51 protein-coding genes and 1 tRNA gene (1 of these 52 running past the window's edge) are annotated in these 56,900 nt (G+C 70.6%); 8 read left to right on the forward strand and 44 right to left on the reverse strand.

The genetic code is table 11. The features are described from left to right. The 3 genes from ACW9J6_RS26430 to ACW9J6_RS26440 all read right to left on the reverse strand — a co-directional run. Positions 1–1,856 (reverse strand): glycoside hydrolase family 15 protein (locus ACW9J6_RS26430; protein ID WP_457119330.1); only part of this gene is annotated, 1,856 nt, incomplete at its 3' end. Positions 1,857–1,909: 53 nt separating this feature from the next. Beyond that, positions 1,910–2,353, reverse strand: a complete 444-nt coding sequence (locus tag ACW9J6_RS26435; RefSeq protein ID WP_457119331.1) for a DMT family transporter — start codon at positions 2,351–2,353, stop codon at positions 1,910–1,912. A gap of 268 nt (positions 2,354–2,621) precedes the next feature. Then, positions 2,622–2,696 (reverse strand) — tRNA-Val (locus ACW9J6_RS26440). Between the two features lie 168 nt (positions 2,697–2,864). On the opposite strand from ACW9J6_RS26440, the gene ACW9J6_RS26445 reads away from it, so the two are divergent. From ACW9J6_RS26445 to ACW9J6_RS26465, 5 genes are all read left to right on the forward strand, one after another. Then, the gene (locus ACW9J6_RS26445; protein WP_457119332.1) at positions 2,865–5,090 is read left to right on the forward strand and encodes a glycosyltransferase family 2 protein; all 2,226 of its coding nucleotides are present in this window, start codon (positions 2,865–2,867) and stop codon (positions 5,088–5,090) included. A gap of 118 nt (positions 5,091–5,208) precedes the next feature. After that, entirely contained in the window at positions 5,209–5,445 is a 237-nt protein-coding gene (locus ACW9J6_RS26450) for an Lrp/AsnC ligand binding domain-containing protein (RefSeq protein ID WP_457119333.1), read from the forward strand. A 347-nt stretch (positions 5,446–5,792) separates the two neighbouring features. Beyond that, positions 5,793–13,250: an SDR family NAD(P)-dependent oxidoreductase gene (locus ACW9J6_RS26455; protein WP_457119334.1), complete on the forward strand. Its 7,458-nt coding sequence runs from the start codon at positions 5,793–5,795 to the stop codon at positions 13,248–13,250. Between the two features lie 375 nt (positions 13,251–13,625). Continuing rightward, positions 13,626–14,993, forward strand: a complete 1,368-nt coding sequence (locus tag ACW9J6_RS26460) for an aminotransferase class I/II-fold pyridoxal phosphate-dependent enzyme (protein WP_457119335.1) — start codon at positions 13,626–13,628, stop codon at positions 14,991–14,993. 68 nt (positions 14,994–15,061) lie between these two features. Further along, complete coding sequence (locus ACW9J6_RS26465) at positions 15,062–16,081, forward strand: alpha/beta hydrolase family protein (protein ID WP_457119336.1); 1,020 nt, start codon at positions 15,062–15,064, stop codon at positions 16,079–16,081. Between the two features lie 17 nt (positions 16,082–16,098). Here ACW9J6_RS26465 and ACW9J6_RS26470 read toward each other — a convergent pair whose 3' ends face one another. Further along, positions 16,099–16,953 carry a formyltransferase family protein gene (locus ACW9J6_RS26470; RefSeq protein WP_457119337.1) on the reverse strand — a complete coding sequence of 285 codons (855 nt, stop codon included), beginning with the start codon at positions 16,951–16,953 and terminating at the stop codon, positions 16,099–16,101. Continuing rightward, the gene (locus tag ACW9J6_RS26475) at positions 16,950–17,723 is read right to left on the reverse strand and encodes an SDR family NAD(P)-dependent oxidoreductase (protein ID WP_457119338.1); all 774 of its coding nucleotides are present in this window, start codon (positions 17,721–17,723) and stop codon (positions 16,950–16,952) included. Before ACW9J6_RS26475 ends, ACW9J6_RS26470 begins: the two co-directional genes overlap by 4 nt. A 283-nt stretch (positions 17,724–18,006) precedes the next feature. Here ACW9J6_RS26475 and ACW9J6_RS26480 point away from each other — a divergent pair, with 283 nt between their 5' ends. Then, complete coding sequence (locus tag ACW9J6_RS26480) at positions 18,007–19,977, forward strand: capsular polysaccharide biosynthesis protein (RefSeq protein WP_457119339.1); 1,971 nt, start codon at positions 18,007–18,009, stop codon at positions 19,975–19,977. Positions 19,978–20,229: 252 nt separating this feature from the next. Here the strand turns inward: ACW9J6_RS26480 and ACW9J6_RS26485 are convergent, their stop codons facing one another. Continuing rightward, positions 20,230–21,573 (reverse strand): capsule biosynthesis protein, encoded by a 1,344-nt coding sequence (locus ACW9J6_RS26485; protein WP_457119340.1) that lies wholly within the window; start codon positions 21,571–21,573, stop codon positions 20,230–20,232. Between the two features lie 529 nt (positions 21,574–22,102). On the opposite strand from ACW9J6_RS26485, the gene ACW9J6_RS26490 reads away from it, so the two are divergent. Next, positions 22,103–23,335: a polysaccharide biosynthesis/export family protein gene (locus tag ACW9J6_RS26490; RefSeq protein WP_457119341.1), complete on the forward strand. Its 1,233-nt coding sequence runs from the start codon at positions 22,103–22,105 to the stop codon at positions 23,333–23,335. On the opposite strand, the gene ACW9J6_RS26495 is transcribed toward ACW9J6_RS26490, so the two are convergent. Continuing rightward, positions 23,325–24,302 carry a D-2-hydroxyacid dehydrogenase family protein gene (locus ACW9J6_RS26495; protein WP_457119342.1) on the reverse strand — a complete coding sequence of 326 codons (978 nt, stop codon included), beginning with the start codon at positions 24,300–24,302 and terminating at the stop codon, positions 23,325–23,327. The genes ACW9J6_RS26490 and ACW9J6_RS26495 overlap by 11 nt on opposite strands. Before the next feature lie 216 nt (positions 24,303–24,518). On the opposite strand from ACW9J6_RS26495, the gene ACW9J6_RS26500 reads away from it, so the two are divergent. Continuing rightward, positions 24,519–25,646 (forward strand): branched-chain amino acid ABC transporter substrate-binding protein, encoded by a 1,128-nt coding sequence (locus ACW9J6_RS26500; RefSeq protein ID WP_457119343.1) that lies wholly within the window; start codon positions 24,519–24,521, stop codon positions 25,644–25,646. Positions 25,647–25,935: 289 nt separating this feature from the next. Here ACW9J6_RS26500 and ACW9J6_RS26505 read toward each other — a convergent pair whose 3' ends face one another. From ACW9J6_RS26505 to rpoB, 37 genes are all read right to left on the reverse strand, one after another. Further along, on the reverse strand, positions 25,936–27,216 hold the full coding sequence (locus ACW9J6_RS26505) for an aminotransferase (protein WP_457119344.1): 1,281 nt from the start codon (positions 27,214–27,216) through the stop codon (positions 25,936–25,938). A 152-nt stretch (positions 27,217–27,368) separates the two neighbouring features. Next, positions 27,369–27,785 carry a 50S ribosomal protein L17 gene (gene rplQ, locus ACW9J6_RS26510; protein WP_457119345.1) on the reverse strand — a complete coding sequence of 139 codons (417 nt, stop codon included), beginning with the start codon at positions 27,783–27,785 and terminating at the stop codon, positions 27,369–27,371. 207 nt (positions 27,786–27,992) lie between these two features. After that, entirely contained in the window at positions 27,993–29,012 is a 1,020-nt protein-coding gene (locus tag ACW9J6_RS26515) for a DNA-directed RNA polymerase subunit alpha (protein ID WP_457119346.1), read from the reverse strand. 225 nt (positions 29,013–29,237) lie between these two features. Further along, a complete protein-coding gene (rpsK, locus tag ACW9J6_RS26520) occupies positions 29,238–29,627 on the reverse strand; it encodes a 30S ribosomal protein S11 (RefSeq protein WP_015928609.1) in 390 nt (129 codons plus the stop codon). 125 nt (positions 29,628–29,752) lie between these two features. After that, the gene (rpsM, locus tag ACW9J6_RS26525; protein WP_457119347.1) at positions 29,753–30,121 is read right to left on the reverse strand and encodes a 30S ribosomal protein S13; all 369 of its coding nucleotides are present in this window, start codon (positions 30,119–30,121) and stop codon (positions 29,753–29,755) included. 216 nt (positions 30,122–30,337) lie between these two features. After that, entirely contained in the window at positions 30,338–30,937 is a 600-nt protein-coding gene (locus tag ACW9J6_RS26530) for an adenylate kinase (RefSeq protein ID WP_457119348.1), read from the reverse strand. A 180-nt stretch (positions 30,938–31,117) separates the two neighbouring features. Continuing rightward, positions 31,118–32,455, reverse strand: coding sequence for a preprotein translocase subunit SecY (gene secY, locus ACW9J6_RS26535; RefSeq protein ID WP_457119349.1), 1,338 nt, complete (start codon positions 32,453–32,455; stop codon positions 31,118–31,120). 111 nt (positions 32,456–32,566) lie between these two features. Then, positions 32,567–33,055 (reverse strand): 50S ribosomal protein L15, encoded by a 489-nt coding sequence (rplO, locus tag ACW9J6_RS26540; protein WP_457119350.1) that lies wholly within the window; start codon positions 33,053–33,055, stop codon positions 32,567–32,569. A 10-nt stretch (positions 33,056–33,065) separates the two neighbouring features. After that, positions 33,066–33,257 carry a 50S ribosomal protein L30 gene (gene rpmD, locus ACW9J6_RS26545; RefSeq protein ID WP_457119351.1) on the reverse strand — a complete coding sequence of 64 codons (192 nt, stop codon included), beginning with the start codon at positions 33,255–33,257 and terminating at the stop codon, positions 33,066–33,068. Between the two features lie 10 nt (positions 33,258–33,267). Then, positions 33,268–33,843: a 30S ribosomal protein S5 gene (gene rpsE, locus ACW9J6_RS26550; protein ID WP_457119352.1), complete on the reverse strand. Its 576-nt coding sequence runs from the start codon at positions 33,841–33,843 to the stop codon at positions 33,268–33,270. A 96-nt stretch (positions 33,844–33,939) separates the two neighbouring features. Continuing rightward, positions 33,940–34,302 (reverse strand): 50S ribosomal protein L18, encoded by a 363-nt coding sequence (gene rplR / locus ACW9J6_RS26555; protein ID WP_457119353.1) that lies wholly within the window; start codon positions 34,300–34,302, stop codon positions 33,940–33,942. A 12-nt stretch (positions 34,303–34,314) separates the two neighbouring features. Next, positions 34,315–34,848, reverse strand: a complete 534-nt coding sequence (rplF, locus tag ACW9J6_RS26560) for a 50S ribosomal protein L6 (protein ID WP_457119354.1) — start codon at positions 34,846–34,848, stop codon at positions 34,315–34,317. 30 nt (positions 34,849–34,878) lie between these two features. Beyond that, positions 34,879–35,274, reverse strand: a complete 396-nt coding sequence (rpsH, locus tag ACW9J6_RS26565; RefSeq protein ID WP_457119355.1) for a 30S ribosomal protein S8 — start codon at positions 35,272–35,274, stop codon at positions 34,879–34,881. 16 nt (positions 35,275–35,290) lie between these two features. Continuing rightward, positions 35,291–35,596 carry a 30S ribosomal protein S14 gene (gene rpsN, locus ACW9J6_RS26570; RefSeq protein ID WP_457119356.1) on the reverse strand — a complete coding sequence of 102 codons (306 nt, stop codon included), beginning with the start codon at positions 35,594–35,596 and terminating at the stop codon, positions 35,291–35,293. Positions 35,597–35,641: 45 nt separating this feature from the next. Next, positions 35,642–36,208, reverse strand: a complete 567-nt coding sequence (rplE, locus tag ACW9J6_RS26575) for a 50S ribosomal protein L5 (RefSeq protein ID WP_457119357.1) — start codon at positions 36,206–36,208, stop codon at positions 35,642–35,644. Further along, positions 36,201–36,518, reverse strand: coding sequence for a 50S ribosomal protein L24 (gene rplX / locus ACW9J6_RS26580; RefSeq protein ID WP_457119358.1), 318 nt, complete (start codon positions 36,516–36,518; stop codon positions 36,201–36,203). The genes rplE and rplX overlap by 8 nt, the downstream gene beginning before the upstream one ends. Then, complete coding sequence (gene rplN / locus ACW9J6_RS26585; protein WP_012330332.1) at positions 36,518–36,886, reverse strand: 50S ribosomal protein L14; 369 nt, start codon at positions 36,884–36,886, stop codon at positions 36,518–36,520. The genes rplX and rplN overlap by 1 nt, the downstream gene beginning before the upstream one ends. Positions 36,887–37,198: 312 nt before the next feature. Beyond that, positions 37,199–37,459, reverse strand: a complete 261-nt coding sequence (gene rpsQ / locus ACW9J6_RS26590; protein WP_457119359.1) for a 30S ribosomal protein S17 — start codon at positions 37,457–37,459, stop codon at positions 37,199–37,201. Between the two features lie 12 nt (positions 37,460–37,471). After that, a complete protein-coding gene (rpmC, locus tag ACW9J6_RS26595) occupies positions 37,472–37,687 on the reverse strand; it encodes a 50S ribosomal protein L29 (protein WP_457119360.1) in 216 nt (71 codons plus the stop codon). Positions 37,688–37,700: 13 nt separating this feature from the next. Next, on the reverse strand, positions 37,701–38,114 hold the full coding sequence (rplP, locus tag ACW9J6_RS26600) for a 50S ribosomal protein L16 (RefSeq protein WP_457119361.1): 414 nt from the start codon (positions 38,112–38,114) through the stop codon (positions 37,701–37,703). Between the two features lie 31 nt (positions 38,115–38,145). Continuing rightward, positions 38,146–38,916 (reverse strand): 30S ribosomal protein S3, encoded by a 771-nt coding sequence (gene rpsC, locus ACW9J6_RS26605; RefSeq protein WP_457119362.1) that lies wholly within the window; start codon positions 38,914–38,916, stop codon positions 38,146–38,148. Positions 38,917–38,926: 10 nt separating this feature from the next. Beyond that, positions 38,927–39,310: a 50S ribosomal protein L22 gene (gene rplV / locus ACW9J6_RS26610; RefSeq protein WP_457119363.1), complete on the reverse strand. Its 384-nt coding sequence runs from the start codon at positions 39,308–39,310 to the stop codon at positions 38,927–38,929. A 1-nt stretch (position 39,311) separates the two neighbouring features. Next, complete coding sequence (rpsS, locus tag ACW9J6_RS26615) at positions 39,312–39,590, reverse strand: 30S ribosomal protein S19 (RefSeq protein WP_457119364.1); 279 nt, start codon at positions 39,588–39,590, stop codon at positions 39,312–39,314. A 12-nt stretch (positions 39,591–39,602) separates the two neighbouring features. Beyond that, entirely contained in the window at positions 39,603–40,439 is an 837-nt protein-coding gene (rplB, locus tag ACW9J6_RS26620) for a 50S ribosomal protein L2 (protein ID WP_457119365.1), read from the reverse strand. A gap of 26 nt (positions 40,440–40,465) precedes the next feature. Then, on the reverse strand, positions 40,466–40,762 hold the full coding sequence (locus tag ACW9J6_RS26625; protein WP_099905692.1) for a 50S ribosomal protein L23: 297 nt from the start codon (positions 40,760–40,762) through the stop codon (positions 40,466–40,468). Beyond that, on the reverse strand, positions 40,759–41,379 hold the full coding sequence (gene rplD / locus ACW9J6_RS26630) for a 50S ribosomal protein L4 (RefSeq protein WP_457119366.1): 621 nt from the start codon (positions 41,377–41,379) through the stop codon (positions 40,759–40,761). The genes ACW9J6_RS26625 and rplD overlap by 4 nt, the downstream gene beginning before the upstream one ends. Next, positions 41,379–42,128, reverse strand: a complete 750-nt coding sequence (rplC, locus tag ACW9J6_RS26635; RefSeq protein ID WP_457119367.1) for a 50S ribosomal protein L3 — start codon at positions 42,126–42,128, stop codon at positions 41,379–41,381. The genes rplD and rplC overlap by 1 nt, the downstream gene beginning before the upstream one ends. 52 nt (positions 42,129–42,180) lie before the next feature. Next, positions 42,181–42,489, reverse strand: a complete 309-nt coding sequence (gene rpsJ, locus ACW9J6_RS26640; RefSeq protein WP_128564557.1) for a 30S ribosomal protein S10 — start codon at positions 42,487–42,489, stop codon at positions 42,181–42,183. A 91-nt stretch (positions 42,490–42,580) separates the two neighbouring features. Beyond that, positions 42,581–43,771: an elongation factor Tu gene (tuf, locus tag ACW9J6_RS26645; RefSeq protein WP_457119368.1), complete on the reverse strand. Its 1,191-nt coding sequence runs from the start codon at positions 43,769–43,771 to the stop codon at positions 42,581–42,583. Positions 43,772–43,872: 101 nt separating this feature from the next. After that, entirely contained in the window at positions 43,873–45,948 is a 2,076-nt protein-coding gene (gene fusA / locus ACW9J6_RS26650; RefSeq protein WP_457119369.1) for an elongation factor G, read from the reverse strand. Positions 45,949–45,981: 33 nt separating this feature from the next. Next, positions 45,982–46,452, reverse strand: a complete 471-nt coding sequence (rpsG, locus tag ACW9J6_RS26655; RefSeq protein ID WP_457119370.1) for a 30S ribosomal protein S7 — start codon at positions 46,450–46,452, stop codon at positions 45,982–45,984. 117 nt (positions 46,453–46,569) lie between these two features. Continuing rightward, complete coding sequence (gene rpsL / locus ACW9J6_RS26660) at positions 46,570–46,941, reverse strand: 30S ribosomal protein S12 (RefSeq protein WP_012330347.1); 372 nt, start codon at positions 46,939–46,941, stop codon at positions 46,570–46,572. 349 nt (positions 46,942–47,290) lie between these two features. Further along, entirely contained in the window at positions 47,291–47,866 is a 576-nt protein-coding gene (locus ACW9J6_RS26665; protein WP_457119371.1) for a DUF805 domain-containing protein, read from the reverse strand. A gap of 203 nt (positions 47,867–48,069) precedes the next feature. Beyond that, complete coding sequence (locus ACW9J6_RS26670) at positions 48,070–48,486, reverse strand: type II toxin-antitoxin system HicB family antitoxin (protein ID WP_457119372.1); 417 nt, start codon at positions 48,484–48,486, stop codon at positions 48,070–48,072. 4 nt (positions 48,487–48,490) lie between these two features. Beyond that, complete coding sequence (locus tag ACW9J6_RS26675) at positions 48,491–48,685, reverse strand: type II toxin-antitoxin system HicA family toxin (RefSeq protein ID WP_457119373.1); 195 nt, start codon at positions 48,683–48,685, stop codon at positions 48,491–48,493. A gap of 163 nt (positions 48,686–48,848) precedes the next feature. After that, positions 48,849–53,051, reverse strand: coding sequence for a DNA-directed RNA polymerase subunit beta' (gene rpoC / locus ACW9J6_RS26680; RefSeq protein WP_457119374.1), 4,203 nt, complete (start codon positions 53,049–53,051; stop codon positions 48,849–48,851). A gap of 175 nt (positions 53,052–53,226) precedes the next feature. Continuing rightward, positions 53,227–56,900 carry the 3' portion of a DNA-directed RNA polymerase subunit beta gene (gene rpoB, locus ACW9J6_RS26685; RefSeq protein WP_457119375.1) on the reverse strand. It continues 451 nt past the right edge of the window, so 3,674 of the gene's 4,125 nt are visible here — the last part of the coding sequence; the start codon falls outside the window, past its right edge — the gene reads right to left on this strand; it ends in the stop codon at positions 53,227–53,229.

Below are 56,900 nucleotides of genomic sequence, written 5' to 3' on the forward strand. Positions count from 1 at the left end.
CGAACAAACAACCCCCCCCCCCACCCGGCGCCGTGCGGCTCGCGGATCGCGCCCGCGAGCCGCACGGCGTGGTTGATGACGGCCATGTGCGTGAAGCCCTGCGGGAGGTTGCCCCGCTGCTCGCCGGTCTCGGCGTCGATCTCCTCGGCGAAGAGGCCGACGTCGTTGGCCCGCGCCAGCAGCCGGGCGAAGAGGGCGCTCGCCTCCCCGGCCCGTCCGGCCAGCGCCAGGCAGCCGACCCGCCAGAAGGCGCAGGCCGTGAAGGTGGCCTCCCGGCCCTCCAGCCCGTCCGGCACGCGGTAGCGGTAGAGGAGATCGCCCGCGCCGAGGTCCTCACCGATGCGGTCGAGCGTCGCCGCGATCCGCCCGGACCGGGGGTCGAAGGCGCCGAACAGCACCGTGCGCAGGACCACGGCGTCGAGGTCCGCGCAGCCGTAGGCCATCGTGTAGGCGCCGGCCGCCGCGTTCCAGCCGCGGGCGTGGTACTCGGCGCGGATCGCCACCGCGCAGCGCTCCCAGGCCGCCACGGTCCCGGGATCCGCCAGTCGCCGCCGGCGGTCGGCCCGGGCGATCCGGACGGCCCGGTCGAGCCCCACCCAGAGCATCGCCTTGGTGTGCAGGAACTGGCTGCGGCCCGGACGCAGCTCCCAGATGCCGTTGTCGGGCTCGTGGCGGACCCGGACGATGTGGCGGGTGAGGTTCGCCAGGACCTCTGGCAGGTGATCGTCGACCTTGACCGGCGGGTCGTGGTCCACCGCGTCGAGATAGGCGTGCAGCGCGACCAGGAACTCGCCGTAGATGTCGAACTGCTCCTGCGTGCTGGCGGCGTTTCCGATCCGCACGGGCCCGACCCCGCGCCAGCCCCGCAGGTGGGGCAGGTCGCGCTCTTCCGGCACCGGACCGTCGAGGGCGTAGAGCAGGCGCAGGCGCCGCCCCCGGTCGGTCCCGGCCTCGCGCAGGAAGCGGAGGAACTCGGCCGCCTCCCGCCGATAGCCCAGGTTGACGAAGGCCGTCACGGTGAAGCTCGCGTCCCGCATCCAGACGTAGCGGTAATCGTAGTTGCGGTTGCCCGGCACCGCCTCGGGGAGGCTCGCGGTCGCGGCCGCCACGATCCCGCCGGTGGGTCCGTGCGTGAGCAGCTTGAGGACCAGCGCACTGCGCAGGACCGCCGCGCGATGGGGTCCCTCGTAGGTGCAGCGGGCGGACCACGCCTCCCAGTAGGCCTGGGTGGCGGCGAGCGAGGCCGCCGCGTCGAAGGGCGGCCCGGCGCTCCCCTCGCCCCAGGCGAGGACGAGGTCGGCCGCCTCACCGGCCCGGAGGGCGAGCTGCCCCTCGGCCCGATCCGCCGCCGCGCGCAGGGGCAGGGAGGCGGCGGCCCGCATCGCCGCCCCGCCGCCGCGGAACAGGATCGCCCCGTCGGGTCCGGCCAGCGCGCGCGCCTCACCGCGCGCGTAGTCGAAGGTCGGCCGCACGACGAAGCGGCCGGTGACCGTTCCCTCGGTGCAGACCAGGCGGCGGACCAGCCGGCCCCGGGCGTCGCCGTCCGGACCCTCGTCCGGCACCAACGGCAGGGGGTGGATGGGCATGAAGTCGATCAGGGTGGCGCGTCCCGTGCGCGTGACCAGGGTGGTCTCCAGGATGTTGGTGCCGGGACGGTAGCGCCGCGTCGCGTCGCAGAACCCGTCGAGGTCCACCCGGCAGGCGCCGCCCCGCTCGCCATCGAGGAGGGCCAGGAACACGGCCGGCGAGTCGTGGCGGGGCCAGCACAGCCAGTCGATCGCGCCGTCCCGCGCCACCAGGGCGGTGGTGCAGGTGTCGCCGATGATGGCGTAGTCGGCGATCGGGCGGTCGGTCACGGTCGGTCTCGCGGGGGGCGGGGCGGGCGGTTCCCGGGCGAGTCGCCCGGTCCTCAGAACAGGGAGACGAGGACGAGGCCGCCCACCATCAGGACGCAGCCGAGACCGCGCCAGAGGCCGGCCGGGTGCGTGGCGAAGCCGACCCAGCCGTAATGGTCGAGGAGGGTCGAGGTGAGGATGGCGGCCGTGACCGTGATGCCGGTGAAGACCGCGGCGCCGAGCCGCTCGGCGAAGAGGATCATCGCCAGAACGTAGGCCCCGCCCATGGCGCCGCCGAGCCACGCCCACCAGGGCACGCCACCGAGGCGCTGCGCCCCCGGCCAGCCGAGGCCGAGGAAGGGCGCAGCGATCAGGTACACGAGCGCGTTGACGCCGGTGACCGTCAGGGCGGCGAGCACGGGCTGACCGAGCGCCTTGCTCAGGGTGGCGTTGGCCCCGCTCTGGACCGTGTTCAGGATGCCGGCCAGGGCGGCGGCGACCGCGATCAGGATCGGCATGGCGCCCCGCCGGCAGGTCCGCGGCGCGGGCGCCCCGCGCGCGCCGGCCCGGCCGCCGCGGGAGCGGGCGAAGGGATATGGTCGGGCATGCGGACGGCTCCCCTGGCGAACGGCTGACAACTGTCCGGGCCGCGTCGGGTTTCGGGGCGGTTCGCCGCGCGCCGGTCCGCAGGGGCGAGGCGGCGGGCTCCGCCCTCGACCGGGCGGATGCCGGAAACGCGAAAGGCCGCCCTTCCGGTGCGGCCCTTGCAGACATCAGAGAGTGGAATGGTGGGCGCGACAGGGATCGAACCTGTGACCCCTACGATGTCAACGTAGTGCTCTCCCGCTGAGCTACGCGCCCATCGGGGCCGCCCTTGCGGGAGGCGGCTCCGGTGTGGGAGGCCGTATAGAGGCAGCGCGGCGGGGTGGCAAGAGGGTTCTCGCGCGGGATCGGCGGCGGCGGCGCCCTTCCCGTGGGCCGGTCCCTGGGCTAGGAGGCCGGCCGGTGTGACGAGTGGGGGCCAGGGCGATGAGCGAGCGCGCGGAGAGTGGGCGCGAGGACGCGGCCCGCCGGGTGCCGCTGCGGGCCGAGATCGTGCCGCTGCGGGGCGAGGCAGTCACCCGGGCCTTCGCGCCGGACCCGCACGACGCCGCCGCCCTGCTCCTCGACGTGCAGGAGACGGGACTCGGCGGCCGCTGGGTCGAGATCAGCTTCCGGGACGAGGGACGGGGCTCCTTCAGCCGGGTCGAGCTCGCGGCCGTCGCGCAGGGCCTGACCGAGCACGAGAGCACCAGCCTCGCCGAGCGCGCCTTCGGCAACGGGCGCTTCACCTGGACCGGCCGCCTGCCCGCCGGGCTCCTGGCGATCCGGGCGACGCCGATGCTCGGCGAGACCGAGGTCGCGCTCACCGAGTTCCGGATCCGGGTCAGGAGCCGCCTCGCCCTGCTGGCCCGCGGCACGCTCCGCCGGCCCGACCTCGCCGCGCAGGCGGTGGTCTGGCGCATGGTCGGCAAGCGCGTGCGGGCGCGCAACCGCCTGCTGCGGGCGATCACGCCCCCCGGGCTGACCGGCTACGACACCTGGGTGCGCTGCTTCGACACCCTCACGGAGGCGGACCGCGCGCGGATCCGCGCCGAGGTGGCAGCCATGACGGATACGCCGCTGATCTCCGTGGTGATGCCGGTCTACAACCCGGCGCCCAAGGTGCTGGAGGAGGCGCTGCGCTCGGTCCGCGCCCAGCTCTACCCGCACTGGGAACTCTGCATCGCCGACGACGCCTCCACCGACCCGGCCGTGCCGCGGCTCCTGGAGCGCGTCGCCCGGGAGGAGCCGCGGATCAAGCTGGTGCGCCGCCCCGAGAATGGCCACATCGCGCGGGCCACCAACACCGCCCTCGCCCTTGCGGCCGGGCCCTTCGTGGCCTTCATGGACCACGACGACGTCCTGCCCGAGCACGCCCTGTTCGAGGTCGCCCGGGCGATCCTGCGCGAGCCGGACCTCGACCTCATCTACACGGACGAGGACAAGATCGACGCCAAGGGGCGGCGCTTCGAGCCGCACTTCAAGAGCGACTGGAACCCGGAACTCCTCTACGCGCAGAACTACATCAACCACCTCACGGTGGTCCGCACCGCCCTGGTGCGGGAGGTGGGCGGCCTGCGGCCCGGCTTCGAGGGCAGCCAGGACCACGACCTGCTGCTGCGCCTGTGCGACCGGCTGAGCCCCGAGCGGGTCCGGCACCTGCCGCAGGTGCTCTATCACTGGCGCGCCGCGATCGGCTCGGGCACCTTCTCGGACAAGGCCCTGGCTCGCGCGGAGGCGGCTCGGCTCCAGGCCCTCAGCGACCTGATCGCCCGGCGCGGCTGGCCGCACCGGGCCGAGCGCGGGCCGCTCGGCTTCAACCGGCTGGTGCGCGCCCTGCCGGACCCGGCGCCGCGGGTCTCGGTGGTGATCCCGACCCGCGACCGGGCGGAACTGCTGTCGGTCGCCCTGCGCGGCCTCCTCCGTGAGACCGACTATCCGGATATCGAGGTCATCATCGTCGACAACGACAGCCGCGAGCCCGCCACGCGGGCGCTGTTCGCCGAGGTCGCCGCGGACCCGCGGGTGCGGGTGGTGCCGAGCCCGGGCGCCTTCAACTTCTCGGCCCTGTCGAATCTCGGCGCCCGGGAGGCCACCGGCCCGCTCCTCCTGTTCCTCAACAACGACATCGAGGTGACGGAGCCCGGCTGGCTCGCCGAGATGGCGTCGATCGCCGTGGAGCCCGGGGTGGGCGCGGTCGGGGCCAAGCTCTCCTACCCGGACGGGACCCTCCAGCACGGGGGCGTGGTGCTCGGGGCCGGGGGCGTGGCGGGCCACAGCCATCCGGGGATCGGGCCGGACGACCCGGGCTATTTCGGCCGCATGGTGATGGCCCAGGAGGTCTCCGCGGTCACGGGCGCCTGCCTGATGATGCGCGCCGCGGTGTTCGCGGAAGCCGGCGGCTTCGATGCGGAGCGGCTCGCGGTGGCCTTCAACGACGTCGATCTCTGCCTGCGCGTCCGGCGGGCGGGCTACGTCATCGTGTGGACGCCCCATGCACGGCTCGTTCACCACGAATCGAAGAGCCGCGGCCAGGAGGACACCCCCGAGAAGCGCGCCCGCTTCGAGGCGGAGGTCGGCACGATGCTCGACCGCTGGGGGCCGCAGCTGCGCAACGACCCCTACTACAACCCGAACTTCGCCCGCGCGAAGGCGCAGTTCCGCCTCTGGTGAGCCGCGCCGGGCGCGCGGCGCGGCGAGTTGCCCGCAGGACGGCGCTTGGATAGAGGGGGCGTCGGGGACGGCCCGGCCCGGGCGGGGCCGGGCGGGTCGCCCGCGGGGGTTGGGGCGGATGCAGACCTTCTTCGTCGAGATCAAGTGCCGGCTCGGCCGCACCTACACGGTGGCGAGCGCGCTGGCCGATCGCGAGATCGCCTCCGAGATCTACTCGACGGCCGGCCACTACGACGTGCTGGCGAAGTTCCACGTCGACGATGGGGTCGATATCGGCCACTTCGTGGCCGCCCAGGTCCAGACCATCCCGGACATCCAGGACACGCGGACGATCATCACCTTCAAGGCCTTCTAGCGCCTCGCGGCCGGGGGGCGAGGGTCTGCCCCATTGCCACCCGAATTCTCGGATTAGTGCACGGTGGTGCGAGCACAGGGACGGGGCGCGGCGAGCTTAACGATGACGGACCACGTCCATTGCCGAGCAACCAGTCGAAGTGCCGTCGATGACGGCAACGTGCCGTCTTTCGTGACAAATTCTTCACTGTCGAACTTGAGCAACACCACTCGCGTAAGCGCGGGACGGGGCTGATGGGGGCGGTCCGCGGGGGTTGGCCCCGGCTCGGGTCGCATATTATGGCTAGGGAAGGTCCGCGTCGGCACGATACCGCCGGCTTCCCCCTCGAGCGAGCGTGCGTACCGAACGTGAGACATCGTCCTGACATCGCGATCATCGGTCGGGCCTGCCGACTGCCGGGGGCCACGGGGATCGAGGGGCTCTGGCAGCTCCTCTCCGAGGGGCGTTGCGCCGTCTCGAAGATCCCGGAGGACCGCTGGTCCCTGGAGCGCCTCGGGCATCCGCGCGTGCAGGAGCGCGGCAAGAGTTACACCTGGGCCGCGGGCGTCCTCGACGACATCTGGTCCTTCGACCCGAGCGTGTTCGGGATCTCGCCGCGCGAGGCCGAGCAGATGGATCCCCAGCAGCGCCTGTTGCTGGAACTGACCTGGGAGGCCCTGGAGGATGCGGGGATCCGGCCGTCCGCCGTGGCCGGAACCGAGGTCGGCGTCTTCGTGGGCGCCTCCTCCCTCGATTACGGCAACCTGCGGGTGCTCGACTGCGCCTCGGGCGACGCCTACGCGGCGACCGGCAATACGCTGTCGATCCTGTCGAACCGCATCTCCTACATCTTCGACCTGAAGGGGCCGAGCTTCACGCTCGACACGGCCTGCTCGTCCTCCCTCGTCGCCCTCGACGCCGCCGTGGCGGCGCTCGCCTCGGGCCGGATCGACACGGCCGTGGTGGCGGGCGTGAACGTGCTGGCGAGCCCGTTCAACTTCATCTCCTTCTCGAACGCCTCGATGCTCTCGCGCACCGGGCTCTGCCAGGCCTTCTCGGCCAAGGCGGACGGCTACGTGCGCTCGGAGGGCGGCGTCGTGCTGGTGCTGCAATCGGCCGAGGCCGCCGCGCGCTCCGGCGCGACCGTGCGCAGCGTGATCGCCGCCTCGAAGGTGAACTCGGACGGGCGCACCACCGGCATCTCGCTCCCCTCGGGCTACGCGCAGGGCGTGCTCCTGGAGGAGATCTACCGCGAGGCGGGCATCACCCTCGACGCGCTCGCCTTCGTGGAGGCGCACGGCACCGGCACGCCGGTCGGCGACCCGATCGAGGCGGGCGCCATCGGCGGCAAGCTCGGCCGCGGCCGCACCGCGCCCCTGCCGATCGGCTCGATCAAGACCAATATCGGCCACACGGAGCCGGTCTCGGGCCTCGCCGGCCTGCTCAAGGCGAGCCTCGCCCTGGAGCACGACCTGCTGCCGCCCTCGCTCCACTGCGAGACCCTCAATCCCGGCATCCGGTTCGACGACCTGAACCTCGCGGTCAACCGCGCCCTGACCCCCCTGCCCCGCACGGGCGCGGAGCGGTTCGCGGGCGTGAACTCCTTCGGGTTCGGCGGCACCAACGCGCACGTCATCCTCACCGACCCCAAGGCCGCCGCCAGCGACCCCAAGGTCGCCGCCACCGGCACGAAGGGCGCCGCCGCGCCGGCCCCCGCCCCGGAGGTGCTGCTCGTCTCGGCCCAGACGCGCGCCGCCCTCAACGAACTCGCCGAGTCCTACGCGGAGCGCCTGGAGGGCGCGAGCGCCGACGCGATCGGCCGCATCGCCGCCGCGGCGGCCCATCGCCGCGAGCGCCTGCCCGCGCGCCTCGCCGTGCCCCTCGCCGACCCGACCGCCGTGACCGAGACCCTGCGGGCCGTGGCCGCCGCGGAGGACCCGGCGACGGGCGCGCTCGGCACTGCGGTCGAGCGGGCCGGCCCGGTCGCCTTCGTGTATTCGGGCAACGGCAGCCAGTGGGCCGGCATGGGCCGCGACGCCTACGCGACGAGCCCGGCCTTCCGGGCACGGTTCGACGAGGCCGACGCCCTGTTCCAGCCCCTGTCCGGCTGGTCCCTGAAGGAGGCGCTCTTCGCCGAGGACTTGGAGCAGCGCCTCGCCCTGACGAGCGTGTCCCAGCCGCTGATCTTCGCGATCGAGAGCGCCGCCACGGTGGCGCTGCGCGCCGTCGGCCTGGAGCCCGGCTTCATCATCGGCCACTCGGTCGGCGAGATCGCGGCGGCCGAGGCGGCCGGGATCCTGAGCCTGCCCCAGGCCGTGCGGGTGATCTTCAACCGCTCGAAGCACCAGGAGAGCACCCGCGGGCGCGGCACCATGGCGGTGCTGCTCGCCCCCGTCGAGGAGGTGGAGGCCTTCCTGGTCGACTTCCCGGACCTCGACATCGCGGCCCTCAACAGCCCGAAGGCCGTGACGGTGGCGGGGCCGGTGGCGTCGATCGACGCCGCCCTGAAGGCGATCGCGCGCAAGCGCCGCCGCGGGCGCAAGCTCGACCTCGACTACGCCTTCCACGGCCGGCTGATGGACCCGATCGAGGGGCCGCTCTTGCGCGACCTCAAGGGCCTCAGCCCCTCGGCCGGGACCGTGCCGCTCGCCTCGACGGTGACCGGGGACGTGCTGGCGGGCCGGCATTTCGACGCCGCCTACTGGTGGCGCAACATCCGCGAGCCGGTGCGCTTCAGCGAGGCGGTGCAGGCCGCCGCGAAGGCCGGCGCCCGCGTCTTCGTGGAGGTCGGGCCGCGCCCGACCCTGCTGCCGCATATCGGCGACTGCCTGGAACCCCTCGGGATCGACGGGGCGACGCTCGGCGTGCTGCACAAGAAGCCGTCCGACCGCGACCCCTTCCTGCATGCGCTCGCGGGCGCCATCGTGCAGGGCGCAGCGGTGGACGAGGCCAAGGCCTTCGGGCGCGACCCGGCCGGGCCGGTCTCCCTGCCGGCCTATCCCTGGCAGCGCCGTCCGTTCCGCCTCGCCGAGACCACCGAGACCCTCAACCCGGCGAGCCCGAAGCCCTACCACCCGCTGATCGGCGCGCGGATCATCCCGGGCGGGCTCGAATGGATGTCCCATCTCGACATCGCGACGAGCCCCGACCTCGACGATCACCGCATCGAGGGCCAGGCGATCCTGCCCGGCGCCGCCTTCGTGGAGATGGCGCTGGCCGTCGCCCGCGAGCATCTCGGCACCGACGCCGTGACCCTGGCCGACGTCGAGATCCAGCAGCCGATGGTCTTCGCCGAGGAGACCCTGCGCGAGGTCCACGCGCGGTTCGCGCCGGGCGCCAACCAGGTGCAGATCCTCTCGCGCCCCCGCCTCGCCCAGGCGGCCTGGCAGCTCCACGCGGTCGCCAAGATCGTCGAGGGCGAGCGGCCGGTGCCGCCGCGGCTCGCCGTGGCGCTGCCGGAGGACAAGACCGTCTCCGGCGAGGAGCTCTACCAGCGCGCCGTGCGCTCCGGCCTCGGATTCGGCCCGAGCTTCCGGCAGGTGGCGCGCAGCGCGCGGATCGACGAGACCACGATCGTCTCCGAGCTGCTGCCGGCGGAGGCCAATCCGCGCTTCGGCCTCGTCCCGGCGCGGCTCGATTCCTGCTTCCACGGGCTGATCCTGCTCTTCGCCGACCTTCTCGGCGAGAATGCCGGCAAGGCCTACGTGCCGGTGCGGTTCGGCGAGGTGCGGCTGCTGCGCCCGGGCGCCGCGATCGCCCGCGCGCAGATCCGGACGCGGCGCTGCAACGAGCGCAGCATCCTGGCCGACTTCACCCTGGTGGACGCCGAGGGCGAGGTGATCGCCACCCTGCGCGAGGGCCGGTTCCAGGCCCTGCGCGCCAAGGGCGGCGGCGACCTCGACGCCTACGCCATCCGGCAATCGACGGAACTCGCCACCGAGCCGACGGCGATCCCCCTCGAGCCGCAGCCCTCCGTGGCGGCAATCGTGCGCAAGCAGGCGCCGGGCGCTATCGCGCAGGGCGAGGCCGCGCTCTCGCCCGGGCACATGCTGCTGGAGGGCTGGGCGACTGCTCTGGCCTACCGGCTCACCCGCGGCCTTGCCCGGGGCGGCATCGTCGACCTCGCCGCCACCGCGCGCCTGCCCGAGGCCCTGCGCGCGTGGTTTGTCAACCAGATCCTGGCGCTGGAAGGCAGCGGCCTCGCGGAGGCGCTGGGCGACGGGCGCTGGAAGCTGCGCACCGACGTCACCCTGCCCGATCCCGACGAGATCATGCGCTGGATCGCGGCGGATCATCCCGACCTGTCGGCGGAATTGCTCCTCTGCGCCGATCTCGGCGCGGTGGTGGGGCGCATCCTCGACGGGTCCCTTCAGCAGGCGCCGGTGCTGCCGCAGACCGCCCTCGACGGCTTCGCGCTGCGCGGCGCCACCGTGCGCGCCTCGGCCGCGACGCTGATGCGGCTCATGGAGCGCGCTCAGGCGGCGCTCCCCCGCGACCGGGCGCTGCGGCTCCTGCAGATCGGCTTCGGCCCGCTCTCGGCCCTGGCCGCCGCCTTCGCGGCCGCCTGCGAGGCGCGCCTCACGATCCTGGAGACCGACCGGCGCCTCGCCGAGCGGGCGCGGATCGCGCTGCCGTCCGGCGTGACGGTGGTCGAGGATCCCGCCGACCTGCCCCAGGCCGGCATGGACGCGGTGCTGGCGAGCGACGTCCTCCACCGCAGCGACCGCGACCTGCTCGGGCGCCTCGCCGCCAGCCTCGCGACGGGCGGCCTGTTCGCGGCCGTGGAGCCGTCGGCCTCGCTGTTCCGCGACCTCGTCTTCGGGCTCACCCCGGGCTGGTTCGAGGGCGAGCCCGACCTGCCGGTCGGCCGGCTCGACGACGTGGCGGGCTGGCAGCGGGCGCTCTCGGCGGCCGGCCTCGTCAAGGTCGCGGCCGACCGCGCCGCCTCGCAGGCCGGCAACGACCTCCTGCTGCTCGCGGAGGCGCCGCCGCGGCCCCGGCCCGCCCCGGGCCAGACCTTCGCCTTCATCATCGGCTCGGACGACGATTTCGCGGCCGAGACGGCCTCCTCGCTGGCGACGCTCCTCGTGGCGAGCGGGGTCCACGTCTCGATCATCCTCGATTCCGAGGTCTCGCTGCGGGAGCTGGCCCGGGAGACACCCGACACGGTGGTCTACCTCGCGGGCGCCTTCGCCCGGTCCGGCGACCCGGCGGCGCGCCTCGGCGAGCGCTGCCTGTCCCTGAAGCGCTGCGTGGAGCATCTCGGGACCCGGCCGACCCGCCTCTGGGTGGTCTGCCCCGGCGCCACCGGCGACCGCGGCGGGCCGGCCTGCAGCGTCGAGGCGGGCGTCTGGGCCTTCACCCGGACCCTGGCGAACGAGGTCGCGAGCCTCGACGTGCGCCGGATCGACCTCGCCCAGAGCCTGACCTCGAAGCGGACCGCCGAGCGCCTGCGCGACCTCATCCTCTCGGGCACCCCCGAGACCGAGATCGTGCTCGACGAGGACCGCACCCGCGTGGTGCGCTTCGCGGCCGGCGGCACCGGGCGTCGCTCGGTCCGCGAGGCGGGCGCCGCGCCCGCCGCGCGGCTGGAGCGCAGCACCTTCGGCGGCCTCAACGAGATGCGCTGGGGGCCGGCCGACCGCGTCGCGCCTGGGCCGGGCCAGGTCGAGATCGCCGTCGCGGCGACCGGCCTCAACTTCCGCGACGTGCTCTGGGCGCTCTCAATGTTGCCCGAGGAGATCCTGGAGGACGGCTTCGCCGGCCCGCGGCTCGGCCTCGAATGCGCGGGCCGCGTCACGGCGGTGGGCGCGGGCGTGACCGCGGTCGCCCCGGGCGACGCGGTGGTGGCCTTCGCCCAGTCGGGCTTCGCCACCCACGTGGTGGTGCCCGAGATGGTGGTCGCCCCGGCCCCGCAGGGCATGACCCTGGAGGCCGCGGCCACGACCCCGGTCGCCTTCCTGACCGCCTTCTACGGCCTCGTTACCCTGGCCCGCCTCAAGGCCGGCGAGTGGGTGCTGGTCCATGGCGGCGCGGGCGGCGTCGGCCTCGCGGCCCTGCAGATCGCCCTGTCGCGGGGCGCCCGCGTCATCGCGACGGCGGGCTCCACCGAGAAGCGCGCCCTGGTGCGGGCGCTCGGGGCCGAGCACGTGCTCGATTCCCGCTCGCTCGGCTTCGTGGACGACATCCGCCGCATCACCGGCGAGGGCGTCGACGTGGTGCTCAACAGCCTCTCGGGCGAGGCGATGGAGCGCAGCCTCAACGTCCTCAAGCCGTTCGGCCGCTTCGTCGAACTCGGCAAGCGGGACTACGTCGCCAACACCCATATCGGGCTGCGGCCGTTCCGGCGGAACCTGTCCTACTTCGGCGTCGACCTCGACCAGCTGCTGCAGTTCCAGCCCGAGGAGGGCCAGCGGCTGTTCCGCGAGGTAATGGCGCTGTTCGCGGACGGGACGCTCAAGCCGCTGCCCTTCCAGCCCTTCGCGGCGGACGAGGTCTCGGACGCGTTCCGGCTGATGCAGCAGTCGGGCCACGTGGGCAAGATCGTGATCGCGCCGCCGAAGTCCGGCACGGTCGCGGCCGAGGCCCGCCGGCCCTTCGCGGTGGCCCCCGACCGCAGCCACCTGATCACCGGCGGCCTCGGCGGCTTCGGCATCGAGGCGGCGCGCTGGCTCGCGGATCAGGGCGCAACACACATCGTCCTCGTCGGCCGCAAGGCGCCGTCGAGCGAGGAGGCGCTGAGCGCGATCGCGGAGCTCACGGCCCGCGGGGTGAACCTGCGCACCCTCTCCTGCGACATCACCGACCGGAATGCGGTGGAAACGCTGCTCACCACCGTGGAGGCCGGGGGACCGCCGCTCGCCGGCATCATCCACGGCGCCATGGTGCTGCAGGACGGGCTGATCGCGAATATCGATCCGGCGACCCTCGACGCGGTGCTGGCGCCGAAGGTGACGGGGGCGAGCCACCTCGACGCCCTCACCCGGACGCGCAGCCTCGACTACTTCGTGCTGTTCTCCTCGGCCACGACCTTCATCGGGAATCCGGGCCAGGGCGCCTACGTGGCGGCGAACGGCTTCATGGAGGGGCTGGCCCGCCAGCGCCGCCGCCTCGGCCTGCCGGCCCTGGCGGTGGCCTGGGGCGCGATCGGCGACGTGGGCGTGCTCGCCCGCAACCGCGCCGTGATGGAGACGCTCTCCGAGCGCGTCGGCGTCACGCCGGTGGCGGCCCGCAAGTCCCTCGACCTGATGGCCGAGGCGCTGAGCCTCCAGGGCCCCGCGCCGGACGACGCGGTGCTGGCGATCGCCGCCATGCACTGGGGCAAGGCCCGCGAGCGCCTCGCGACGCTCAAGGCGCCGAGCTACGCGGCGCTCGGCTCCGAGCAGCAGACGGAGGCGGGCGGCGTCACGGCGATCAACATCCCGGCGCTCCTGCGCAGCCTCGACATCGACGAGGTCCGCAAGGTGGTGGCGGACGCGATCGTCGAGGACGTGGCGCGCATCCTGCGGCTGCCGAAGGATGATCTCAGCCGGGTGCGGCAGCTCTCGGAGATCGGCCTCGACTCGCTGATGGGCGTCGAGCTCGGCGCGAGCCTGCAGGAGCGCTTCGGCCTGGAGGCGCCGCCGGCCGGCGTGTCGAGCGGCCAGACCGTGCTCGAACTCGCCGACACGCTGATCCAGGCGGTGGCGGCGCCCGTGGACGAGAGCGCGGCGGCGGTGATGAGCCTCGCCCAGCGCCATGCCGGGGAGAGCCTGGATGCCAGCCAGCTCGACCCGCTGCAGGCGCTGGTCGAGGAGAAGAGCCGCGAGATCAAGGTGATCCTGTAGGGACAGGCCGACGGCGTCTCGTTGCACAGCCGCGGAACGGAAGAGTCGCGGGATCCCCTCTCCCGTGCGGGAGAGGGGTAGGGGTGAGGGCCCCGGACCATGCCGCAACCTGGCTGGACGGCAGTGCTGGCAGCGGGACACGTCAGCATACTTGCTGAACCACCTGGACCCTCACCCCTGCCCCTCTCCCGCACGGGAGAGGGGTTCCCCGCGCCCAATTCTCTCAACGGATAGCCGATCGAGTCCGAGAGCGAGTTTCGATCTCAGCGGAAACCCTTTCACCGGCATCCCGCAAGCCTCAGAAACACCCCTTTTGTCCCGTCACCCTCGCGGACGCGGTCTCACGACCCCACGACACGGATCCCCACCGCCCCCATGACCAGCTCGACCAAACCCTCCGGCGGACGCGAAGCCCTCGCGGGCTTCGTGACGGCCCGCCTCGGCAAGGCACCGGCCCGCCCGGCCGCGAACCGGCCCGCGCCGAAGCCGGCCCTCGTCCCGGCGCAGGATTTCGAGAGCCTGCCGGGCTACAAGGAACTCAAGCTCCAGCGCTCGGCCGCCGAGCTGATCGGGCTCGGCAACCCGTTCTTCCGCGTCCACGACGCCAAGGCCGGCGCCACGACCCGCATCGACGGCGAGACGCTCACCAACTTCTCGTCCTACGATTACCTGGGGCTCAACGGGCACCCGGAGGTCAACGCCGCCGCCGCCGCGGCGCTCGCCGCCTTCGGCACCTCCGCCTCGGCGAGCCGGGTGGTGGCGGGCGAGCGGCCGGGCCATCTCGCCTTGGAGCGGGCGCTCGCGGCCCATTACGGGACCGAGTCCTGCGTGGTGATGGTGAGCGGCCACGCCACCAACGTCGCCACGATCGCGGCGCTCATGGAGGCGGGCGACGTGATCTATCACGACGCCCTCATCCACAACAGCGTGGTCACCGGAGCGCAGCTCTCGGGCGCCCAGCGCCGCAGCTTCCCCCACAACGACGTGGCGGCGCTGGAGAGCCTGCTCCACGCCACGCGCCACGAGCATCGCCGCGCCCTCATCGTGATCGAGGGCCTCTACAGCATGGACGGCGACGCGCCGGACCTCGCGGCCTTCGTGGCCCTGAAGGAGCGCTACGGCGCCTGGCTGATGGTCGACGACGCGCACGGCCTCGGCGTGCTCGGGCGCAACGGCCACGGCCTGCACGAGCATTGCGACGTCGACCCGCATTCCGTCGACATCTGGATGGGGACGCTGTCGAAGACGCTCTCGTCCTGCGGCGGCTACGTGGCGGGCTGCGCGCCGCTGGTCGAGTTCCTGAAATGCACGGCCGGCGGCTTCGTCTACTCGGTCGGCCTGTCCCCACCGCTCGCCGCCGCGGCCGCGGCCTCCCTCGACCTGATGCACCGCGAGCCGGAGCGGGTCGAGCGCCTGCGCCGCAACGGCACCCTGTTCCTGTCGGAGGCGCGCAGCCGCGGCCTCGACACCGGGACCAGCCTCGGACTCGCCGTGGTGCCGGTGATCATCGGCGACTCGCTCAAGGCGGTCACGCTGTCCGACCGGCTGTTCAAGCGCGGCGTCAACGTGCAGCCGATCATCCACCCGGCAGTGCCCGAGCGCTCCTCGCGCCTGCGCTTCTTCCTCACCTCCGAGCACACGCCCGAGCAGATCCGCTTCACGGTCGCGGCACTCGCCGAGGAGTTGGAGGAACTCAACCGGGGCGGCTCGCTGGTCGAGCGGCTGATGGCGCGGCGGAGCTGAGGCGCCGCCGCGCTGCGGCCTCATTCGGGACCCAGGTCTTCGCCAGCACCTAACGCCGGGGAAGAGAGATGGTCCGGATGGGCGGCTGGTGCGCGTTCTCGGGCCGGGTGCGGATCCGGCGGCTCCTGGCCGCTTCGCTGATCGTCGGGGCGAGCGCGCAGGCCGCGCGCCCGGCCCGGTCGCAATCCAGCCCTGAGGACACGCCCTTCGATCCGGCCGCCGTGGTCCGCGGCATCGTGATCGACCGCGAGGCCTGCCGGGTCCTCGAACGGGCCGAGACGGCGGTTTGGATCGTCGCCGGCGGACGGGGCGCTTGCCTGCGCTACTACGCGGCCGGCCTCGCGCCCGCGCCCGGCCCCAACTCGGTCGCCGCCCTCTGGCTCAACGGCGACGTCCTCGGGGGCAAGGGCGACAACGCCGACAAGCACCAGCGCGGCATCGGCCCGCGGGACATGGTCGAGCAGGAGCGCCGTTTGTCCGCGCGCTTCGGCGTCCCCTGGATCTTCCTGGGCCGGCCCGGCTCCTACGGCAGCGCGGGCCGGCACTTCACGACGCGCGGCCGCCCGATCGAGCTCGACCTCGTCGACGCGGCGATCGAGGCGCTGAAGGCGCGCTACGGGATCCGCAGCTGGGCCCTCGGCGGCCATAGCGGCGGCGGCACCCTGGTCGCGGCCCTCCTGGCGCGGCGCCACGACCTGCGCTGCGGGATCATCTCCTCCGGTGCCGCGGCCTACCAGGCCTACCTCAAGGCGCACGGCCTCGACCACGGCGAGCGGCTGACCCGCTTCGATCCCGCCCAGGCGCTCGACGCCGTCCCGACGGATCCAGGCCGCCGCGTGTTCGTGATCGGTGATCCCCGCGAGACCAACGTCGTGTTCTCGTCGCAGACGCTCTACTATGAGGGACTGGTCTCGCGCGGACACGCCGCCCGGCTGGTGCCGCTGCGACGGGCGACGGATGCGCGCCACCACGGGCTCGTTGATTTCAGTGAGACCGCCACGGGCCTCTGCGCGTCGGGAGCCGCCACCGAGACGATCGTCCGCACGCTCGAAGCGATGCCGGAACAGCAGCCCCGGATCACGAATTGAGCCCGCCGGGGAGCCGGTCAGCCCCGCAGCGACAGGCCGAGCGCCTCGCCGAGGTCGCGCCCGTCGACGAGGCGGCGGCCGCGGCGCTTCAGGGCGCGCAGCTGCGCGGCCGTCGGGAAGCCGCAATAGGGCAGGACCGGCACCGCCCGGCCCTCCGGCACGCGACCGCTCCGGCGCACCTCCGCCAGAATGCCGTCGAGGAGCGGGCGCCCGGCCTCGTGCAGGCGGATCGCGGCCCGCGTGGCGGTCACGTCCGCGGGCAGGGACACCGCCTCCTGCGCCAGGATCGTCCCGGCGTCGATCTGCTCGGCGAGGCGGTGCACGGTGACGCCGAAGGCGGGTTCCTCGTCGAGGAGCGCGTGGAACGTCGGCACCGGCCCGCGATGGCGGGGCAGCAGCGAGGGATGCAGGTTGATGCCCCCGCGCGGCACCGCCGCCAGAGTCGCCGCGTCGAAGATCTGGTCGAAGTGGTAGGAGACGATCAGGTCGGCCCGGTGCTCGGCGATGAGGGCCGTGGTCTCGGGCGCGTTCACGGCGTCGATCGTCGCGTGCGGGATGCCGAGACGCCGGCACAGGGTGCGGAGCGGCGTCGCCTCGGGGACGTCGAGGCTGCCGCCGAGCCGCTGCGTCACCGGGGCGAGGCCGCGCACGAGGTCCGGCAGCCCGAAATTGACCCCGAGATACGGCAGGACGCCCGGGCCCGAGCGCAGGAGGTGCCGCCGCACCTGGCCGACGAGGCCGCCGGTGCTCGGCCGCTCGGGATCCGACAGGCCGACGAAGGCGATCTCCGCCGCGTGCTCCGCCACGAAGCGGCGCACCGCGCGGGCGTTCGGCAGGGCTTCGAGGGTGAAGAGGGCGATGCGCAGGCTCATCGTTGCTGGCGCTCGCCCATCCGGAAGCTGAAGCCGCGCATGCCGAGGCGGCGGAGGGACTCGGGCAGCAGCGCGGCGCCGCGGGCCGCCGCCGCCAGCGCCGCCGGGAAGGCGATGACCCCCTCGTCCCGGGCGAGGCCCTTGGCGATACGCTGCGCCGCCGCCTCGGCACTCATCTCCAGGGGCCGCCAGCCCTCGTAGTCGGACCCCATGGCGGTCCTCACGTAGCCCGGGCAGACCACGTTCACGCGCACCCCTCTCGGGGCGAGCTTCTCGCGCAGCGCCAGGCCGTGGGCGAGGAGCGCCGCCTTGGTGCCGCTATAGGCCGGTGCGTCGGGCAGGGGTGCAAGGGCCGCGAGGGAGGAGATCAGCGCCACCTGGCCGCGCCCGGCCGCCTCCATCCGGGCGAGGCTCGGCAAGGCGACGTTGAGCGCGCCCATCAAGTTCACGTCGAGGACGAGGTAGGCGGTCTCCTCCGTCTCGACGCCGCCCGCCGGGTGGCCGCCATTCACCCCCGCATTGGCGATGACGAGGTCGAGGCCGCGGCGGTCCGCGAGGTCGTCGATCCAGGCCCGCATCGCGGCGCGGTCCCGCACGTCGAGGCTGCGCGCCTCGACCTCGGCCCCGGCCTGCCGGCACGCGGCCGCCACTGCCTCGAGCCGGTCCGCCCCGCGGGCGTTGAGCGCCAGCACCGTCCCGGGCGCCGCGTAGTGCCGCGCCAGCGCGGCGCCGATCCCGCTCGACGCGCCGGTGATCAGGATGACGGGCATCAATGTCTCCTCGCCGGGCGATCGGCCCCGCCGCGCCGGCTATAGCGGCCCGCCCGCGGCACCGGAAGCGCCGCGCGCGGGCGGTGGGACGGTGATGCCGCTGACGATGGCCGGGGCAACCGGTGCATCGAGACGCCCGCTGACCTTGCCGGCCCCGATCGAGACCCGTCCCGGATCGGCGCGCAGGCTCCGGGGACGGTCACCGCACGCTTGACGGCGCCTGAGCGATATGGAACGGGCGCGGGACCGCGGCGAGCGACGACCCGCCCGAGACGAGCACCGGATGGATCACAGCAAGCTCAAGCGGTTCTGGCCCCGCACGGCGTCCGAGGTCGAGGCCCCGGCGCCGCGGCGGTCGCGGCGGCTCGGCAGCGATCCGATGTCGCGGCGCGTGCGGCTCACCGACCGGTGGGACGAGGGCTTCCTGCGCCTGCCCTCGGGCCGCGGCCTGCGGGACCTCAGCTACATCGTCGACGGGCTCGGGATCTACTACGACGCCACCGCCCCGAGCGAATTGGAGATCATGCTCGAAGAGGGTGGCTTCGAGACCGCCGAGACCCTGAGCCGGGCGCGGAGCTGCATCGCCCGTCTGCGGGAGGAACGGCTCAGCCTCGACAACGATCCGCGCCGCCGGTCCCTCCCCGACCTGATCGGCGGGACCGCCGCGCGCCGCGTGATTGTCGTCGACCAGCCCCGGGGCGATCCGACGATCGGGTTCGGCCTCGCGGGCGCAAGCAGCTTTCCGGCCATGCTGGCCGCCGCCGCGGCCGAGGAGCCGGAGGCCGAGTGCGTGGTGGTCATGGACCCGGCCGCCGCCCCGGGGGCCCGCGGCCACATCGACGCGGCGACGGCGGCGCGCTACGGCGCCCGGCTGGTGACGGAGCCGGTGACGGCCTGGTCGGTGGCCGAGGCGGCGACGCGCCTCCTGACGGTGACGAGCCATGTCGGCCTGGAGGCGACGCTGGCGGGGCGCGCCGTGACCTGTTTCGGGCTCCCCTTCTACGCGGGCTGGGGCTTCACCACGGACCGGCTCCACCTGCCCCGCCGCTCCCGGCGCCGCACCCCCGAGGAGGTGTTCGCGGCCGCCTACCTCGTCTGCTCGCGCTACTTCGACCCCTACGCGGGCGAAGCCTGCCTGCTGGAGGAGGCCATCGACATCCTGTCGCTGGTGGTGGGGCGGGAGCGGGAGAACCAAGCGCGCACCCTCTGCCTCGGCTTCTCGAATTGGAAGCGGCGCTCCGTGAGCGAGACCTTCGCGTCGCCCGGGAACCGCCCGACGATCCCGCCGAAGCCGGAACCGGTGCGCCCGGCCGACCTGCGCGGGTTCGAGCGCGTGATCGCGTGGTCGAGCCGGATGCCGGAGGGCACCGAGACGGCCTGCCGGGCGGCGGGCGTGCCGCTGCTGCGCATGGAGGACGGCTTCCTGCGCTCCGTCGGCCTCGGGGTCGCCCTGCGGCCCGGGGCCTCGCACGTGCTCGACGCGACCGGCGTCTACTACGACGCCACCCGCCCGAGCGACCTGGAGCACCTGCTCGAGACCGCGGCCTTCGACGAGGCGATGCTGGCCCGCGCCGCCGAGCTGCGCGAGGCGATCGTGGCGGCCCGGGTCAGCAAGTACAACGTGGGCGGGGCGCCGCTGCCGCCGCGGCCGCGGCCCGGCCCCCTGGTGCTGGTGGCGGGCCAGGTGGAGAACGACGCCTCGATCCGCCTCGGCACGATCGACATCGCCACCAACGCGGCCCTGCTGCGCCGCGCCCGGGAGCGGCATCCCGGGGCGGTGATCGCCTTCAAGCCGCATCCGGACGTCGAGGCGGGCCTGCGCCCGGGCTGGGTGCCGCCGCAGGACCTGGCCGCCCATGCCGACATGGTGCTGCGCGACGTCTCGGCGGCGGACGCCATCGACGCGGCCGACCACGTCGAGACGCTGACCTCGCTGATCGGGTTCGAGGCGTTGCTGCGCGGCAAGCCGGTGACGACGCACGGCCTGCCCTTCTATGCCGGCTGGGGCCTCACCGAGAGCCCGCCCTGCCCGCGGCGCACCCGGCGCCTCAGCCTGGACGAATTGGTGGCGGGCGCGCTGATCGCCTATCCGCGCTACGTCGACCCCCGCACCGGCCTGCCCTGCCCGCCGGAGGTGCTGGTGCGGCGCCTCGCCGAGGGCGATCCCTCCCTCTCCCGGCGGGAACTCACCGCCGAGGCCGTGATGAAGCAGGTCTGGTCGCTGATCTGGCGGCGGGTGCTGAAGCGGGGATAAGCCGGGTCGGACGGCGTTCGGGCGCAGATCCGGTTGCCGGCCGCTCCCCCCTCCGCGCGATCGTGTGCACACATCTTTGTAGTCGGGTGGTCAGCAGAGCGCTTCTGGAAAATAGAACATTCCTCAGGAGTGTTGTGCCTTCCAGACTCGTTCAGACGATGGGCTGGCGACAAAGATGTGTGCACACGGTCGCGCAGAGGGGGGAGGGTTCGCGGGCCAGTCCGACACCGACTGAGGTCGGACTGCCCCGCGTCAGGCGTTCTGCATCGCCTCGACCGCGCCGATCTCCGGCCCGAGCACCGGCGCCTCGCGCTGCCGGAGCGCGGCCCGGGTGCGAACCTCCAGCCACTTGCCCTGCGCGAGATCCAGGCGGGCGGCGGCGGCCTCGACCGCGGCCGCGAGACCCTCGCGCCGGTAATAGACGCCCCGGATCTGGATATTGGCGACGATCGCCTTGATGAAGGCGCGCCACAGGTCGGGGCGCGGCGGCGCGGCCTCGGTCCAGAACCGGTCGAGCGTGCCCTGATAGGTCAGGCCCGCGATGTCGTAGACGGCCGCGCCGAGCGTCATGGTCGGCTTGCCGGCCCGCATCGACCACATCCCGACGGTGCTGTTGACGGTGACGACCCCCTCGCAGCCGTCGAGCATGCGGCCGAGATCGCCGCCATCCACGTAGTCGACCCGGTCCGGCACGTTCCACTTCATCGCCGAGCGCCGGACGATGCGGCGCCAGTTGCGGATGTTCGGATCGAGCGGATGGATCTTGATCAGCAGCCGCGACCCCGCCGGGGCATGCGCCGCGAAGGAGCGGATCACCGTGTGGATCGGCGTCTTGAGGTCGAAGAACGGCGAGTAGGCCCGCAGCTGGAAGTCGTTCTCCATCTGCAGCGGCATCACGTAGTAGCGCGTGCCCGCCTCCCGCAGGGCGGCCACCAGCCGGTCGCCGCGCGGCCCGGTCCACTTGGCGCGCAGGATGTGCAGGGCCGAGGCGATGTAGACCAGCGCCGGATGATGCACCTGGTGCGAGCGGTAGCCCGGATACAGCCACCAGAGCCAGTTGCTCATCAGGTGGTAGGCCATGTCCCAGACGACCTGGGTCACGAAGCTGTCCCGGTAGCGGGGCGCGAGGTCCGGCTCCGGGACGTCCCGGGCCAGCTCCATCACCGCCTCGGGATCGCGCGGGAAGCAGCTGTCGCCCGACATGCCGTCGCGCTCGAAGGTGATCCAGTCCGGCCGCAGGTAGCCGAAATCAGTCACCGTCACCTTGAGGTCGCGGGCCTTGGCCGCGGCGATCGCCACCTTGTGGTAGAACCGCTGCTCGCCCAGGACCACGAGGTCCGTGACGCCCTCGCGGTCGATCAGGTCGGAGATGAAGGCCGGCCACTTCTCCCGCGATCCGCGGAAGTCGATGCCGCCCGGGCGCCGCCAGAACAGCCAGTCGCCGAAGCAGAGATTGACCCTCAGGCAGCGGTGACCGCGCGCCTCCAGGGCGGTCGCCGTGTCCGCGAAGAAGGGCGAGACGGGTCCCTGCAGGAACAGGAAGACCTGGCGCGTGGCCCGACCGGCTCCGCCCTCGCTCGCAGCATCAGCTCTCACGCAGTCACCTCGGGGCTGGTTGCAGGACGGCGGGGGACGACACGCCCACGTCGCCGCGGAGGGTACGGACCGCAACCCTCGAGGCAATGGCACTTCCGCAACACTGCCCGGGATTCACATGCCGGAAGCGTCGAAAGCGCCGCCCGTCCACCGCGGATCGGCCCGGAGCGCGTTCCGGGCGCCCCGCCCGCCAGCAACGGGACAATCGCGGCAGCAACAAGGAGAGGCATGGGTTTTCCCTCGGGATCCCGCCCCGCGCCGCCGGCGCCATACGCCTGTCGCATTCCCGCACGATCAAGCGGGGCCGTCCGCCCGCATCCCGGCGCGGCCTGTGGGTTGCGTGCAACACGTGCCCCGAGTCGGGGCGAGCGACCCGCCGGAAACCGGCTGTTCATTCGCCTGTGGCGGCACTCACTGCTAGGTTGCGGACGGTGCGCGGCCCGGCCCGTCTCGCGGCGGTGCCGCGGCGGCCCGCGCCGACGAAGGCCTGCGGGATCGTCCCGCGGGCCTTCCGTGTGGAGGACCCTGTATGGTGCGTGTTGGATCGCTCGCGGTCGCGGGAGCCCTGCTGCTCTCGGGCTGCAGCAGCTTCCTGCCGGCGGCCGGCCCGACGACGGGCGCCGTGAACGAGGGAGCGGACATCGCCACCGATCAGGGCCTGTTCGCCCGCTACGTGATCATCGACGTCGATGCGGCCGCCGTGGAGGCGCTGCGGGGCCGCCCGCTCGACAGCCTCGTCGCCTCCTTCGGCGACCGCCGGCCCTCGATCGCGCCGGTCATCGGCATCGGCGACAGCATCACGGTGACGATCTGGGAGGCGGGGAGCGGCGGCCTGTTCTCCGGCCCGGTCATCGCCGACCGCTTCTCGGCTGGCTCGAAGGCCTCGACCATCCCGGAGCAGATCGTCGGCCGGGACGGCGCGATCACGGTGCCCTATGCGGGCCGGATCCAGGTCGCGGGCAAGCGCGTCCAGGACGTGCAGACCGAGATCGAGCAGGTTCTCGCCGGCAAGGCGATCCAGCCGCAGGTGCTGGTGACCGACACCTCGCCGCTCAGTTCCAGCGTCACGGTGCTGGGCGAGGCCGCGAGCGCCGCCGGGGGCGCGCGGCTGACCGCGGCGGCCCTGCGGGGGCCGGTCTCGACGCTGGGCGGCGGCCGGGTTCCGCTCACGGAGCGCGGCGACCGCCTCCTCGACGTGATCGCCTCGGCCGGCGGCGTCGCGGCGCCGGTGAACGAGACCTTCGTGCGGCTGTCGCGGGGCCAGACCACCGTGACGGTGCCGCTGATCGCGGTGGTGTCGAACCCGCGCGAGAACATCTACCTGCGCCCCGGCGACACGGTCACGCTGGTGCGCGACCCGCAGACCTTCCTGGCGGTGGGCGCGCTCGGCGCCCAGTCGGAGATCCCGTTCAGCGCCGACGGCATCACCCTGGCGCAGGCCCTCACCAAGGCGCGCGGCCTCTCGGACTTCCAAGCCGATCCGGCCGGCGTCTTCGTGTTCCGCTTCGAGCCGGCGTCGGTGGTGCGCCGCCTGCGCCCGGACAGCCCGCTCCTGACCTCGCCGCAGGTGCCGGTGGTCTACCGGATCAACATGCGCGACCCCAACAGCCTGTTCGTCTCGCAGGCCTTCCGGATGCGCAACCGCGACCTCGTCTACGTGTCCAACGCGCCCTTCACGGAGGTGCAGAAGGTGCTCGGCGTGTTCTCGACGGTGACCTCACCGCTCAGCTCCGCCGCCTCCGTCTACACCACTACCCGGTGACGGCGTCGACGACGCGGATCGGGGCGCCCCGCCGCCAGGCGGCGATCGCCTCGACCGTGTCCTCGTAGAAGATCCGGTAGGTGTCGGCGGTGACGTAGCCGAGATGCGGCGTCAGCACCGCGTTCGGCAGATGGCGCAGCGGGTGGTCCGCCGGCAGCGGCTCGCGGTCGAACACGTCGAGCCCGGCCCGGATGCGGCCCTCGCGCAGGGCCGCGACCAGCGCCGCCTCGTCGACGAGGGGGCCGCGGGCGGTGTTGATCAGCACGGCGCCCGGCCGCATCAGCCCGATCTCGTCCGCGCCGACGATCCCCCGCGTCACGGGCGCCAGCACGAGGTGAAGGCTGACCACGTCCGCCTCCCGGAACAGCGTCTCTCGGGAGACGCCGGCGGCGCCCCCGGCCGCGGCGCGCTCGGGCGTGAGGTTCGGGCTCCAGGCGATCGCCCGCATCCCGAAGGCGGTCCCGATCCGCGCCATCCGGGCGCCGATGCGCCCGAGGCCGACGAGGCCGAGGCATCGCCCGTCGAGCGCCTCCCCGATCGTCTCCTGCCACAGCCCGGCCCGCATCCGGGCGAACTCGGCCGGCAGGTGGCGCAGGCTCGCGAGCATGAGCGCGAAGGCGAGTTCGGCGGTAGCGACGCCCCCGTTCCCGTTGCGGGTATGGCAGGCGGTGACCCCGGCCCGCGCCAGCGCGGCGAAATCGACTGAATGGGTGCGCCCGCCGGTGAACACCACGAGGCGCAGGTTCGGCAGGGCGGCGATCAGCGCCGCGTCGAGCGGCATGCGCTCGCGCATCAGGCAGAGCACCGCGTAGGGCGCGAGCCGGGCGGCCGCCTCCGCGGCCGGGACCGGCGCGTCGAAGACATCGACCGCGACGTCGGATCCGAGGCCCGTCCAGTCGGCGAGCCCGGCGGCGGCCCGCTGGTAGTCATCGAGCACCGCGACCCGGATCCGTTCCCGCTCGGCCATCTCGGTCTCCCCGCAGATCGTGGGATCTCCTTTACGATTCGCGGGCGGATCCGGTCCAGCCTCCGGCCGCGTGTGCTATGCTGGCAGGCGGCGGCCGGGCGCGGCAGGATCTCGCGGCGCGCAGGACGCCGCGGACAGGACGGCGCCGGCATGCTATGGGCGCGGCGGTCTCGGAGGACGGTGTCGGTGCGTGAGCGTGCGGGACGGGCTGCGGGGATGCCGGGGCGGACGGTGTCCGGCCGAAGGCGTGCAGGATGTCTCCGCGCCTGTCTCCTGAGTGCCGCCGCCCTCTTCGCCCTGCCCGCCTCGGCGGAGGTGGTGGTGGGCGTGGCCGTGCCGCGGACCGGACCGGTGGCGGCGATCGGCGAGCAGGTGCTCCAGGGCGTGCAGGCGGCCGTGAAGGAGGCCAACAGCCATGGCGGCCTCGCCGGGGAGACGATCGTCCTCGACGTGCAGGACGACGGCTGCGAGCCGGGCCAGGCCATCGAGGTGGCCGAGCGCTTCGTGCAGGCCGGGATCGGCCTCGTGGTCGGGCATGTCTGCTCCAGCGCGTCACTGGCGGCATCCGACGTCTACGCGGCCAAGGGCGTGGTGATGATCAGCCCGGCGTCGAATGCCGCGCGCCTGACGGACCGGGGCCTGCCCACGATCTTCCGGGTCTCCGGGCGCGAGGACGACCAGGGCCGGCTCTCGGCGACGATCCTGGCGGAGCGCTTCCGGGACAAGAAGATCGCGATCCTCTACGACGACACCCCGCTCTCGCGCAGCCTCGCGGATTCGACCAAGGCCAACCTGAACAAGATCGGCCAGAACGAGGCCCTGTTCGCGGCGATCGTGCCCGGCCAGACCGACGACGCGGCGCTGATCAAGCGGCTGCAGACGGCCGGGATCGAGGTGGTCTATTACGGCGGCCACTACCAGGAGATGGGCAAGCTGGTGCGCGCCGCCGCCGAGCAGGGCTACCGTCCGCAATGGTTCGGCACCTCGGGCATCGCCACCAAGGAATTCGGCACGCTGGCCGGGTCGGCCAGCAACGGCGTGCTGATGACCTTCAACCCGGATCTGCGCCGCAAGCCGGAGGCCGCCACGGCGGTGAAGGCCCTGCAGGCGGACGGGATCGATCCGGGCGGCTTCGTGCTCTACGGCTACGCGGCCCTGCAGGCGCTGGTTGAGGCGGGCAACTTCGCCCATTCCACCGACCCGAAGACGATCGCCGAGACGCTCCACGCGGAGCGCTTCACCCTCGTGCTCGGCAACGTCGGCTTCGACCAGAAGGGCGACGTGACGGCCCCGGGCTACGTGCTCTACGTCTGGCGCGACGGGGCCTTCACCTACGCGAATTGAGGAGCGGAGTTTGTCCTCTCGCTCTCCACCCTTTTCCGGACGACTGCAGCGGGAGCGGAAGGAGATCCGGAAACCAGCGCGAGAATCGCCGCGAAGCGGCTCCGCATGCTAGGAACGGTTCTGACGGACGGACGCTTCGCGGAGTCTTGCGCTGGTTTCCGGGTCGCATTCCGCTGTCGCTGCATGCGCCCGGAAAAGGGCTGGAAGGCGCGTCGAATTCCTCGCCTTCCCGGCGCCGACGATCATATCCGCCGAGGGGGAGGTGTTCTCCCGCTCCCCCTGCCGCTCCTCACCCCTTGGGCAGCCGCGCCTCGGTCGCGGCGATCAGCGTGCACAGAGCCACGATCTCGGCCGCCGCCTCGACCTCCGCGAGGCTCGGATAGGAGGGAGCGAGGCGCAGCAGGCTGTCGCGCGGGTCGCGGCCGTAAGGATGGGTCGCGCCCGCGGGCGTGAGCGCCAGCCCGGTCGCGGCGGCGAGGTCCACCACCCGGGTCGCGCAGCCCTCCGGCACTTCGAGCAGGATGAAGTAGCCGCCCTCCGGCTCGCTCCAGCGCGCCGCGCCGCTGCCGCCGAGGTCCCGCTCCAGCACCGCCGTGACCGCCCGGAACTTCGGCGCCAGCAGGCGGCGATGACCGTCCATCAGCGCCTCCAGGGCGCCCTCGCGGGCGAGGAAGCGGGCGTGCCGGAGCTGGTTGAGCTTGTCCGGCCCGATGCTGCGCTTGCCGGCATTGGCGAGGTACCAGCGGATGTTCGCCGGCGAGGCGGCCAGGAAGGCGAGGCCGGCGCCGGCCAGCGTCACCTTCGAGGTCGAGGCGAAGACGATCGGGCGGTCGGCCTGCCCGGACGCGGCGGCCGCCTCCAGCACGTTGCGCAGCACCGGCCGGCGCTCGGTGAGGTGGTGCAGCGCGTAGGCGTTGTCCCAGAACAGCCGGAAATCCGGGGCGCCCGCCGCCATCCCGGCCAGGCGCGCGACGGTCTCGTCCGAATAGATCTCACCGCCCGGGTTCGAATAGAGCGGGACGCACCACATCCCCTTCACGCGCGGGTCGCGGACGCGGTCCTCGACCACGGCGAGGTCCGGGCCGGACGGCGTCATCGGCACGGGCTCCATGACGATGCCGTAGGTCTCGCACAAGGCGAAGTGCCGGTCGTAGCCCGGGACCGGGCAGAGGAAGCGGATCTCGCCCTCGCGCGACCACGGCCCCGCGCCGCCCGGCACGCCCTTGAGCAGCGCGTAGACGAGGCAATCGTGCATGACCGCCAAGCTGGAATTGTTGCCGGCGACGACCTGCTCGGGCGGGGCGCCGAGCACCGGCGCGAAGAGCCGCCGCACCTCCCCGAGCCCCTGCAGGCCGCCGTAATTGCGGGCGTCCTCGCCGGATTCGGTGACGTGGTCGCGGTTCCCCGGCAGCGCGAGCAGGCCCTCCGAGAGGTCGAGCTGCTCGGGCGCGGGCTTGCCGCGGGTCATGTCGAGCTTCAGCCCCCTTGCCCTGAGGGCGTCGTGGCGATCGCGCAGGCGGGTCAGCGATTCCCGCAGGGCCTCGGGGGAAAGATCGGACAGCGGCGTCATCGGTGGAGCTCGATGTTGAATCGGGGCGAGCCTCGCGCCCGCGCCGATAGGCGTCAACCCGCGTCACCCGGCGGGCGGGCGCGGCGAAGCTGCGCCGCGCAAGAAAAAACGGCGGCCCCGAAGGACCGCCCGTCATCGACGATGGCCTGCGCTCACTCGGCCGCTTCGTCGACCACCTGGGTCGGGCCCGAATCCTTGCCCCGGGCGTCGACGTCGCGGTCCACGAACTCGATCACGGCGAGCGGGGCGTTGTCGCCGTAGCGGAAGCCCGCCTTCATGATGCGGCAATAGCCGCCCGGCCGGCCCTGGTAGCGCGGCCCGAGCACGTCGAACAGCTTGCGCACCATGGCCTCGTCGCGGATCTGCGCGATGGCCTGGCGGCGGGCGTGCAGGTCGCCGCGCTTGCCGAGGGTGACGAGCTTCTCGACCACCGGACGCAGGTCCTTGGCCTTCGGCAGGGTGGTGACGATCTGCTCGTGCTTGATCAGCGCGGCCGAGAGGTTGGCGAACATCGCCTTGCGGTGCTCGACCGTCCGGTTGAAGCGGCGGCCCCGAAATCCGTGACGCATGGCTGTCTCCATTGATTGTCGGCCGCCGTGCCACGGGCCGGCCGGTCTTCGTTCGTCTGAGCGAATGGTGAGGGGCGAAGGGCGAACGGGGCCGGGCCCCGGGATCACCGGATCGCCCCTCTCGATGAGCCTCGTGAGGCTCATCGAGAGGGGCGCGGGGAGCGGCGCGGGAAAACCCCCATGCGCCACTCCCCCATCGCCATCCGCCTAGTAGTGCTCCTCGAAGCGCTTGGCGAGATCCTCGATGTTCTCCGGCGGCCAGCCGGGGACGTCCATGCCGAGGTGCAGGCCCATGGCGGCGAGCACCTCCTTGATCTCGTTGAGCGACTTGCGGCCGAAGTTCGGCGTGCGCAGCATCTCGGCTTCCGTCTTCTGGATCAGGTCGCCGATATAGACGATGTTGTCGTTCTTCAGGCAGTTCGCCGAACGGACCGACAGCTCGAGCTCGTCCACCTTCTTGAGCAGGGCCGGATTGAAGGGGAGCTGCGGCGCGAGCGGGGCGGCTTCCTCCTTCCGGGGCTCCTCGAAGTTCACGAAGATCTGGAGCTGGTCCTGGATGATGCGGGCCGCGTAGGCCAGGGCGTCCTCGGGCGAGACCGCGCCGTTGGTCTCGACCGTCATGGTCAGCTTGTCCTTGTCGAGATCCTGGCCCTCGCGGGTGTTCTCGATGCGGTAGGACACCTTGGTGACCGGCGAGAACAGCGCGTCGACCGGGATCAGGCCGATCGGCGCGTCCTCGGGACGGTTGCGCTCGGCCGCGACGTAGCCCTTGCCGGTGGCGACCGTGAACTCCATCCGGATCTCGGCGCCCTCGTCGAGCGTGCAGAGCACGAGGTCGGGGTTGAGGATCTGGATGTCGCCGATCGTCCCGATGTCGCCCGCCGTGACCAGGCCCGGGCCGGTCTTGCGGAGCGTCATGCGCTTGGGCGCGTCGCTGTTCGAGCGGATCGCGATGGTCTTGATGTTGAGGACGATGTCGGTGACGTCCTCGCGCACGCCCGGGATCGACGAGAACTCGTGCAGCACGCCGTCGATGTGCACCGAGGTCACCGCCGCGCCCTGGAGCGAGGACAGCAGCACGCGGCGCAGCGCGTTGCCGAGCGTCGTGCCGAAGCCGCGCTCCAGCGGCTCGGCGACCACGGTCGCGACGCGCTTCGGGTCGTGCCCGGGAACGACTTCGAGCTTGTTCGGCTTGATCAGCTCTTGCCAGTTCTTCTGAATCACCACGTTCACACCTCTCGTCGACCTGTCGGGCCAGAGCCCGCGCCCGGCCAGCCCGCGACTCGTCCTGAACACTGTCGATACGCCCGGGGGAGCGGAGCGGTCAGGACGCCGCTCGAACGCTCCCGGAAGCCCTCAACGGCGAAGCCCAGCGTCCTTCGCAGGACGCCGGGCACCCGTTCGCAGATCCCGACCGCCGCCCCCTCGGGCGCGCGAGCAGGAGAATCGCAATCAGACCCGGCGGCGCTTGCGCGGGCGGCAGCCGTTGTGCGGGATCGGCGTCACGTCGCGGATCGAGGTGACGGTGAAGCCCGCGGCCTGGAGCGCGCGCAGCGCCGATTCACGGCCCGAACCGGGGCCGGACACCTCGACCTCGAGGGTGCGCATGCCGTGCTCGGCGGCCTTGCGGCCGGCATCCTCGGCCGCGACCTGGGCGGCGTAGGGGGTCGACTTGCGCGAGCCCTTGAAGCCCATCGCGCCGGCCGACGACCACGAGATCGTGTTGCCCTGCGCGTCCGTGATGGTGATCATCGTGTTGTTGAACGACGCGTTCACGTGCGCGACGCCGGAGACGATATTCTTGCGTTCGCGACGGCGGACGCGGGTTGCTTCCTTGGCCATGTTCTCTTTCGATCCTTCAGGCGCGCCCGTCGTGCCAGGCGCTCGGGACGGGGCGGAGCGGGCGGCGTCTCAGGCGCCCCCGCGGGGTGCGGGAAGCGGGCCGGTGCCCCTCTTCCCGCGGCGAATCACTTCTTCTTGCCGGCGATCGGCTTCGCCTTGCCCTTGCGGGTGCGGGCGTTGGTGTGGGTGCGCTGGCCGCGGACCGGCAGGCCGCGGCGGTGCCGCAGGCCGCGGTAGCAGCCGAGATCCATCAGGCGCTTGATGTTCATCGCGACTTCGCGGCGCAGGTCGCCCTCGACGATGTAGTCGCGGTCGATGGCCTCGCGGATCTGCAGCACCTCGGCGTCGGTGAGCTGGTTCACGCGCCGCTCGGCCGGGATCCCGACCTTCTCGGTGATCTCCTCGGCCTTCTTGGGGCCGATGCCGTGGATGTACTGGAGCGCGATGACGACGCGCTTGTTGGTCGGGATGTTGACGCCTGCGATACGGGCCACGGGGTAGCTCTCCATTGCGTCCGGGGCATCAGCCCTCTCGGACGATCTCGTGTGATGATGCGCGCGTCCGGTGGAGCCCGGCCCCTGCGCGCCGTCCCGACGGCAAATCGGCCCGAGCGGCCTCCGAGGAGGCGCGCCGGGCCGTCCATGTCTGAACGAAGGAGGGTCGCCTAGCGCGGACGCACCGGCTTGTCAACCGGCATGTCCGCTTCTCCATCAGGCGGAGACCGGCTGGAGGCCGCGCAGGAGCCCGTCGAGCTCGCGGGTGACGTCCTCGATCGGCGCCATGCCGTCGATCGGCCGCAGCAGCCCCGTGCCCGCATAGTACTGCGACAGCGGCGCGGTCTGGGTCCGATAGGCGTCGAGCCGGGTCTTGAACACCTCCGGCGTGTCGTCCTTGCGGACCGCCTCGCCCCGGGCGAGGGTCTCGGCCGCCCGCTTCTCGATGCGCCCGACCAGGGCCGCCTCGTCGACCTTGAACTCGATCACGGCGTCGAGGGACAGGCCCTTGCCGGCGAGGAGCGCGTCGAGGGCCTTGGCCTGCGCCACCGTCCGCGGGAAGCCGTCGAGGATGAAGCCCCGGCGCGCGTCCGGCTCCTCGATGCGGTCGCCCACGATGCCGATCACCACCTCGTCCGGCACCAGCCCGCCGCTCTCCATGATGCTCTTCGCCTGGAGGCCCACCGGCGTCCCGGCCGCCACCGCGGCGCGCAGCATGTCGCCCGTCGACAGCTGGGGGATCCCGAACCGCTCGACGATCCGCGCCGACTGCGTGCCCTTCCCGGCGCCCGGCGGCCCGAGGAGAATGATCCGCATAACCTGTCTCTCCCATGCGCCCCGGGCTCGTTGGCCTCCGCCCGGGCACCGCTTGTTCTAGAACGCCGCGACGGTTGGCACCATCCGGGCGGCCCCTCCCCGCTCGGCGGCGAATCGGCGGCCCCGCGATGATGATCGGTGCGGCCGGAGAGGGAAACCCACCCGGCCCCCGACAAAGGACTAACGGCGGCGGGCGCCCCGCAGCTTCGCCTTCTTGACCAATCCCTCATACTGGTGAGCCAGCAGATGGCCGTGGACCTGCGCCACCGTATCCATCGTCACCGAGACGACGATCAACAGAGAGGTGCCGCCGAAGTAGAAGGGAAGCGACGCGTAGGAGACCAGGATCTCCGGGATCAGGCAGATCAACGTGAGGTAGATGGCGCCGATGACGGTGATGCGGCTCAACACCTTGTCGATGTATTCGGCGGTGCGCTCGCCGGGACGGATGCCGGGGATGAAGCCGCCATGCTTCTTGAGGTTGTCCGCCGTCTCCTGCGGGTTGAACACGACCGCGGTGTAGAAGAAGGCGAAGAACACGATCAGCGCGGCGTAGAGCACCATGTAGAGGGGCCGGCCGTGGCCCAGGTAGGTCGCCATGGTGGCGATGATGCCGGTGCCGCTCGGGTCGGTCTGGAAGCTCGCGGCGGTGGCGGGCAGCAGGAGCAGCGAGGAGGCGAAGATCGGCGGGATCACGCCGGGCGTGTTCAGCTTGAGCGGCATGAACGAGGTCTGGCCCTCGTACATGCGGTTGCCGACCTGGCGCTTGGGGTAGTTGATCAGGAGCCGGCGCTGCGCGCGCTCCATGAACACGATGAAGTAGACGACCGCGGCCGCCATCACGGCGACGCCGAGGATCACCGCGGTCGAGAGTGCGCCCTGGCGCCCGAGTTCCAGCGTGCCGGCGATGGCCGAGGGCAGGTGCGCGACGATGCCCGCGAAGATGATCAGCGAGGAGCCGTTGCCGATGCCCCGCGAGGTGATCTGCTCGCCGATCCACATCAGGAACAGGGTGCCGCCGGTCAGCGTGATCACCGTCGAGATGGCGAAGAACATCCCCGGATCCTGGACGATCCCGCCGGAGCTCTGCAGCCCGACCGCGATGCCCCAGGCCTGGAACACGGCCAGCACCACCGTCAGGTAGCGCGTGTACTGGTTGAGCACCTTGCGGCCCGACTCGCCCTCCTTCTTCAGCGCCTCCAGACTCGGCAGGACCGAGGTGAGGAGCTGGATGATGATGGAGGCCGAGATGTAGGGCATGATGTTGAGCGCGAAGATCGCCATGCGCTCGACCGCCCCGCCCGAGAACATGTTGAACAGGCCGAGCACGCCGCCCTGCGCGTTGGCGAAGCTGTGCCGCAGGGCCTCCGGGTCGATCCCTGGCAGCGGGATGTAGGTCCCGAGCCGGTAGACGATGAGGGCGCCCAGGGTGAACCAGATGCGCTTCTTGAGCTCGTCCGCCTTGGCGATGGCGCCGAAGTTCAGGTTGGCGGCGAGCTGCTCGGCTGCAGAGGCCATGTGGTGGTCCTTGGAGGGATCGGCGGCGACGAATCGCGCTCAGAAACAAGGACGGCGGCCTCGCGCTGCACGCACGGGCCGCCGCCGCTCTCGCTCGACTTAAGGTCTGCGTTAGGCCGACGCAACCGCGCCGTCGGTCGCGGCGAGCGACTGCGTGACGGTGCCGCCGGCCTTCTCGATGGCCGCGACCGCCGACTTCGACGCGCGAGCCACCTGGAAGGTCAGCGTCGCCGAGAGCTCGCCGACGCCCAGGATCTTCACGCCGTCGCGCACCCGCGACACCACGCCCGCCGCGACCAGCGCCTCGACGGTGACCGGGGCGCTCGGATCGAGCCGGCCGGCATCGACCGCCTGCTGGATGCGGCCGACATTGACCTCGTTGAGGTCGGTCGCCCCCGGGTTGTTGAAGCCGCGCTTCGGCAGGCGCCGATGCAGCGGCATCTGACCGCCCTCGAAGCCCTTGATGGCGACGCCGGTCCGGGCCTTCTGACCCTTCACGCCGCGCCCCGCGGTCTTGCCCTTGCCCGACCCGATGCCGCGTCCGACGCGCATCCGGTCCTTCGTCGCGCCCTCGTTGTCGCGAATTTCATTCAGCTTCATGACGCCCTCCTCACGCCGCGTCGTCGAGGACGCGCACGAGGTGATGCACCTTCGCGATCATGCCGCGCACGGACGGGTTGTCCGGGAGCTCGGCGATGCGGTGGAGCTTGTTCAGCTTGAGGCCGATCAGCGTCTGGCGCTGGGTGGCCTCGCGGCGGATCGGCGAGCCGATCTGCTGAACCCGCACGGTCTTCTCTGCCATGCCTGCCTCCTCACGCCGCATCGGCCGAATCGCCGCCGGACTCGGCGTCGCGACGGCGGGCCTGCAGCGCCGACACCTTCAGACCGCGGCGAGCGGCGACCGACCGCGGCGAGTCCTCGCGCTTGAGCGCGTCGAAGGTGGCGCGGATGAGATTGTACGGGTTCGACGAGCCGAGGGACTTCGCCACCACGTCCTGCATGCCCACCGACTCGAAGACGGCGCGCATCGGGCCGCCCGCGATGATGCCGGTCCCCTGGGGGGCGGCGCGCAGGATGACCTTGCCGGCGCCGTGACGGCCGGCGACGTCGTGGTGCAGGGTGCGGCCCTCGCGAAGGGCGACGCGGATCAGGCCGCGCTTGGCCGCCTCGGTGGCCTTGCGGATCGCCTCCGGCACCTCGCGGGCCTTGCCGTGGCCGAAGCCGACGCGACCCTTCTGGTCGCCCACGACGACGAGCGCCGCGAAGCCGAAGCGACGGCCGCCCTTCACCACCTTGGCGACGCGGTTGATGTGGACGAGCTTGTCCACGAACTCGCTGTCGCGCTCCTCGCGGTCGTCGCGGCGACGACCCTCACGTTCACGTGCCATCAGATCACTTCCGGTTCACTGGCGCGGGCGGCGGTCCCGCTCGCATGATTGTTGGTTCCGCCGAGGTGCGGGGCACGGATCCGTGCCCCGCCCGGATCAGAAGTCCAGGCCGCCCTCGCGGGCCGCGTCGGCCAGCGCCTTGACGCGGCCGTGGTAGAGGTAGCCCGAGCGGTCGAAGATCACCTTGGTGACCCCGGCCGCCTTGGCGCGCTCCGCCACGAGCTTGCCGACCTCGACGGCGGCCGCCTTGTCGGCGCCGGTCTTGAGGCGGGCGCGCAGGTCCTTCTCCAGGGTCGACGCCGCGGCGAGCGTGCGCCCGCTCGCGTCGTCGATGACCTGGACATAGATCTGCTTCGAGGAGCGGAAGACCGAGAGGCGCGGACGGCCATTCGCCGCCGCGCGGATCGCCCGGCGGACGCGCGCGCGGCGCCGGTCGAGCAGGTCGATTTTGCGAGACATCGTCGGCCGCCCTTACTTCTTCTTGCCTTCCTTGCGGAAGATGAATTCGCCCGCGTACTTCACGCCCTTGCCCTTGTAGGGCTCGGGACCGCGATATTCGCGGATCTCCGCGGCGATCTGGCCGACGCGCTGCTTGTCGATGCCGGCCACGATGATCTCGACCGGACGCGGGGTCGTGATCGTGATCCCGGCCGGGATCTCGTACTCGATGTCGTGGCTGTAGCCGAGCGACAGCTTGAGCACCTTGCCGGCGACCGCGGCGCGGTAACCGACGCCGTTGATCTCCAGCTTCTTCTCGAAGCCCTTCGTCACCCCCTCGATGAGGTTGGCGACCTGGGCCCGCGAGAGGCCCCACATCGCGCGGGCCTCCTTGGTCTGGCTGCGGGGCTGGACCGAGATCTGGCCGTCGGCCTGGCTGACCTCGACCTGATCGGGCACGCGGAAGGACAGTTCGCCCTTCGAGCCCTTGATCTTCACGTTCTGGCCGTCGACGGTGGCGGTGACGCCGGCCGGCACGGCCACGGGCTTCTTGCCTACGCGGGACATGTTCGTCTCTCCTGGTCGGGCGTCCGCAGGTCAGAAGACCTTGCAGAGCACCTCGCCGCCGACGTTGCGCTCGCGCGCCTCGTGGTCGGCCATGACGCCCATCGGAGTGGACACGATGGTGATGCCCAGGCCGTCGGCGACGCGCGGCAGGGTATCGACCGACGAATAGACCCGGCGGCCGGGCTTCGAGACGCGCTCGATCGAGCGGATCACGGGCTGGCCGTCATGGTACTTGAGCTCGATCGCGAACTCGGTGCGACCGTTGCCGTAATCGGTGGTCGCGTAGTCGCGGATGTAGCCCTCGGACTTCAGCACGTCGAGGACGCGGGCGCGGAGCTTGGAGCCCGGCGTCTGCACCACGTTGCGGCGGCGCTGCTGACCGTTGCGGATGCGGGTGAGCATATCGCCCACGGGATCGGTGATCATCGGTTGCGCCCTCCCCTCACCAGCTGGACTTCACGAGGCCCGGGATCATCCCGCGCGAGCCGAGGTCGCGCAGCGCGACACGCGAGATGCCGAGCTTGCGGTAATAGGCCCGGGGACGACCGGTCATCGCGCAGCGATTGCGGATGCGGGTGGGGTTCGCGTTGCGGGGCAGTTCCGCCAGCTTGAGGCGCGCCTCGAAGCGGTCCTCCATCGGCAGCGACTCGTCGTTCGCCGTCGACAGCAACTCCTCGCGCTTGGCCGCGAAGCGCTTCACCAGCGCCACGCGCTGCTTGTTCTTCTCGATCTTGCTCTTCTTCGCCATCTCAATGTCTCTCCGGTTGCCGCGTCTGAGGGGCTCAGCGCCCGCTCACTGCCGGAACGGGAAGTTGAAGTGCTTGAGCAGGGCGCGGGCCTCGGCATCGGTCTTCGCCGTCGTGGTGACGACGACGTCCATGCCCCAGGCATTCTGCGCCTTGTCGTAGTTGATCTCCGGGAACACGAGGTGCTCGCGGAGGCCGAGCGCGTAGTTGCCGCGCCCGTCGAACGACTTCGGGTTCAGGCCGCGGAAATCGCGCACGCGCGGCAGCGCGATGGTGATCAGCCGGTCCATGAACTCGTACATGCGCTGGCGGCGCAGGGTGACCTTGCAGCCGATCGGCATGTTCTCGCGGACCTTGAAGGTCGCGATCGCCTTGCGGGCCCGGGTGATGACCGGCTTCTGGCCGGCGATCAGGCCGAGATCCTCGGCGGCCACGGTCGCCTTCTTGGAGTCCTGCGTCGACTCGCCGACGCCCATGTTGATCGTGATCTTCTCGATCGTGGGCACCTGCATGGGGTTCGTGTAACCGAACTCCTCGATCATCTTCGCACGCACGACCTCGTCGTAGTGCTTCTTGAGCCGCGGCGTGTAGCCGTCCTTGCGCGCCTCAGCCATCGATCAGATCTCCCGAGCGCTTCGCGAAGCGCACCTTGCGTCCGTCCTCCAGGATGCGGAACCCGACCCGCGTCGGCTGCCCGTCCTTGGGATCGGCGACCGCGAGGTTCGACAGGTCGATCGACGCCTCCTTCGAGACGATGCCGGCCTCCTGCGTCTGGGTCTGGCGCTGGTGACGCTTGACGAGGTTGATCCCGCGGACGAGGGCGCGGCCCTCCTTCGGCATCACCTGGATCACTTCGCCGGAGCGGCCCTTGTCGCGCCCGGTCAGGACGACGACCTTGTCGCCCTTCTTCACCTTGGCGGCCATTACAGCACCTCCGGGGCCAGCGAGATGATCTTCATGTGGTTGCGCGCGCGCAGCTCGCGCGGCACCGGTCCGAAGATGCGGGTCCCGATCGGCTCCTTCTGGTTGTTGATCAGCACCGCCGCGTTGCGGTCGAAGCGGATCACCGACCCGTCGGGACGGCGCACGTCCTTGGCCGTGCGAACGACGACCGCCTTCATGACGTCGCCCTTCTTCACGCGGCCGCGCGGAATCGCCTCCTTCACCGACACCACGATGATGTCGCCGACACCGGCGTACTTGCGCTTGGATCCGCCGAGCACCTTGATGCACATCACGCGACGCGCACCGGAATTGTCGGCGACGTCCAGATTCGTTTGCATCTGGATCACGGCCCAACACCCTTTCCTTGTTTCAGGCAGGTCTCCGCGCCGCGGGCTTGCGGCACGGACGGCAGCCTGATGGGGATCTGACGTCCCCAGCATTGAAACGACCGCGCTGCGGCGGTGAGGCCGGCGCGGTCAACGATCGCGACGATGGGCGCGAGCACCCGTCTGCTGTCGTGGAGGCCGGTCGGTTACACCGGTTCGGCCTCGAACACAAGCGGTTTTCCCGCCATCATGGCTTTTGAAAGAGGCGCGCGATGCCCTCTCCCCGTTTGGGAGAGGGCATCGCGCCTCATCCTCGACGATCCGGCCCGAGGCTCACGCCTCGGCGGTCGCCGCCACCTCGGCCCCGCCCTCGACCAGGCGCCAGGTCTTGAGCTTGGAGAACGGCCGCGACTCCTCGATGAACACCGTCTGGCCGACCTTGGCCGCGTTGTTCTCGTCGTGGGCGTGGTAGTTCTTCGACCGGCGAACGGTCTTCTTCATGACCGGGTGGGTGAAGCGGCGCTCCACCTTGACCACGATCGTCTTGTCCTGCTTGTCGCTGACCACGACGCCCTGCAGCACGCGCTTCGGCATGGGTCTCTCTCCTTAGCCTTGCGCCGCCTGCAGCGTCTTGCGACGCTGCAGCGTGCGGACACGGGCGATGTCGCGACGCACCTCGCGGATGCGCGCAACGTTCTCGAGCTGCCCCGTCGCCCGCTGGAAGCGCAGGTTGAACTGCTCCTTCTTCAGGTTGACGAGTTCCTCGCCGAGCTGATCGGGCGACATCGCGCTCAGATCAGACACTCGCTGACTCGACTTCATGATGCCTTCTCCCTCAATCCGCGATGCGCTGGATGAAGCGCGTGCGGACCGGCAGCTTGGCGGCCCCGAGGCGCAGCGCCTCGCGGGCGATGTCCTCGGCGACGCCGTCGATCTCGAACATGACCCGGCCGGGATGGACGCGGGCCGCCCAGTACTCGGGCGAGCCTTTTCCTGAGCCCATCCGGACCTCGGTCGGCTTCTGGGTCACGGGGACGTCCGGGAAAATCCGGATCCACACGCGGCCCTGACGCTTCATCTCGCGGGTGATCGCGCGGCGGGCCGCCTCGATCTGGCGCGCCGTGACGCGCTCGGGCTCCAGGGCCTTGAGGCCGTAGGACCCGAAGTTCAGGTCGGTTCCGCCCTTCGCGAAGCCGTGGATGCGGCCCTTGAACTGCTTGCGGAACTTCGTCTTCTTGGGTTGCAGCATGGCTGTCTCTCAGTCTCTCCGGGCGCTCGCGTCAGGCCGCGTCGCGCCCGCCGCGATCGCCGCGGTCGCCCCGCTCGCGATCCCGGTCGCCACGCTCACCGCGCTCACGGTCGCGACGCCCGCCGGAACGGCCGCCCTCTTCCAGAGCCCGCTTGTCCTGCGCCATCGGGTCGTGCTCGAGGATCTCGCCCTTGAACACCCAGACCTTGATCCCGCAGGTGCCGTAGGTGGTGAAGGCCGTCGCCGTGCCGTAATCGACGTCGGCGCGCAGGGTGTGCAGCGGCACCCGGCCCTCGCGGTACCATTCCAGGCGCGCGATCTCGGCCCCGCCGAGGCGGCCCGAGCAGTTGATACGGATGCCCTCGGCGCCGAGACGCATCGCCGACTGCACGGCGCGCTTCATGGCGCGCCGGAAGGCGACGCGGCGCTCGAGCTGCTGGGCGATCGAGTCGGCGACCAGCGTCGCGTCGATCTCGGGCTTGCGCACCTCGACGATGTTGATCGTCACGTCGGCCTTGGTCATCGTGCCGACGAGCTTGCGCAGCTTCTCGATGTCCGCGCCCTTCTTGCCGATCACCACGCCCGGACGACCCGAGTGGATGGTGACGCGGCACTTCCGGTGCGGGCGCTCGATGACGATCTTCGAGACCGCCGCCTGCTTCAGCTGCTTCATCAGCGCCTGGCGGATGGCGACGTCCTCGTGCATGAGGCGGGCGTACTCGCCCTTGTTCGCGTACCAGCGCGAGTCCCAGGTCCGGTTGATGCCGAGCCGGAGACCGATCGGATTGACTTTCTGTCCCATCGTTTCCTCCTCAGGCGGCCTCGACCCGGACCTCACGCACCACGATGGTGAGGTTCGAGAACGGCTTCAGGATGCGGGCGCCACGGCCGCGGGCGCGGGCGTGGAAGCGCTTCAGGACCAGCGCCTTGCCGACGTAGGCCTCCTTGACGACGAGATCGTCGACGTCGAGGTCGTGATTGTTCTCCGCGTTCGCGATCGCGCTCTCAAGGCACTTCTTGACCTCGACCGCGATGCGCTTGCGCGAGAACTGCAGGTCGGCGAGCGCGGTCGCGACCTTCTTGCCCCGGATCAGCTGCGCCACGAGGTTGAGCTTCTGCGGGCTGACGCGCAGCATGCGCGCGACGGCCTTCGCCTCGTTCTCCGGGAGCGCGCGGGGTGCTGCTGCCTTGCCCATCTTAGCGCCTCTTCGCCTTCTTGTCGGCCGCGTGACCGTGGAAGGTCCGGGTCGGCGAGAACTCGCCGAACTTGTGCCCGACCATCTCCTCGGAGACGTAGACCGGAATGTGCTTCTGCCCGTTGTAGACCCCGAAGGTCAGGCCAACGAACTGCGGGAGGATCGTGGAGCGGCGGCTCCAGATCTTGATGACCTCGGCGCGGGTCGAACCGCGGGCGGTCTCCGCCTTCTTGAGGAGGTAGCCGTCGATGAACGGCCCCTTCCAGATTGAACGTGCCATGGCGCGAAGCCCTTACTTCTTGCGGTTGTGGCGGCTCGACACGATGAACGTGTCGGTGCGCTTGTTCGAGCGGGTCTTCTTGCCCTTGGTCGGGAAGCCCCAGGGGGTGACCGGGTGACGGCCGCCCGAGGTGCGGCCCTCGCCGCCGCCGTGCGGGTGATCGATCGGGTTCATCGCGACGCCGCGGTTGTGCGGGCGCCGGCCGAGCCAGCGCTTGCGCCCCGCCTTGCCGAGCGAGATGTTCATGTGGTCGGGGTTCGAGACCGCGCCCACCGTCGCGTAGCACTGGCCGTGCACGAGGCGCTGCTCGCCCGAGTTCAGGCGCAGCGTCACGTAGCCCTGGTCGCGGCCGACGATCTGGGCGTAGTTGCCCGCCGAGCGCGCGATCGCCCCGCCCTTGCCGATCTTCAGCTCGACATTGTGGACGATCGTGCCCACCGGCATGTTGCCGATCGGCATGGCGTTGCCCGGCTTGATGTCGACGGACGCGCCCGACACCACCTTGTCGCCGGCCTTCACCCGCTGCGGCGCCAGGATGTAGCTCTGCGCACCGCCCTCGTAGGTCACGAGCGCGATGAAGGCGGTGCGGTTGGGATCGTACTCGATCCGCTCCACGGTCCCGACCTTGCCGGCGTGCTCGCGCCGCTTGAAGTCGACGTTGCGCAAAGTGCGCTTGTGGCCGCCGCCGCGGAACCGCACGGTCACGCGGCCGAGGTTGTTGCGCCCGCCCGAGGAGCTCTTGCCCTCGGTCAGCGCCTTCACCGGCTTGCCCTTGTAGAGCTCGGACCGGTCCACGATCACGAGCTGGCGAAGGCTCGGCGTGACCGGCTTGAATGTCTTCAAAGCCATCGTCGTGTTCCCTTAACGCCGTTCCGTCACAGCCCGGTCGTGACGTCGATCGTCTGGCCCTCTTCGAGGGTCACGATCGCCTTCTTCACGTCCGAACGCTGGCCGCGCTGACCGCGGAACATCTTCGTCTTGCCCTTGGTGACGAGCGTGTTGACGCTCTTCACCTTGACCTCGAACAGCTTCTCGACCGCTTCCTTGATCTGCGGCTTGGTGGCCTTCGGGGCGACCCGGAAGACGACCTTGTTCAGCTCCGAGAGGTTGGTGGCCTTCTCGGTGATCACCGGAGAAACGATCACGTCGTAGTGGCGCGGATCCGCACTCATTTGAAACGCGCCTCCAGCGCATCGACCGCCGCGCGCGTCAGGACGAGCTTGTCGCGCCGCAGGATGTCGTAGACGTTGATGCCCTGCACCGGCAGGACGTCGATGGACGGCAGGTTGCGCGCCGCCCGGCCGAAGTTCTCGTCCACCTCGGCGCCGCCGATGATGAGGGCGTTCGACCAGCCGAGCTTGCCGAAGCGCTCCTTGAGGGCCTTCGTCTTGCCGTCCTCGAGCCGCACGTCGTCGACGATCACCAGCGACGCATCACGCACCTTGGCCGAGAGCGCGTGCCGGAGCGCCAGAGCGCGCACCTTCTTGGGCAGGTCGTGGGCGTGGGAGCGCACCACAGGCCCGAAGGCCCGGGCGCCGCCGCGGAACTGCGGGGCCGAGGCCGCGCCGTGACGGGCGTTGCCGGTGCCCTTCTGCTTGTACATCTTCTTGGTGGTCCGGCTGATCTCGGACCGGGTCTTGACCTTGTGGGTGCCGGCCTGGCGCTTGGCCAGCTGCCAGCGCACGCAGCGCTGCAGCAGATCGGCGCGGGGCTCGAGCCCGAAGATGGCCTCGTTGACCTCGACCGAGCCGGCCTCGGCGCCGTCGAGCGTCGTGATCTCGAACTTCATCACGCGTTCTCCTCAGCAGCCGGAGCCTCCGGGGCGGGGGCGTCGGGGGCCGCGGCGGGAGCCGAGCCGTTGGCCTGCTCGCGGAACTTGCCCGGGATCGGCGCCTCGGCCGGCAGCTTGCGCTTCACCGCGTCGCGGATCTGGATCCAGCCGCCGGCGACGCCGGGGACCGCACCCTCGACCAGGATCAGGCCGCGCTCCGGATCCGTGCGCACGACGCGCAGGTTCTGGGTCGTGACCCGCTCGACGCCGAGATGGCCCGGCATCTTCTTGTTCTTGAAGGTCTTGCCCGGGTCCTGACGGCCGCCGGTCGAACCGATCGAGCGGTGCGAGATCGACACGCCGTGCGTGGCGCGCAGACCGCCGAAGTTCCAGCGCTTCATGCCGCCCGCGAAGCCCTTACCCGTGGTGGTGCCCGTCACGTCGACGAACTGCCCCGGGATGAAGTGGTCCGCGGTGATCTCGGCGCCGACCGGGATCATCGCATCCTCGGTGACGCGGAACTCGGCGAGCTTGCGCTTCGGCTCGACCTTGGCGATCGCGAAGCGGCCGCGCTCGGCCTTGGACACGTTCTTGACCTTGGCCTTGCCGACGCCGACCTGCAGCGCGACGTAGCCGTTCTTCTCGATCGTGCGGTGGGCCACCACCTGGCACTGATCGACCTTGAGCACCGTGACCGGAACATGCTCGCCGGCGTCCGTGAAGACGCGGGTCATGCCGACCTTCTGTGCAATGACTCCTGAGCGCATGGTTCTCCCCCGCGCGGTTCTGCCCGAAGCTCCAGCGATCCCGAGGGACCGACTAGAGCTTGATCTCCACGTCCACGCCCGCGGCGAGGTCGAGCTTCATCAGCGCGTCCACGGTCTGCGGAGTGGGATCGACGATGTCGAGGACGCGCTTGTGGGTGCGCATCTCGAACTGCTCGCGCGACTTCTTGTCGATGTGGGGCGAGCGGTTGACGGTGTAGCGCTCGATCCGGGTCGGCAGCGGGATGGGCCCGCGGACCTGGGCACCGGTCCGCTTCGCCGTCGAGACGATCTCGCGGGTCGACGAGTCCAGGATGCGATGATCGAACGCCTTCAGGCGAATGCGGATGTTCTGGCCGTTCATGATTGTTCTTCGTCCTCGCGACGGGGAAGGGGCGGGCTCGAGGGCCCGCCCCCTCACCTGTCCCGCGTTGGCTCTGGAAGCGGCGAACCGATCACTCGGAGATGGAGGCGACGACGCCGGCGCCGACGGTGCGGCCGCCCTCGCGGATGGCGAAGCGCAGCTTCTCCTCCATCGCCACAGGCACGATCAGCGTCACGTCCATCGTCACGTTGTCGCCCGGCATCACCATCTCGGTGCCCTCGGGAAGCTGGCACACCCCCGTCACGTCCGTCGTCCGGAAGTAGAACTGCGGGCGGTAGTTCGTGAAGAACGGCGTGTGACGCCCGCCCTCCTCCTTCGTCAGGATGTACGCCTCCGCCTTGAACTTCGTGTGCGGCTTCACCGATCCCGGCTTGCACACAACCTGCCCACGCTCAACGTCCTCGCGCTTGGTGCCGCGCAGCAGGACGCCCACGTTGTCCCCCGCCTGGCCCTGGTCCAGAAGCTTGCGGAACATCTCGACGCCCGTCACCGTCGTCTTCGTGGTCGGCCGGATCCCGACGATCTCGACCTCCTCGCCCACCTTGATGATCCCGCGCTCCACGCGCCCCGTCACCACCGTCCCGCGGCCCGAGATCGAGAACACGTCCTCGATCGGCATCAGGAACGGCATGTCGATCGGACGCTCCGGCTGCGGGATGTAGGCGTCCACCGTCTTCATCAGCTCCAGGATCGCGTCGTGACCGATCTTCGGCTCACGGTTCTCCAGAGCGCACAACGCCGAGCCCTTGGTGATCGGGATGTCGTCCCCGGGGAAGTCGTACTTCGACAGAAGCTCGCGAACCTCAAGCTCGACCAGGTCCAGCAGCTCAGGGTCGTCGACCATGTCGACCTTGTTCATGAACACAACCAGCGCCGGAACGCCGACCTGCCGCGCCAGCAGGATGTGCTCGCGCGTCTGCGGCATCGGGCCGTCCGCCGCCGACACCACCAGGATCGCGCCGTCCATCTGCGCCGCGCCCGTGATCATGTTCTTCACGTAGTCCGCGTGGCCGGGGCAGTCCACGTGCGCGTAGTGACGGTTCGGCGTCTCGTACTCCACGTGCGCCGTCGAGATCGTGATCCCCCGCGCCTTCTCCTCCGGCGCCTTGTCGATCTGGTCGTAGGCCGTGAACGTCGCCCCGCCCGCCTCCGCCAGAACCTTCGTGATCGCCGCCGTCAGCGACGTCTTGCCGTGGTCGACGTGACCGATCGTCCCGATGTTGCAGTGCGGCTTCGTCCGCGAAAACTTTTCCTTGGCCATGGCCAGTCTCCGTAACGGTCAGTTGTTGAAATCGGGCCGCGCGGATCTCGCGGTCTGGCCCGGGAAAGTCGGGGCGCCCGGCGGGGCGCCCCAGGATCTCATCAGGCGTACTTCGCCACCACCTTCTCGGCCTCGCCGCGCGGGACCTCCTCGTAGTGGTCGAACTGCATCGTGAAGTTCGCGCGCCCCTGGGTGAAGGAGCGGAGCTGGTTCACGTAGCCGAACATGTTCGCCAGCGGCACCATCGCGTTGATGACGTTGGCGTTGCCGCGCATGTCCTGGCCCTGGATCTGGCCGCGCCGGGAGTTCAGGTCGCCGATGACCGAGCCGGTGTAGTCCTCCGGGGTCACCACCTCGACCTTCATCACCGGCTCGAGCAGGACCGAGCCGCCCTTCTGCAGAGCCTCGCGGAGCGCCGCCCGCGAGGCGATCTCGAAGGCCAGCGCCGAGGAATCGACCTCGTGGTAGGCGCCGTCGATCAGCTCCACCTTGATGTCGACCACCGGGAAGCCCGCCAGGATGCCCGCGGTGAGCACGCTGTTGAGGCCCTTCTCGACGCCCGGGATGTACTCCTTGGGCACCGCGCCGCCGACGATCTTCGACTCGAACGCGTAGCCCGCGCCCGGCTCGTTCGGCTCGACGACCAGCTTCACCCGCGCGAACTGACCGGTGCCGCCGGTCTGCTTCTTGTGGGTGTAGTCGATCTCGGTCCGGCGGGTCAGCTTCTCCCGGTACGCCACCTGCGGCTGGCCGATATTGGCCTCGACCTTGTAGGTGCGCTTCAGGATGTCGACCTTGATGTCCAGGTGGAGCTCACCCATCCCCTTGAGGATGGTCTGGCCCGATTCCTGGTCGGTCGAGACCCGGAAGGACGGGTCCTCGGCGGCGAGCTTCGAGAGCGCGATGCCGAGCTTCTCCTGGTCCGCCTTGGACTTCGGCTCGACGGCGATCTCGATGACCGGCTCGGGGAACTCCATCTTCTCCAGGATCACGGCCTTGACCGGGTCGGAGAGGGTGTCGCCCGTGCGGGTGTCCTTGAGGCCGGCCAGGGCCACGATGTCACCCGCATAGGCCTCCTTGATGTCCTCGCGGTTGTTGGCGTGCATCAGCAGCATGCGGCCGACGCGCTCGCGCTTGTCGCGGGTCGAGTTCAGGAGGTTGGCGCCGGACTCCACCTTGCCCGAGTACACGCGGCAGAAGGTGATCGTGCCGACATGCGGGTCGTCCATGATCTTGAAGGCGAGCATGGAGAAGGGATCGGTGTCGGTCGGCCGCCGGACCACCTCTTCCTCGGTCTTGTAGTCGATGCCCTTGATCTCGCCGCGGTCGGCGGGAGACGGCAGGTAGTCGACGACGGCGTCGAGCAGGGGCTGCACGCCCTTGTTCTTGAAGGCCGAACCGCACAGGACCGGGTGGAAGGCACGCCGCTGCACCGCGGTGCGCACGAGGCGGCGCATCGTGTCCTGGTCCGGCTCGGTGCCGTCGAGGTAGGCGGCCATCGCGTCGTCGTCCATCTCGACGCAGGCCTCGACGAGCTTGGTGCGGTACTCCGCCGCCTGCTCGGCGAGATCGGCCGGGATCTCCTCCTCGGAGAAGTTGGCGCCGAGCGCCTCACCCGACCACACGATCGCCTTCATCTTGATGAGGTCGATCACGCCGCGGAAGTTGCTCTCCGAGCCGATCGGCAGCTGCAGGCAGACCGGCTTGCCGGCCACGCGGTCGATGATGTCGGCGACGCACTTGAAGAAGTCGGCGCCGATCTTGTCCATCTTGTTGACGAAGACGACGCGCGGCACGTCGTACTTGTCGGCCTGGCGCCACACGGTCTCGGTCTGGGGCTCGACGCCCTGGTTGCCGTCGAGCACGCAGACGGCGCCGTCGAGCACGCGCAGCGAGCGCTCGACCTCGATGGTGAAGTCGACGTGGCCGGGGGTGTCGATGATGTTCAGGCGCTTGTCGCGCCAGAAGCAGGTCGTCGCGGCCGACGTGATCGTGATGCCACGCTCCTGCTCCTGCTCCATCCAGTCCATCGTGGCGGCGCCCTCATGGACCTCGCCAATCTTATGGGACTTGCCGGTGTAGTAGAGGATCCGCTCGGTCGTCGTGGTCTTGCCGGCATCGATGTGGGCCATGATGCCGAAGTTGCGGTAGTCCTCGATCGCGTGCGTGCGGGGCATCGGGGGGCTCCTGAAAGCGGGACGGCCGCTGGGTTACCAGCGGTAGTGCGAGAAGGCGCGGTTGGCCTCGGCCATCCGGTGGGTGTCTTCCCGCTTCTTGACGGCGGCGCCGCGGTTGTTGGCGGCGTCGAGGAGTTCGGCCGAGAGACGCTCGACCATGGTGCGGTCGTTGCGCGAGCGCGCCGCCTGGATCAGCCAGCGGATGGCGAGCGCCTGGCGCCGCTCGAGACGGACCTCGACCGGCACCTGGTAGGTGGCGCCGCCGACGCGCCGCGAGCGCACCTCGATGGCCGGGGCGACGTTGTCGAGGGCGGCCCGGAACACCTCGATCGGGTTCGCGCGGGCGCGGCTCTCGATGATGTCGAACGCGCCGTAGACGATGCTCTCGGCGACCGACTTCTTGCCCTCGTACATCACCGAGTTCATGAACTTGGTGAGCACCACGTCCCCGTACTTCGGATCCGGGATGATCTCACGCTTCTCGGCAGAATGGCGGCGGGACATCGCGCGCTTCCTTCACTGTGTCGAAATACGATCTGGTACGCCCCGCGCAGGCCACCTTGAGCGGTGAGGCCGGCGGCATCCTTGCGGGGCTGGCGATAGAACGCGTGGTGGGTACGCTTACTTCGGCCGCTTGGCGCCGTACTTGGACCGGCGCTGCTTGCGGTTCTTGACGCCCTGGGTGTCGAGCACGCCGCGCAGGATGTGGTAGCGCACGCCCGGCAGATCCTTCACGCGGCCGCCGCGGATCATGACGACCGAGTGCTCCTGGAGGTTGTGACCCTCGCCCGGAATGTAGCCGATCACCTCGAAGCCGTTGGTGAGCCGGACCTTGGCCACCTTCCGGAGCGCCGAGTTCGGCTTCTTCGGGGTGGTGGTGTAGACGCGGGTGCAGACGCCACGCTTCTGCGGGCAGGCATCCAGGGCCGGCACCTTGTTGCGGCTCTTCTGGATCTTCCGCGGATTGGCGATCAGCTGGTTGATCGTCGGCATGCCATTCCTCTCGCAACGCATCGCCGCCGGGGCGACCGTCAAATTCATCTCGTCCGGGCGGACCGGCGCTGAGGTCAGCGCAACGCAAATCGCGCCCCAGGCTGAAAACCAGCCTTTGGCGCGCCATGCGAGCAGAGGACCACCGGGGACGAGCCCTGCGGTCATGCCGGTCTGACACGTGTCAGTCGGTTTGAAGTTCGGTCGCGTTTAGGCGGCGTGGATCGAGGCTCGGAAGGCACGTCGATCAGCTGCCGCCTACGGCCAGCCGTTCAGTGGGGGGCTTCCTAGTCCCTGGGTCCGACGGTGTCAAGCGTTAAACAGTCGCGAAAGGGGGCGGTGCGCCCCTCCCCTACGCGATCGGGACGCCGATCGGGTCGGGACCGAAGCGGTTCGGCCCCGGATCGCCACGGCGGATATAGATCGCGGTCAGGAGCCAGAGATAGCATCCGACGGTGACGAGGCCGAGGATCACGGTGCCGGTCCCGGAGGAGTCGATGGTCGCCTCGATGATCGCCGTGACGACGGCGGCGGCGAGCGGGAGGGGCGGCACGAAACTCCACCACCCCGACCGCCCGACGTCGTGGCAGCGCTTGCAGGACAGGGCGATGCTCGACCAGAACGTGGCGAGGCCGATGATCTGGCCGACGACCGGAACCCAGCCGAGCAGCAGTGACGCAACGAACGTCACCAAGACGCCATAGAGCCAGTATTGGCGACGCGACACTCGCCCGGTAGGGTTGAAGTAGAAGCTCAGCCAGCCGCGACTCACCGCGGGATCGACCACGGTCGGCGCCGCCACGATGTAGATGCCGGCCGCATTGCCACCTGCGATTTCAAAATCGACCTCCTGCCCGGGACGAGGGAGCCCGTTCCGGGTGTCGGAGCCGGCGAAGCGGTAGCGCTGACCGTCGTCGCCAGCGATCAAGCCTGCCTCCGACACGCTCGCGGACGCGAGAACCCTTCCCCTCATGGCTGCCCCTGCCCGCTTTTCCGGATTCCCTGGCGTCGACGCGCCGGCGATCCTCGGAGACGAGGCGGCTCGCCGTCAACGGCGACGCTTGCCGGGCGCAATGGCGAAGCAGCGGGGTGCCGCTCGAGGATACGAAGCGTCGCTCCGCCCGGAGCGAGTCACCTTTCCGCGAGGATCTTCTCGCGGGCGGCGGAGGCGAGGAACGCGGATCGCGTCACCCCGCGAGACGCCGCCGCCTCGTCGATCTCGGCCAGGAGGTCGGCATCGAGGGACAGATTGGCCCGGACCGGCCGACCCGATTCGAGGAGCAGCGGGACAGCCACCGCGATGGAACCGGCGGCGAGCTCAGCAGCGACCTCCGGGTCTGCCCGCAACGCTTCCGGCGATCGCGGCACGGGACGGGCGAGTCCGGCAGCACTCCGATCGCGCATCCATTCGCGAAGGGCATCGCCTGCGAGTCGAAGGGTCTCGTCGACGGTTGCGGCCATGGCGGTACAACCCGGGCAATCAGGGAACGCGGCGCCGTAGGCGCCCGCCTCGCCGTCGACCAACGCAATGTAGCGGGGCGTCGTCACCTCCTCAGATCCAGCCTGCGGCCTTGGCGATGTTGCGGGCGACCCCCGGCGACAACTGCGGGTGACGCGGAACCATGATCTTCACGCCCGGACGGTTGGGGTGTCCGAACTTCGCATGCTTCGTACCGCCTTCATCCAGCCAGCCTTCGGCGAGGAGACGGTCTACGACCGATCGACGACTCGTCTCGACCTTGGGCATGGCATCCGGCTTGTGCGCAAATTTATGCGCAAAGGACCTTACCTGCAAGACTGAGTCTCAGGAGCGGGCGGGATGCAGGCGGGGGCTCGAGACGATAAGAAAGGGCCGGCGCCGCCCCTCGGCGACGCCGGCCCTCAATGGTGCCGTCGGAAGCGCCCCTCGCCTACTCGGCGGCAGGGAGTTCCTGCAGGGCCGCGCCGCTCTCGGCGGTCTTCTGGGCCATGATCAGCGCGTCGCGGCGGCGCGCGATCGACTTGATGTCGGCGATCATCGCGCCCGTGCCCGCCGGGATCAGCGACCCGACGATCACGTTCTCCTTCAGGCCCTCGAGGGTGTCGACCTTGCCGTTGACCGCCGCCTCGGTGAGGACGCGGGTGGTCTCCTGGAACGACGCCGCCGAGATGAACGAGCGGGTCTGCAGCGAGGCCTTGGTGATGCCGAGCAGGACGGGGACGCCCTGCACCGGCTTCTTGCCCTCCGCGAGCAGCTGCTCGTTGATGTCCGCCAGCTCCGTCCGGTCGATCTGGTCGCCCGTCAGGATCTCCGAATCGCCGCTGTCGGTGATCTCCACCTTCTGCAGCATCTGCCGGACGATCACCTCGATGTGCTTGTCGTTGATCGACACGCCCTGCAGCCGGTAGACCTCCTGGATCTCGTTGACGAGGTAGGCGGCGAGCTCCTCCACGCCCTTGATCGCCAGGATGTCGTGCGGCGCCGGGTTGCCGTCGACGATGAAGTCGCCGACCTCGACCACGTCCCCGTCCTGCAAGTGGATGTGCTTGCCCTTCGGGATCAGGTACTCGACCGGCTCCGACCCGTCATGCGGGGTGAGCGACAGGCGGCGCTTGTTCTTGTAGTCGCGGCCGAACGCGATGGTGCCCGACTTCTCGGCGATGATCGCCGCGTCCTTCGGGCGCCGCGCCTCGAACAGCTCCGCCACCCGCGGCAGACCGCCGGTGATGTCGCGGGTCTTGGCGCTCTCGGTCGAGACGCGGGCCAGGATGTCGCCGGCCTTCACCCGCGCTCCCGGATCCACGCCGATGATCGCGTCCACGGGCAGCAGGGCACGGGCGTCGGAGCCGCGGGGCAGCTTCTGCACCTTGCCGTTCTGGTCGTGGATCGCGAGCGCCGGACGCAGGTCCGCCGTGCGCGACGAGCCCCGCCAGTCGATGACGACGCGCTTGGCGATGCCGGTCGACTCGTCGGTGGTCTCGGTGATCGACTGGCCGTCGATCAGGTCCTCGTAGGCGACGATGCCGTCCACCTCGGTCAGGATCGGCCTCGTGTAGGGATCCCACTCGGCGATGCGCTGGCCGCGCTTGATCGCGTCGCCCTCGTCGACCCGGACGCGGGCGCCGTACTGCAGGCGGTGGACCGCCCGCTCGGTGCCGTCCGGCCCGACGATCACCACGGCCACGTTGCGGCCGATGGCGACGAGGTCGCCGTCCGAGTTCCGCGCGAGGCCGCGGTTGCGGATCCGCACCGTGCCCTCGAAGCTCGACTCGATGAAGGACGAATCCGCGATCTGGGCCGCGCCGCCGATGTGGAAGGTCCGCATCGTGAGCTGCGTGCCCGGCTCGCCGATCGACTGCGCCGCGATGACGCCGACCGCCTCGCCCTGGTTGACGGGCGTGCCGCGGGCGAGGTCGCGCCCGTAGCAGGTGGCGCAGACGCCGTTCTTCGTGGCGCAGACCAGCACCGAGCGGATCTTCACCTCCTGGATGCCCGCCTTGTTGATGGCGTCCAGGTGGCGCTCCTCGATCATCTGGCCCTTGGCGACGATGATCGAGCCGTCCTGCGCGACCAGATCCTCCGCCGTGGCGCGGCCGAGGATGCGGGTCGCGAGCGTCGCCACGACCTGGCCGGCGTCGATGATCGCCCGCATGCGGATGCCGGAATCGGTGCCGCAATCCACCTCGCGGATCACCGCGTCCTGCGCCACGTCGACGAGGCGGCGGGTCAGGTAGCCCGAATTCGCGGTCTTCAGGGCGGTGTCGGCGAGGCCCTTGCGGGCGCCGTGCGTCGAGTTGAAGTACTCGAGCACGTCCAGGCCTTCCTTGAAGTTCGAGATGATCGGGCTCTCGATGATCTCGCCCGACGGCTTCGCCATCAGGCCGCGCATCGCCGCAAGCTGCTTCATCTGGGCCGGCGAGCCGCGCGCGCCGGAGTGGCTCATCATGTAGATCGAGTTGACCTGCTTGTCGGCGCCCTTCTCGTCCTTCTGCACCGAGGAGATGCGGTTCATCATCTCGGCGGCGAGGCGGTCCGAGCACTTCGCCCAGGCGTCCACGACCTTGTTGTACTTCTCACCCTGGGTGATCAGGCCGTCCTGGTACTGCTGCTCGTAATCCTTCACGAGCGCGCGGGTCTCGTCGACGATCGACCACTTGTTCTCGGGCACCACCATGTCGTCCTTGCCGAACGAGATGCCGGCCCGGAAGGCGTGGCTGAAGCCGAGACCCATGATGCGGTCGCAGAAGATCACCGACTCCTTCTGACCGCAATGGCGGTAGACGGTGTCGATCATCGCCGAGATCTCCTTCTTGGTCATCAGCTTGTTGACGACGTCGAAGGGAACCTTGCGGTGCTTGGGCAGCACGCTGGACAGGATCACCCGGCCCGGCGTGGTGTCGTAGGTGCGCGTCAGCGGCTCGCCGTCCGGGCCGATGCCCGTCCAGCGCCACTTGATCTTCGAGTGCAGCGTCACCGCCCGCGAGGCCAGGGCGTGCTCCAGCTCGCCGACATTGCCGTAGACGCCCTGCATCGGGTTCTGCGGGTTGTTCGGCTTGTACTCGCCCGGCGCGCCGTCGGCGACGATCGACAGGTAGTAGAGCCCGAGCACGATGTCCTGCGAGGGCACGATGATCGGCGCGCCGTTCGCCGGGTGCAGGATGTTGTTCGTCGACATCATCAGCACGCGCGCTTCCAGCTGCGCTTCCAGCGACAGCGGGACGTGCACGGCCATCTGGTCGCCGTCGAAGTCGGCGTTGAACGCGGCGCAGACCAGCGGGTGCAGCTGGATCGCCTTGCCCTCGATCAGCTTGGGCTCGAAGGCCTGGATGCCGAGGCGGTGGAGCGTCGGCGCGCGGTTCAGCATCACCGGGTGCTCGCGGATCACCTCGTCGAGGATGTCCCAGACCTCCGGCTTCTCCTTCTCGACGAGCTTCTTGGCCTGCTTCACGGTGGCCGAGAAGCCCTTGGCGTCGAGGCGCGCGTAGATGAAGGGCTTGAACAGTTCGAGCGCCATCTTCTTGGGCAGCCCGCACTGGTGCAGCTTCAGCTCCGGGCCGACCACGATGACCGAGCGGCCCGAGTAGTCGACGCGCTTGCCGAGCAGGTTCTGGCGGAACCGGCCCTGCTTGCCCTTCAGCATGTCGGCGAGCGACTTCAGCGGGCGCTTGTTGGCGCCCGTGATGACGCGGCCGCGGCGGCCGTTGTCGAACAGCGCGTCGACCGCCTCCTGCAGCATCCGCTTCTCGTTGCGGATGATGATGTCGGGCGCGCGCAGCTCGATCAGCCGCTTCAGGCGGTTGTTGCGGTTGATGACGCGCCGGTAGAGGTCGTTGAGGTCCGACGTCGCGAAGCGGCCGCCGTCCAGGGGCACCAGCGGGCGCAGGTCCGGCGGGATCACCGGCACGACCGTCAGGATCATCCATTCCGGCTTGTTGCCCGAGAGCTGGAACGCCTCGATGATCTTGAGGCGCTTGAGCAGCTTCTTGGGCTTCAGGTCGGAGGTGGTGGTGGCGATCTCCTGGCGCAGGTCGGCCGCGATCTTGTCCAGGTTGAGATCCTGGAGGATGCGCCGGATGGCCTCGGCGCCGATCATCGCGGTGAACGAATCCTCGCCGTACTCCTCCTGCGCGCGCAGGTACTCCTCCTCCGAGAGGAGCTGACGCTCCTTCAGGGGGGTGAGGCCCGGCTCGATGACGACGTAGGACTCGAAGTAGAGGATGCGCTCCAGGTCCTTGAGCGCCATGTCGAGCAGGAGGCCGATGCGGCTCGGCAGCGACTTCAGGAACCAGATGTGCGCGACGGGCGCCGCGAGCTCGATATGGCCCATGCGGTCGCGCCGCACGCGCGCGAGAGTGACCTCGACGCCGCACTTCTCGCAGATGACGCCCTTGTACTTCATGCGCTTGTACTTACCGCACAAGCACTCATAATCCTTGATCGGCCCGAAGATCCGCGCGCAGAACAGACCGTCCCGCTCCGGCTTGAACGTCCGGTAGTTGATCGTCTCGGGCTTCTTGATCTCACCGTAGGACCACGACAGGATCTTCTCAGGCGACGAGATCGAGATCTTGATCTGGTCGAAGCTCTGAGGTTGAGCCTGCTGGTTGAAAAGATTCATGACCTCTTGGTTCATGATCGTCTCCTTGAAGCCGACGGGCCGCCCCGAGGGGCCGGTGGGGCGGGCGTCGCGCTTGAAATCCGCGTGTCGTCGGAGCGCCCGGGCGGGACCGGGCGTCCCGCCGGGGAGCGGGACGGCGGCGCGCCCGCGGGATCGCTCCCGCGGCGCCTCCGTCCCGTGAGGGTGGCGTTTACTCGGCCGCCTCGGGCGGCGCCTCGAGCTGGTCGTTGGCCGCGCGCTTGGAGGAGATCAGCTCGACGTTGAGGCCGAGCGAGCGCATCTCCTTCACGAGCACGTTGAAGCTCTCCGGGATGCCCGCCTCGAAGGTGTCGTCCCCGCGCACGATGGCCTCGTAGACCTTGGTGCGGCCGGCGACGTCGTCCGACTTGACGGTGAGCATCTCCTGCAGCGTGTAGGCCGCGCCGTAGGCCTCCAGCGCCCAAACCTCCATCTCGCCGAAGCGCTGACCGCCGAACTGCGCCTTGCCGCCCAGGGGCTGCTGGGTGACGAGGGAGTACGGACCGATCGACCGGGCGTGGATCTTGTCGTCCACGAGGTGGTGCAGCTTCAGCATGTAGATGTAGCCGACCGTGACCTTGCGGTCGAAGGGCTCGCCGGTGCGCCCGTCGTAGAGCGTCGACTGCCCCGAGCGGTCGAGCCCGGCCATCTCCAGCATCGCCTCGATGTCGGCCTCCTTGGCGCCGTTGAAGACCGGCGTCGCCATCGGCACGCCGCGGCGCAGGTTGTTGCCGACCTCGGCGAGCTCGCGGTCCGACAGGCCCTCGATCTCGTGCGGGCTGTAGATGCTCCCCATCCGGTCGCGCAGCGGCGCGGCGTCCTGGGTGCGCAGGTAGGCGTCGACGGCCTGGGCGACCTGGCGCCCGAGCCCTGCGGCGGCCCAGCCCAGATGCGTCTCGAGGATCTGGCCGACATTCATGCGGCTCGGCACGCCGAGCGGGTTGAGCACGATGTCGGCGTGGGTGCCGTCCTCCAGGAACGGCATGTCCTCGATCGGCACGATCCGGGACACCACCCCCTTGTTGCCGTGGCGGCCCGCCATCTTGTCGCCGGGCTGGATCTTGCGCTTCACCGCCACGAAGACCTTGACCATCTTCATGACGCCGGGGGGCAGCTCGTCGCCGCGCTGCAGCTTCTCGACCTTGTCGAGGAAGCGCTGCTCCAGGCGCTTCTTCGACTCGTCGTACTGCTTCTGCATCGCCTCGATCTCGGTCATGAGGCGATCGTCGACGACCGCGAACTGCCACCACTGCGAGCGGGGGTAGTCCGCGATGGTCTCGCGGGTGAGCAGCGTGTCCTTCTTGAAGCCCTTCGGGCCGGCCACCGGCGACTGCCCCACCAGCACGTCGGCGAGACGCGCGTAGGTGTTGCGGTCGAGGATCGCCTGCTCGTCGTCCCGGTCCTTGGCAAGGCGCTCGATCTCCTCGCGCTCGATGGCCTGGGCGCGCTCGTCCTTGTCGACGCCGTGCCGGTTGAACACCCGCACCTCGACGATGGTGCCGGTGACGCCCGGGGGCACGCGCAGAGACGTGTCGCGCACGTCCGACGCCTTCTCGCCGAAGATGGCCCGGAGCAGCTTCTCCTCCGGGGTCATCGGGCTCTCGCCCTTCGGCGTGATCTTGCCGACCAGGATGTCGCCCGCGTGGACCTCGGCGCCGATATAGACGATGCCGGCCTCGTCGAGGTTCTTGAGCGCCTCTTCGGAGACGTTCGGGATGTCGCGGGTGATCTCCTCCGGCCCGAGCTTGGTGTCGCGGGCCATCACCTCGAATTCCTCGATGTGGATCGAGGTGAACACGTCATCCTTCACGATCCGCTCGGAGAGCAGGATCGAGTCCTCGAAGTTGTAGCCGTTCCAGGGCATGAAGGCGACGAGGACGTTGCGGCCGAGCGCCAGCTCGCCGAACTCGGTCGAGGGACCGTCGGCGATGATGTCGCCCTTCCTGACCACCTCGCCGACCCGGACCAGCGGCTTCTGCGTGATGCAGGTCGACTGGTTCGAGCGCTGGAACTTCTGCAGCCGGTAGATGTCGACGCCGGGCTTGGTCGGGTCGGTCTCCTCCGTGGCGCGGATGACGATGCGGGTGGCATCGACCTGGTCGATGATGCCCGCGCGCCGCGCCGCGATCGCCGCGCCGGAATCCCGGGCGACCACCGCCTCCATGCCGGTGCCCACGAAGGGCGCGTCGGCCCGCACCAGCGGCACCGCCTGGCGCTGCATGTTCGAGCCCATCAGGGCGCGGTTGGCGTCGTCGTTCTCCAGGAACGGGATCAGCGCCGCGGCCACCGACACGAGCTGCTTGGGGCTCACGTCCATCAGGTCCACGCGGTCGGGGGCGACCACGATCACCTCGCCGGCGCGGCGGCAGACCACGAGGTCCTCCGTCAGGCGGCGCTCCGCATCCATCGCGGCGCTCGCCTGCGCCACGTAGTACTTCGCCTCCTCCATGGCCGAGAGGTAGACCACCTCGTCGGTCACGATCCCGGCCTTCACGCGCCGGAACGGGGTCTCGATGAAGCCGTACTTGTTCACCCGCGCGAAGGTGGCGAGCGAGTTGATCAGGCCGATATTCGGGCCTTCCGGCGTCTCGATCGGGCAGATGCGGCCGTAATGGGTCGGGTGCACGTCGCGCACCTCGAAGCCCGCGCGCTCGCGGGTCAGACCGCCCGGGCCGAGGGCCGAGAGGCGCCGCTTGTGCGTCACCTCGGAGAGCGGGTTGGTCTGGTCCATGAACTGCGAGAGCTGCGACGAGCCGAAGAACTCGCGCACCGCCGCCGCCGCCGGCTTCGCGTTGATCAGGTCCTGCGGCATCACGGTATCGATGTCGACGGACGACATCCGCTCCTTGATGGCGCGCTCCATGCGCAGGAGGCCCAGGCGGTACTGGTTCTCCATGAGCTCGCCGACCGAGCGCACCCGGCGGTTGCCGAGGTGGTCGATGTCGTCGATCTCGCCCTTGCCGTCGCGCAGGTCGACCAGCGCCTTGACCACCGCGAGCATGTCCTCGCGGCGCAAGGTGCGCATGGTGTCGGGCGCGTCGAGGTCGAGGCGCATGTTCATCTTCACGCGGCCGACCGCCGAGAGGTCGTAGCGCTCGGCGTCGAAGAACAGCGAGTGGAACATCGCCTCGGCGGTGTCGAGCGTCGGCGGCTCGCCCGGGCGCATCACCCGGTAGATGTCGAACAGCGCGCCCTCGCGGGCCGAGTTCTTGTCCACCGCCAGGGTGTTGCGGATGTAGGGACCGACGTTGACGTGGTCGATGTCGAGCACCGGGATCTCCTCGATCCCGACATCCGACAGCGCCTTCAGCATCTTCTCGCTGATCTCGTCGCCCGCCTCGGCGTAGATCTCGCCGGTCTTGTAGTTGACGAGGTCCTCGGCGATGTACTGGCCGACCAGATCCTCGTCGGTGGCGCGCAGGGCCTTGGTGCCCTTCTCGGCGATCTGCCGGGCGGCGCGGGCGGTCAGCTTCTTGCCGGCCTCCAGCACCACCTCGCCGGAATCGGCATCGATGAGGTCGGTGGTGGCCTTGAAGCCCTTCAGGCGCTCCGCGTCGTAGGGCACGCGCCAGTCAGCGCCATCCCGGGTGTACGAGATGCGGTTGTAGAAGGTCGACAGGATCTCCTCGCCGTCGAGGCCGAGCGCGAAGAGCAGCGAGGTGACCGGGATCTTCCGCTTGCGGTCGATGCGCGCGTAGACGATGTCCTTGGCGTCGAACTCGACGTCGAGCCAGGACCCCCGGTACGGGATGATGCGGGCGGCGAACAGGAGCTTGCCCGAGGAGTGGGTCTTGCCCTTGTCGTGGTCGAAGAAGACGCCCGGCGAGCGGTGCATCTGCGAGACGA

This window comes from Methylobacterium sp. JK268, assembly GCF_054052225.1.

What these genes read in the sequence shown, in the direction of transcription:
- ACW9J6_RS26435 (WP_457119331.1), bottom strand. Translation starts at nt 2,353, where the DNA reads ATGCCGATCCTGATCGCGGTCGCCGCCGCCCTGGCCGGCATCCTGAAC.
- ACW9J6_RS26445 (WP_457119332.1), top strand. Translation starts at nt 2,865, where the DNA reads ATGAGCGAGCGCGCGGAGAGTGGGCGCGAGGACGCGGCCCGCCGGGTG.
- ACW9J6_RS26450 (WP_457119333.1), top strand. Translation starts at nt 5,209, where the DNA reads ATGCAGACCTTCTTCGTCGAGATCAAGTGCCGGCTCGGCCGCACCTAC.
- ACW9J6_RS26460 (WP_457119335.1), top strand. Translation starts at nt 13,626, where the DNA reads ATGACCAGCTCGACCAAACCCTCCGGCGGACGCGAAGCCCTCGCGGGC.
- ACW9J6_RS26465 (WP_457119336.1), top strand. Translation starts at nt 15,062, where the DNA reads ATGGTCCGGATGGGCGGCTGGTGCGCGTTCTCGGGCCGGGTGCGGATC.
- ACW9J6_RS26470 (WP_457119337.1), bottom strand. Translation starts at nt 16,953, where the DNA reads ATGAGCCTGCGCATCGCCCTCTTCACCCTCGAAGCCCTGCCGAACGCC.
- ACW9J6_RS26475 (WP_457119338.1), bottom strand. Translation starts at nt 17,723, where the DNA reads ATGCCCGTCATCCTGATCACCGGCGCGTCGAGCGGGATCGGCGCCGCG.
- ACW9J6_RS26480 (WP_457119339.1), top strand. Translation starts at nt 18,007, where the DNA reads ATGGATCACAGCAAGCTCAAGCGGTTCTGGCCCCGCACGGCGTCCGAG.
- ACW9J6_RS26490 (WP_457119341.1), top strand. Translation starts at nt 22,103, where the DNA reads ATGGTGCGTGTTGGATCGCTCGCGGTCGCGGGAGCCCTGCTGCTCTCG.
- ACW9J6_RS26495 (WP_457119342.1), bottom strand. Translation starts at nt 24,302, where the DNA reads ATGGCCGAGCGGGAACGGATCCGGGTCGCGGTGCTCGATGACTACCAG.
- ACW9J6_RS26500 (WP_457119343.1), top strand. Translation starts at nt 24,519, where the DNA reads ATGCCGGGGCGGACGGTGTCCGGCCGAAGGCGTGCAGGATGTCTCCGC.
- ACW9J6_RS26505 (WP_457119344.1), bottom strand. Translation starts at nt 27,216, where the DNA reads ATGACGCCGCTGTCCGATCTTTCCCCCGAGGCCCTGCGGGAATCGCTG.
- rplQ (WP_457119345.1), bottom strand. Translation starts at nt 27,785, where the DNA reads ATGCGTCACGGATTTCGGGGCCGCCGCTTCAACCGGACGGTCGAGCAC.
- rpsK (WP_015928609.1), bottom strand. Translation starts at nt 29,627, where the DNA reads ATGGCCAAGGAAGCAACCCGCGTCCGCCGTCGCGAACGCAAGAATATC.
- ACW9J6_RS26530 (WP_457119348.1), bottom strand. Translation starts at nt 30,937, where the DNA reads ATGCGGATCATTCTCCTCGGGCCGCCGGGCGCCGGGAAGGGCACGCAG.
- secY (WP_457119349.1), bottom strand. Translation starts at nt 32,455, where the DNA reads ATGGCCTCTGCAGCCGAGCAGCTCGCCGCCAACCTGAACTTCGGCGCC.
- rplO (WP_457119350.1), bottom strand. Translation starts at nt 33,055, where the DNA reads ATGAAGCTGAATGAAATTCGCGACAACGAGGGCGCGACGAAGGACCGG.
- rpmD (WP_457119351.1), bottom strand. Translation starts at nt 33,257, where the DNA reads ATGGCAGAGAAGACCGTGCGGGTTCAGCAGATCGGCTCGCCGATCCGC.
- rpsE (WP_457119352.1), bottom strand. Translation starts at nt 33,843, where the DNA reads ATGGCACGTGAACGTGAGGGTCGTCGCCGCGACGACCGCGAGGAGCGC.
- rplR (WP_457119353.1), bottom strand. Translation starts at nt 34,302, where the DNA reads ATGTCTCGCAAAATCGACCTGCTCGACCGGCGCCGCGCGCGCGTCCGC.
- rplF (WP_457119354.1), bottom strand. Translation starts at nt 34,848, where the DNA reads ATGTCCCGCGTAGGCAAGAAGCCCGTGGCCGTGCCGGCCGGCGTCACC.
- rpsH (WP_457119355.1), bottom strand. Translation starts at nt 35,274, where the DNA reads ATGATCACCGATCCCGTGGGCGATATGCTCACCCGCATCCGCAACGGT.
- rpsN (WP_457119356.1), bottom strand. Translation starts at nt 35,596, where the DNA reads ATGGCGAAGAAGAGCAAGATCGAGAAGAACAAGCAGCGCGTGGCGCTG.
- rplE (WP_457119357.1), bottom strand. Translation starts at nt 36,208, where the DNA reads ATGGCTGAGGCGCGCAAGGACGGCTACACGCCGCGGCTCAAGAAGCAC.
- rplX (WP_457119358.1), bottom strand. Translation starts at nt 36,518, where the DNA reads ATGGCCGCCAAGGTGAAGAAGGGCGACAAGGTCGTCGTCCTGACCGGG.
- rpsQ (WP_457119359.1), bottom strand. Translation starts at nt 37,459, where the DNA reads ATGCCGAAGCGCGTGCTGCAGGGCGTCGTGGTCAGCGACAAGCAGGAC.
- rpmC (WP_457119360.1), bottom strand. Translation starts at nt 37,687, where the DNA reads ATGAAGTCGAGTCAGCGAGTGTCTGATCTGAGCGCGATGTCGCCCGAT.
- rplP (WP_457119361.1), bottom strand. Translation starts at nt 38,114, where the DNA reads ATGCTGCAACCCAAGAAGACGAAGTTCCGCAAGCAGTTCAAGGGCCGC.
- rpsC (WP_457119362.1), bottom strand. Translation starts at nt 38,916, where the DNA reads ATGGGACAGAAAGTCAATCCGATCGGTCTCCGGCTCGGCATCAACCGG.
- rplV (WP_457119363.1), bottom strand. Translation starts at nt 39,310, where the DNA reads ATGGGCAAGGCAGCAGCACCCCGCGCGCTCCCGGAGAACGAGGCGAAG.
- rpsS (WP_457119364.1), bottom strand. Translation starts at nt 39,590, where the DNA reads ATGGCACGTTCAATCTGGAAGGGGCCGTTCATCGACGGCTACCTCCTC.
- rplB (WP_457119365.1), bottom strand. Translation starts at nt 40,439, where the DNA reads ATGGCTTTGAAGACATTCAAGCCGGTCACGCCGAGCCTTCGCCAGCTC.
- ACW9J6_RS26625 (WP_099905692.1), bottom strand. Translation starts at nt 40,762, where the DNA reads ATGAGTGCGGATCCGCGCCACTACGACGTGATCGTTTCTCCGGTGATC.
- rplD (WP_457119366.1), bottom strand. Translation starts at nt 41,379, where the DNA reads ATGAAGTTCGAGATCACGACGCTCGACGGCGCCGAGGCCGGCTCGGTC.
- rplC (WP_457119367.1), bottom strand. Translation starts at nt 42,128, where the DNA reads ATGCGCTCAGGAGTCATTGCACAGAAGGTCGGCATGACCCGCGTCTTC.
- rpsJ (WP_128564557.1), bottom strand. Translation starts at nt 42,489, where the DNA reads ATGAACGGCCAGAACATCCGCATTCGCCTGAAGGCGTTCGATCATCGC.
- tuf (WP_457119368.1), bottom strand. Translation starts at nt 43,771, where the DNA reads ATGGCCAAGGAAAAGTTTTCGCGGACGAAGCCGCACTGCAACATCGGG.
- fusA (WP_457119369.1), bottom strand. Translation starts at nt 45,948, where the DNA reads ATGCCCCGCACGCACGCGATCGAGGACTACCGCAACTTCGGCATCATG.
- rpsG (WP_457119370.1), bottom strand. Translation starts at nt 46,452, where the DNA reads ATGTCCCGCCGCCATTCTGCCGAGAAGCGTGAGATCATCCCGGATCCG.
- rpsL (WP_012330347.1), bottom strand. Translation starts at nt 46,941, where the DNA reads ATGCCGACGATCAACCAGCTGATCGCCAATCCGCGGAAGATCCAGAAG.
- ACW9J6_RS26675 (WP_457119373.1), bottom strand. Translation starts at nt 48,685, where the DNA reads ATGCCCAAGGTCGAGACGAGTCGTCGATCGGTCGTAGACCGTCTCCTC.
- rpoC (WP_457119374.1), bottom strand. Translation starts at nt 53,051, where the DNA reads ATGAACCAAGAGGTCATGAATCTTTTCAACCAGCAGGCTCAACCTCAG.